At 68.8% G+C, this 56,498-nt stretch carries 56 protein-coding genes (2 of these 56 cut by a window edge); 43 read left to right on the top strand and 13 right to left on the bottom strand.

Annotated elements, in window-relative coordinates:
* The 3 genes in view from AC25Y0_RS11825 to AC25Y0_RS11835 are tightly spaced (at most 28 nt apart) and all read left to right on the top strand, a layout consistent with a single transcriptional unit that may run on beyond the window.
* Positions 1–510, top strand: partial view of a lysophospholipid acyltransferase family protein gene (locus AC25Y0_RS11825; RefSeq protein ID WP_488123368.1) — the 3' portion only. 294 nt of this gene lie to the left of the window's left edge; the window shows 510 of its 804 coding nt (coding positions 295–804); its start codon lies beyond the left edge, outside the window; the stop codon is at positions 508–510.
* A 28-nt stretch (positions 511–538) separates the two neighbouring features.
* Positions 539–1,636 carry an NAD(P)H-dependent glycerol-3-phosphate dehydrogenase gene (locus AC25Y0_RS11830; protein WP_488123367.1) on the top strand — a complete coding sequence of 366 codons (1,098 nt, stop codon included), beginning with the start codon at positions 539–541 and terminating at the stop codon, positions 1,634–1,636.
* Positions 1,536–2,624, top strand: coding sequence for a D-alanine--D-alanine ligase family protein (locus AC25Y0_RS11835; protein ID WP_488134708.1), 1,089 nt, complete (start codon positions 1,536–1,538; stop codon positions 2,622–2,624). Before AC25Y0_RS11830 ends, AC25Y0_RS11835 begins: the two co-directional genes overlap by 101 nt.
* On the opposite strand, the gene AC25Y0_RS11840 is transcribed toward AC25Y0_RS11835, so the two are convergent.
* On the bottom strand, positions 2,621–3,112 hold the full coding sequence (locus AC25Y0_RS11840) for a DUF3515 family protein (RefSeq protein WP_488134709.1): 492 nt from the start codon (positions 3,110–3,112) through the stop codon (positions 2,621–2,623). The two genes, AC25Y0_RS11835 and AC25Y0_RS11840, sit on opposite strands and share 4 nt — an antisense overlap.
* A 58-nt stretch (positions 3,113–3,170) precedes the next feature.
* Between AC25Y0_RS11840 and thiL the strand changes: the two genes are divergently transcribed.
* Positions 3,171–4,154, top strand: coding sequence for a thiamine-phosphate kinase (gene thiL, locus AC25Y0_RS11845; RefSeq protein WP_488123364.1), 984 nt, complete (start codon positions 3,171–3,173; stop codon positions 4,152–4,154).
* Here thiL and rsmD read toward each other — a convergent pair.
* Entirely contained in the window at positions 4,140–4,709 is a 570-nt protein-coding gene (rsmD, locus tag AC25Y0_RS11850) for a 16S rRNA (guanine(966)-N(2))-methyltransferase RsmD (RefSeq protein ID WP_488123363.1), read from the bottom strand. The two genes, thiL and rsmD, sit on opposite strands and share 15 nt — an antisense overlap.
* 49 nt (positions 4,710–4,758) lie before the next feature.
* On the opposite strand from rsmD, the gene AC25Y0_RS11855 reads away from it, so the two are divergent.
* The 6 genes from AC25Y0_RS11855 (at position 4,759) to mutM (ending at position 9,854) form a co-directional block, all read left to right on the top strand.
* Positions 4,759–6,921, top strand: a complete 2,163-nt coding sequence (locus AC25Y0_RS11855) for an ATP-dependent DNA helicase RecG (RefSeq protein ID WP_488123362.1) — start codon at positions 4,759–4,761, stop codon at positions 6,919–6,921.
* A 34-nt stretch (positions 6,922–6,955) separates the two neighbouring features.
* Positions 6,956–7,453 carry a pantetheine-phosphate adenylyltransferase gene (gene coaD / locus AC25Y0_RS11860; protein WP_488123361.1) on the top strand — a complete coding sequence of 166 codons (498 nt, stop codon included), beginning with the start codon at positions 6,956–6,958 and terminating at the stop codon, positions 7,451–7,453.
* A gap of 95 nt (positions 7,454–7,548) precedes the next feature.
* Positions 7,549–8,049, top strand: a complete 501-nt coding sequence (locus AC25Y0_RS11865) for a YceD family protein (RefSeq protein WP_488123439.1) — start codon at positions 7,549–7,551, stop codon at positions 8,047–8,049.
* A 2-nt stretch (positions 8,050–8,051) separates the two neighbouring features.
* A complete protein-coding gene (gene rpmF / locus AC25Y0_RS11870) occupies positions 8,052–8,261 on the top strand; it encodes a 50S ribosomal protein L32 (RefSeq protein ID WP_488123360.1) in 210 nt (69 codons plus the stop codon).
* A 14-nt stretch (positions 8,262–8,275) separates the two neighbouring features.
* Positions 8,276–8,968 carry a ribonuclease III gene (rnc, locus tag AC25Y0_RS11875; protein WP_488123359.1) on the top strand — a complete coding sequence of 231 codons (693 nt, stop codon included), beginning with the start codon at positions 8,276–8,278 and terminating at the stop codon, positions 8,966–8,968.
* The gene (gene mutM, locus AC25Y0_RS11880) at positions 8,961–9,854 is read left to right on the top strand and encodes a bifunctional DNA-formamidopyrimidine glycosylase/DNA-(apurinic or apyrimidinic site) lyase (RefSeq protein ID WP_488134710.1); all 894 of its coding nucleotides are present in this window, start codon (positions 8,961–8,963) and stop codon (positions 9,852–9,854) included. The genes rnc and mutM overlap by 8 nt, the downstream gene beginning before the upstream one ends.
* Before the next feature lie 13 nt (positions 9,855–9,867).
* Here the strand turns inward: mutM and AC25Y0_RS11885 are convergent, their stop codons facing one another.
* The 3 genes from AC25Y0_RS11885 to AC25Y0_RS11895 form a co-directional block, all read right to left on the bottom strand.
* A complete protein-coding gene (locus tag AC25Y0_RS11885) occupies positions 9,868–10,389 on the bottom strand; it encodes a GNAT family N-acetyltransferase (protein ID WP_488123357.1) in 522 nt (173 codons plus the stop codon).
* Between the two features lie 18 nt (positions 10,390–10,407).
* Positions 10,408–11,496, bottom strand: coding sequence for a GNAT family N-acetyltransferase (locus AC25Y0_RS11890; protein WP_488134711.1), 1,089 nt, complete (start codon positions 11,494–11,496; stop codon positions 10,408–10,410).
* Positions 11,497–11,569: 73 nt separating this feature from the next.
* A complete protein-coding gene (locus AC25Y0_RS11895) occupies positions 11,570–11,821 on the bottom strand; it encodes a hypothetical protein (protein WP_488123355.1) in 252 nt (83 codons plus the stop codon).
* Between the two features lie 437 nt (positions 11,822–12,258).
* Between AC25Y0_RS11895 and smc the strand changes: the two genes are divergently transcribed.
* From smc to ffh, 5 genes are all read left to right on the top strand, one after another.
* Positions 12,259–15,777: a chromosome segregation protein SMC gene (smc, locus tag AC25Y0_RS11900; protein WP_488134712.1), complete on the top strand. Its 3,519-nt coding sequence runs from the start codon at positions 12,259–12,261 to the stop codon at positions 15,775–15,777.
* Positions 15,778–15,801: 24 nt separating this feature from the next.
* The gene (gene ftsY, locus AC25Y0_RS11905; RefSeq protein ID WP_488123353.1) at positions 15,802–16,674 is read left to right on the top strand and encodes a signal recognition particle-docking protein FtsY; all 873 of its coding nucleotides are present in this window, start codon (positions 15,802–15,804) and stop codon (positions 16,672–16,674) included.
* 73 nt (positions 16,675–16,747) lie between these two features.
* Positions 16,748–17,248, top strand: a complete 501-nt coding sequence (locus AC25Y0_RS11910; protein ID WP_488123352.1) for a DUF2004 domain-containing protein — start codon at positions 16,748–16,750, stop codon at positions 17,246–17,248.
* A gap of 80 nt (positions 17,249–17,328) precedes the next feature.
* Positions 17,329–18,300 carry a TetR family transcriptional regulator gene (locus AC25Y0_RS11915; RefSeq protein ID WP_488134713.1) on the top strand — a complete coding sequence of 324 codons (972 nt, stop codon included), beginning with the start codon at positions 17,329–17,331 and terminating at the stop codon, positions 18,298–18,300.
* Positions 18,301–18,386: 86 nt separating this feature from the next.
* The gene (ffh, locus tag AC25Y0_RS11920) at positions 18,387–19,943 is read left to right on the top strand and encodes a signal recognition particle protein (protein WP_488123350.1); all 1,557 of its coding nucleotides are present in this window, start codon (positions 18,387–18,389) and stop codon (positions 19,941–19,943) included.
* A gap of 26 nt (positions 19,944–19,969) precedes the next feature.
* Here ffh and AC25Y0_RS11925 read toward each other — a convergent pair whose 3' ends face one another.
* Positions 19,970–21,127 carry a glutamate--cysteine ligase gene (locus AC25Y0_RS11925; RefSeq protein ID WP_488134714.1) on the bottom strand — a complete coding sequence of 386 codons (1,158 nt, stop codon included), beginning with the start codon at positions 21,125–21,127 and terminating at the stop codon, positions 19,970–19,972.
* Positions 21,128–21,317: 190 nt separating this feature from the next.
* Here AC25Y0_RS11925 and rpsP point away from each other — a divergent pair, with 190 nt between their 5' ends.
* The 5 genes from rpsP to AC25Y0_RS11950 all read left to right on the top strand — a co-directional run bounded on the left by rpsP (position 21,318) and on the right by AC25Y0_RS11950 (position 24,392).
* Positions 21,318–21,740 (top strand): 30S ribosomal protein S16, encoded by a 423-nt coding sequence (gene rpsP / locus AC25Y0_RS11930; protein ID WP_488123348.1) that lies wholly within the window; start codon positions 21,318–21,320, stop codon positions 21,738–21,740.
* 4 nt (positions 21,741–21,744) lie between these two features.
* On the top strand, positions 21,745–21,975 hold the full coding sequence (locus AC25Y0_RS11935) for an RNA-binding protein (RefSeq protein ID WP_376127620.1): 231 nt from the start codon (positions 21,745–21,747) through the stop codon (positions 21,973–21,975).
* Positions 21,975–22,622: a ribosome maturation factor RimM gene (gene rimM, locus AC25Y0_RS11940; RefSeq protein WP_488123347.1), complete on the top strand. Its 648-nt coding sequence runs from the start codon at positions 21,975–21,977 to the stop codon at positions 22,620–22,622. Before AC25Y0_RS11935 ends, rimM begins: the two co-directional genes overlap by 1 nt.
* 1 nt (position 22,623) lies before the next feature.
* Entirely contained in the window at positions 22,624–23,328 is a 705-nt protein-coding gene (trmD, locus tag AC25Y0_RS11945) for a tRNA (guanosine(37)-N1)-methyltransferase TrmD (RefSeq protein WP_488134715.1), read from the top strand.
* 395 nt (positions 23,329–23,723) lie between these two features.
* The gene (locus tag AC25Y0_RS11950; RefSeq protein ID WP_488123345.1) at positions 23,724–24,392 is read left to right on the top strand and encodes a hypothetical protein; all 669 of its coding nucleotides are present in this window, start codon (positions 23,724–23,726) and stop codon (positions 24,390–24,392) included.
* 49 nt (positions 24,393–24,441) lie between these two features.
* Here AC25Y0_RS11950 and map read toward each other — a convergent pair whose 3' ends face one another.
* Positions 24,442–25,224, bottom strand: a complete 783-nt coding sequence (gene map, locus AC25Y0_RS11955; RefSeq protein WP_488123344.1) for a type I methionyl aminopeptidase — start codon at positions 25,222–25,224, stop codon at positions 24,442–24,444.
* Between the two features lie 112 nt (positions 25,225–25,336).
* Here map and AC25Y0_RS11960 point away from each other — a divergent pair, with 112 nt between their 5' ends.
* From AC25Y0_RS11960 to AC25Y0_RS12000, 9 genes are all read left to right on the top strand, one after another.
* Positions 25,337–25,831, top strand: coding sequence for an MFS transporter permease (locus AC25Y0_RS11960; protein ID WP_488123343.1), 495 nt, complete (start codon positions 25,337–25,339; stop codon positions 25,829–25,831).
* A 177-nt stretch (positions 25,832–26,008) separates the two neighbouring features.
* A complete protein-coding gene (gene rplS, locus AC25Y0_RS11965; RefSeq protein WP_488123342.1) occupies positions 26,009–26,356 on the top strand; it encodes a 50S ribosomal protein L19 in 348 nt (115 codons plus the stop codon).
* Positions 26,357–26,520: 164 nt separating this feature from the next.
* Positions 26,521–27,288 (top strand): signal peptidase I, encoded by a 768-nt coding sequence (gene lepB / locus AC25Y0_RS11970; protein ID WP_488123341.1) that lies wholly within the window; start codon positions 26,521–26,523, stop codon positions 27,286–27,288.
* On the top strand, positions 27,285–27,944 hold the full coding sequence (gene rnhB, locus AC25Y0_RS11975) for a ribonuclease HII (RefSeq protein ID WP_488134716.1): 660 nt from the start codon (positions 27,285–27,287) through the stop codon (positions 27,942–27,944). The genes lepB and rnhB overlap by 4 nt, the downstream gene beginning before the upstream one ends.
* Before the next feature lie 48 nt (positions 27,945–27,992).
* Positions 27,993–28,316 (top strand): DUF2469 family protein, encoded by a 324-nt coding sequence (locus tag AC25Y0_RS11980; RefSeq protein ID WP_488123339.1) that lies wholly within the window; start codon positions 27,993–27,995, stop codon positions 28,314–28,316.
* Between the two features lie 96 nt (positions 28,317–28,412).
* Positions 28,413–28,781 carry a YraN family protein gene (locus AC25Y0_RS11985; RefSeq protein WP_488123338.1) on the top strand — a complete coding sequence of 123 codons (369 nt, stop codon included), beginning with the start codon at positions 28,413–28,415 and terminating at the stop codon, positions 28,779–28,781.
* A complete protein-coding gene (locus tag AC25Y0_RS11990; protein ID WP_488123337.1) occupies positions 28,778–30,304 on the top strand; it encodes a YifB family Mg chelatase-like AAA ATPase in 1,527 nt (508 codons plus the stop codon). The genes AC25Y0_RS11985 and AC25Y0_RS11990 overlap by 4 nt, the downstream gene beginning before the upstream one ends.
* Entirely contained in the window at positions 30,301–31,497 is a 1,197-nt protein-coding gene (gene dprA / locus AC25Y0_RS11995) for a DNA-processing protein DprA (RefSeq protein WP_488123336.1), read from the top strand. Before AC25Y0_RS11990 ends, dprA begins: the two co-directional genes overlap by 4 nt.
* An 82-nt stretch (positions 31,498–31,579) precedes the next feature.
* Positions 31,580–32,482 (top strand): tyrosine recombinase XerC, encoded by a 903-nt coding sequence (locus AC25Y0_RS12000; protein ID WP_488134717.1) that lies wholly within the window; start codon positions 31,580–31,582, stop codon positions 32,480–32,482.
* A 5-nt stretch (positions 32,483–32,487) separates the two neighbouring features.
* Here AC25Y0_RS12000 and AC25Y0_RS12005 read toward each other — a convergent pair whose 3' ends face one another.
* On the bottom strand, positions 32,488–33,012 hold the full coding sequence (locus tag AC25Y0_RS12005) for a murein hydrolase activator EnvC family protein (RefSeq protein ID WP_488123334.1): 525 nt from the start codon (positions 33,010–33,012) through the stop codon (positions 32,488–32,490).
* Between the two features lie 298 nt (positions 33,013–33,310).
* On the opposite strand from AC25Y0_RS12005, the gene rpsB reads away from it, so the two are divergent.
* The 9 genes from rpsB (at position 33,311) to AC25Y0_RS12050 (ending at position 40,059) form a co-directional block, all read left to right on the top strand.
* Positions 33,311–34,291: a 30S ribosomal protein S2 gene (gene rpsB, locus AC25Y0_RS12010; protein WP_488123333.1), complete on the top strand. Its 981-nt coding sequence runs from the start codon at positions 33,311–33,313 to the stop codon at positions 34,289–34,291.
* A 92-nt stretch (positions 34,292–34,383) separates the two neighbouring features.
* Positions 34,384–35,211, top strand: a complete 828-nt coding sequence (gene tsf, locus AC25Y0_RS12015) for a translation elongation factor Ts (protein WP_488123332.1) — start codon at positions 34,384–34,386, stop codon at positions 35,209–35,211.
* A 91-nt stretch (positions 35,212–35,302) separates the two neighbouring features.
* On the top strand, positions 35,303–36,022 hold the full coding sequence (gene pyrH, locus AC25Y0_RS12020; protein WP_488123331.1) for a UMP kinase: 720 nt from the start codon (positions 35,303–35,305) through the stop codon (positions 36,020–36,022).
* A 49-nt stretch (positions 36,023–36,071) separates the two neighbouring features.
* Entirely contained in the window at positions 36,072–36,626 is a 555-nt protein-coding gene (gene frr / locus AC25Y0_RS12025; protein WP_488123330.1) for a ribosome recycling factor, read from the top strand.
* 7 nt (positions 36,627–36,633) lie between these two features.
* The gene (locus tag AC25Y0_RS12030) at positions 36,634–37,683 is read left to right on the top strand and encodes a phosphatidate cytidylyltransferase (RefSeq protein WP_488123329.1); all 1,050 of its coding nucleotides are present in this window, start codon (positions 36,634–36,636) and stop codon (positions 37,681–37,683) included.
* Positions 37,683–38,246, top strand: coding sequence for a DivIVA domain-containing protein (locus tag AC25Y0_RS12035; protein WP_488134718.1), 564 nt, complete (start codon positions 37,683–37,685; stop codon positions 38,244–38,246). The genes AC25Y0_RS12030 and AC25Y0_RS12035 overlap by 1 nt, the downstream gene beginning before the upstream one ends.
* A 71-nt stretch (positions 38,247–38,317) precedes the next feature.
* Positions 38,318–39,031 carry an aggregation-promoting factor C-terminal-like domain-containing protein gene (locus tag AC25Y0_RS12040; protein ID WP_488123327.1) on the top strand — a complete coding sequence of 238 codons (714 nt, stop codon included), beginning with the start codon at positions 38,318–38,320 and terminating at the stop codon, positions 39,029–39,031.
* Positions 39,032–39,041: 10 nt separating this feature from the next.
* Positions 39,042–39,326, top strand: a complete 285-nt coding sequence (locus AC25Y0_RS12045; protein WP_488123326.1) for a hypothetical protein — start codon at positions 39,042–39,044, stop codon at positions 39,324–39,326.
* A 1-nt stretch (position 39,327) separates the two neighbouring features.
* Positions 39,328–40,059 carry an alpha/beta hydrolase gene (locus AC25Y0_RS12050; RefSeq protein WP_488134719.1) on the top strand — a complete coding sequence of 244 codons (732 nt, stop codon included), beginning with the start codon at positions 39,328–39,330 and terminating at the stop codon, positions 40,057–40,059.
* On the opposite strand, the gene AC25Y0_RS12055 is transcribed toward AC25Y0_RS12050, so the two are convergent.
* Complete coding sequence (locus AC25Y0_RS12055) at positions 40,056–41,123, bottom strand: AI-2E family transporter (RefSeq protein ID WP_488123324.1); 1,068 nt, start codon at positions 41,121–41,123, stop codon at positions 40,056–40,058. The genes AC25Y0_RS12050 and AC25Y0_RS12055 overlap by 4 nt on opposite strands.
* A 168-nt stretch (positions 41,124–41,291) precedes the next feature.
* Between AC25Y0_RS12055 and AC25Y0_RS12060 the strand changes: the two genes are divergently transcribed.
* Positions 41,292–43,109, top strand: coding sequence for a DUF8094 domain-containing protein (locus AC25Y0_RS12060; protein WP_488134720.1), 1,818 nt, complete (start codon positions 41,292–41,294; stop codon positions 43,107–43,109).
* Positions 43,106–44,071 carry a tetratricopeptide repeat protein gene (locus AC25Y0_RS12065; protein ID WP_488134721.1) on the top strand — a complete coding sequence of 322 codons (966 nt, stop codon included), beginning with the start codon at positions 43,106–43,108 and terminating at the stop codon, positions 44,069–44,071. Before AC25Y0_RS12060 ends, AC25Y0_RS12065 begins: the two co-directional genes overlap by 4 nt.
* Before the next feature lie 9 nt (positions 44,072–44,080).
* Here the strand turns inward: AC25Y0_RS12065 and glgB are convergent, their stop codons facing one another.
* From glgB to glgX, 3 genes are all read right to left on the bottom strand, one after another.
* Entirely contained in the window at positions 44,081–46,255 is a 2,175-nt protein-coding gene (gene glgB / locus AC25Y0_RS12070) for a 1,4-alpha-glucan branching protein GlgB (RefSeq protein ID WP_488134722.1), read from the bottom strand.
* Positions 46,252–48,339: a maltotransferase domain-containing protein gene (locus AC25Y0_RS12075; RefSeq protein WP_488123320.1), complete on the bottom strand. Its 2,088-nt coding sequence runs from the start codon at positions 48,337–48,339 to the stop codon at positions 46,252–46,254. Before AC25Y0_RS12075 ends, glgB begins: the two co-directional genes overlap by 4 nt.
* 61 nt (positions 48,340–48,400) lie before the next feature.
* Positions 48,401–50,488, bottom strand: a complete 2,088-nt coding sequence (gene glgX, locus AC25Y0_RS12080) for a glycogen debranching protein GlgX (protein WP_488123319.1) — start codon at positions 50,486–50,488, stop codon at positions 48,401–48,403.
* Between the two features lie 53 nt (positions 50,489–50,541).
* On the opposite strand from glgX, the gene AC25Y0_RS12085 reads away from it, so the two are divergent.
* Genes AC25Y0_RS12085 through ligA form a run of 3 tightly spaced genes read left to right on the top strand, consistent with a single transcriptional unit; the run spans position 50,542 to position 55,217 of the window.
* Positions 50,542–51,705 carry a cysteine desulfurase family protein gene (locus AC25Y0_RS12085; protein ID WP_488123318.1) on the top strand — a complete coding sequence of 388 codons (1,164 nt, stop codon included), beginning with the start codon at positions 50,542–50,544 and terminating at the stop codon, positions 51,703–51,705.
* 52 nt (positions 51,706–51,757) lie between these two features.
* Positions 51,758–52,855 (top strand): tRNA 2-thiouridine(34) synthase MnmA, encoded by a 1,098-nt coding sequence (mnmA, locus tag AC25Y0_RS12090; protein WP_488123317.1) that lies wholly within the window; start codon positions 51,758–51,760, stop codon positions 52,853–52,855.
* 31 nt (positions 52,856–52,886) lie between these two features.
* Positions 52,887–55,217: an NAD-dependent DNA ligase LigA gene (gene ligA / locus AC25Y0_RS12095; RefSeq protein ID WP_488123316.1), complete on the top strand. Its 2,331-nt coding sequence runs from the start codon at positions 52,887–52,889 to the stop codon at positions 55,215–55,217.
* A 24-nt stretch (positions 55,218–55,241) separates the two neighbouring features.
* On the opposite strand, the gene AC25Y0_RS12100 is transcribed toward ligA, so the two are convergent.
* Positions 55,242–56,498, bottom strand: partial view of a long-chain-fatty-acid--CoA ligase gene (locus AC25Y0_RS12100; RefSeq protein ID WP_488123315.1) — the 3' portion only. The gene runs 447 nt beyond the window's last position; 1,257 of the gene's 1,704 nt are visible here — the last part of the coding sequence; its start codon lies beyond the right edge, outside the window — the gene reads right to left on this strand; its stop codon occupies positions 55,242–55,244.

Here is a 56,498-nt window from a genome sequence, read left to right on the forward strand (position 1 = left end):
GTGCCCGTCCTCGGGGCGGCGTTGCGCGCCACAGGTATGATCCCGGTGGCCCGTCAGGCCTCCGCCGCGACGGCGCGCCAGACCCTCGCGGCATCCGAGCAGCTCGTCGAGCACGGTCGCGGTGTCGTCGTGTACCCCGAGGGCTCGCTCACCCGCGACCCCGACATGTGGCCCATGCGCGGCAAGACCGGCGCAGTGCGTCTCGCCCTCGAGGGCGGCATCCCGCTCATCCCCATGGCCCAGTGGGGCGTGCAGCAGATCATGCCGCGCTACGGCAAGCCGCGCTTGTGGCCGCTGCGCCGCCGCGTGCTGGTCTCGGTCGGCGACCCCATCGACCTGTCGGCGTTCGACGGCCGCGCGCACCAGCCCGCAGCGCTCGTCGAGGCCACGGACATCCTGATGGGCGAGATCGCCCGCCTACTGGCCGAGCTGCGCGATGAGCCCGCTCCCGCAGAGCGATGGAATCCGTCCGCTCACGGTCAGAGGGAGACGGGCCGCCTTGAGCCGTAGACAAGGTGCAGCACGACCCCGCGTCGCCGTGATCGGCGCCGGAAGCTGGGGCACGACCTTCGGAAAGATCCTCGCCGACGGCGGAGCGGACGTCACGATGTGGGCACGTCGCCCCGAACTGGCGCACGAGATCCAGGAGGGCAAGCGCAACAGCGAGTACCTCCCCGGCGTCAACCTGCCCCGGTCGATGTCGGCGACCCATCACCTCTCCGAAGCGCTCGACGGTGCCGAACAGGTCTACCTCTCGATCCCCAGCCAGGCGCTGCGGCAGAACCTCAAAGCCGTGCGACCGCTCGTCGCGCAGTCCGAGGCACCGATCGTCTCGCTCATGAAGGGCGTCGAACGACGCTCGGGCCTGCGCATGAGTCAGGTCATCGAGCAGGAGCTGCACATCGACGCGTACCGGATCGCGGTCGCGTCCGGCCCCAATCTCGCGCTCGAGATCGCGCGCGAGCAGCCGACGGCCGCGGTCATCTCGTCGACGAGCCAGGACACCGCCGAGGCCGTCGCCCGGTGCGCGCGCAACCCGTATTTCCGCACGTTCGTGAACACCGATGTGATCGGGACCGAGTTCGGAGGCGTGCTCAAGAACCTGATCGCCGTCGCGATCGGCATCGTCGACGGCGTCGGCTACGGCGAGAACACCAAGGCCGCCATCATCACGCGGGGACTCGTCGAGATGACCGACTTCGCCGTCGCCTTCGGCGCGCAGGCTGACACGCTGCAGGGACTCGCGGGCCTCGGAGACCTCATCGCGACATGCCAGTCACCGCTCAGCCGCAACAACACGGCGGGGCGACTGCTGGGGCAGGGCTACCGCTTCGACGACGTCGTCAAGCAGATGAACCAGACGGCCGAAGGGCTCGCATCGGTCGCGCCCATCCTGCAGCTGGCCCGTGAAGTGGGCGTTGAGATGCCCATCGTCGAGCAGGTCAAACGCGTGCTCGACGGCACCATGAACCCCCGCGACATCGCGCCGCACCTGACGACGGACGACGACACACCCCAAGGGGAGAGGACCAAGAATGGACAGGCCGGCGGTGGCGGTGCTCTTTGGCGGTCGCTCCAGCGAGCATTCGATCAGTTCCGCGACGGCGGGGGGCGTCCTACGCGCGATCGACCGTGAACGCTTCCGCGTCGTGCCGATCGGCATCACGCGTGACGGGGCGTTCGTGCTCGAAGACGACGACCCCGACAAGTTCGCCCTCGACGCCGAGCACCTTCCCGAGGTCGTCGACAACGGCACGCGCATCCTGTGGCCGGATTCGACACGGACGCGTGAACTGAAGGTCACCGACGCCTCGGGCACGAGGTCGCTCGGCGACATCGACGTCGTCTTCCCGATCCTGCACGGCCGGTTCGGCGAGGACGGCGCCATGCAGGGCATGCTCGAGATGCTCGGTCTGCCCTACGTGGGAGCCGGCGTCCTGATGTCAGCGATCGGCATGGACAAGCACGCCACGAAGTCCGCTCTCAAGGCGTCAGGCGTGCCGGTCGTGCCCTGGGTATCGGTGACCCGCGCCGACCTCGCCCGCGCGCGCGACCGGTGGGAACGCCGCATCCGTTCACTCGGCCTGCCCGTCTTCGTCAAGCCCGCGCGGGCCGGTTCGAGCGTGGGCGTGTCGAAGGTGTCCGATTGGGACGAGCTCGACGCTGCGCTCGAGGTCGCCTTCGCCGAGGATCGGACCGTGCTCGTCGAGCAGGCCGTGTCCGGTCGCGAGATCGAGTGCGGCGTGCTGCCGGGGCGCGACGGCGCCGAGCCACGCGTCAGCGTGCCCGGCGAGATCGTCATCACGGGTCGGGACTTCTACGACTTCGAAGCGAAGTACCTCGGTGCGGCGGGCGTGGAGCTCGTGTGCCCCGCTGTGATGAACCCGGGGGAGCAGGCCGAGATGCAGCGGATCGCCGCGCAGGCGTTCGAAGCCCTCGGCGGCGAAGGGCTTGCGCGCGTGGACTTCTTCTTCACCGGCACCGAGTTCTTCGTCAACGAGGTCAACACGATGCCCGGCTTCACGCCGATCTCGATGTTCCCGCGCTGCTGGATCGAATCCGGGATGACGTATCCCGAACTCATCGGCGAGCTCATCGACGCGGCGTTCGCACCGAGCGCCTAACCCTCGGCGCCCGGCAGGGCGTCACTCGTGTCGATGCACGCGCGTTCGGCCGGGATGGCCGCCGAGATGATGGGGCCGAGTCGATCCAGCACAGCGTTGGAGGACACGACCTCGTTGTCGATGAAGACCTCGACCGCGGGGGTGCGGCCGTAGGTCGTCACGAGATAGCTGGGGGCCCGTGATTCGTCGACGACCCAGTCGATGCCCCCGAGCGTGATGCAGCGGGCCTCTGTCGGACCGGGTGGGGTGACGCCGCAGGACAGGATCACCGACGTGTCGGCCGAGCCCCACGCGCCCGTCGCCTGCGCGTCGGTCCAGCGTCGCTGCTCACCGTCGATCGAGCCCGGCAGACGCACGGAGATCTCGGCGCAGAGCGGATCGTTCGCATCGGGCGCGGGCTGCAGGGCGACGGTCGTCGAGCACCCCGCTAGGACGGCGACGAGAGCTGTCGTGAGGAAGAGGGAGGAGAGGACGCGGGATGCACGCACCCCTTTAGGCTAACCGTCCCCGCGACGCGCCGGCGCCGGGCGACGCTAGCGTGGACGGGTGACCACTGCCGCGAACGACCCTCGTATCGGAGACCTCAGCGAGGGCGCCATCCTGCGCCGAATCCTGGATCGACTGAGCCCCTCTGAGGCGCTCGTCGGGCCCGGCGACGACGCCGCCGTGCTGGCGATGCCCGACGGGCGCGTCGTGGCGAGCGTGGACACCCTCGTGCACGGACCGGACTTCCGTCTCGCCTGGTCGAGCGCTTTCGACCTCGGGTGGAAATCTGCCGCGGTCAATCTGTCGGACATCGCGGCGATGGGGGCGCGGCCGACGGCGCTGCTGGTCGCTCTCGCGATGCCCGACGACACCCGCGCGTCCTTCGTCGACGGACTCGCCGAGGGGCTGCGGGCGGCCTGCGACGCGCTCGCGCCCGGGTGCGCCGTCGAAGGCGGTGACCTGACGGTGTCGGACACCCTGACGGTGGCCGTGACGGCCCTCGGATCGCTCGGCGGCCGCGCGCCCCTCCTGCGCTCGGGGGCGCGTGTCGGTGACACGGTCGCCGTCGCGGGCGAGCTCGGACTTGCTGGGCGGGGTCTGCATCTGCTGTTCTCGCGGTTCCGGGATGCCGCCGGTCAGCCGGTCCCCGTCGACCCGACGGTGCTGACGGCCGACGAAGCGCGCGATCTCGCCGCGCAGCTGCGTCCGTCGCCGCCTGTCGCCCTGGGCGCCGTGGCCGCCGAAGCCGGAGCGACGGCGCTGATGGACGTGTCGGACGGCCTCGTGCTCGATGCGACCCGCATGGCGGAGGCCTCGGGCGTCACGATCGACCTCGACGGCGCGCTCGATGAGGCAGAGCTGAGCGGCGGTGAAGACCATGCGCTCCTCGCCGCGTTCCCCGGCGACCTCGCGGTCCCCGAGGGGTTCCGGGCGATCGGTCGCGTCACCGCGGCAGGCGACTCGCCCGTGCTCGTGGGCGGGCGCCCGTATGCCGGCCGCGGAGGCTGGGACCCGTATCAGGACTGGGACTCACACGTCGGCTGATGTGCCGGACCACCACAGGGTCGTGTCGCCGTAGCGCTTGTCCCGGATCGCCTCCAGGCCGTTCGGGAGCTCCGGCGCGCCCGAGCGTGTCGCGCGTTCGACGATGACGGTCGCGCCCGGGGCGAGAAGGAGCACGAGAAGGTCGAGCACGACGGAGAGCTCATCGGCCGGAAGGTCGTACGGCGGATCGATGAAGACGAGGTCGAACGGCCCCCGCGCCGAGCGCAGGTAGCTGACCACGGCGGTGCGGTGCACGCGCACGGTGCCGTCCACACCGTCGACGGCGGCGACGCGGTCCGCGTTCTTCTGCACCACGGTCGCCGCGCGCGGGCTCTTCTCGACGAGGTCGACCGACCTCGCCCCCCGGCTGAGCGCTTCGAGGCCGAGAGCGCCCGACCCCGCATAGAGGTCGAGCACGCGTGCGCCCTCCACCTCGTCGGCTGACTCGAGGGCGCTGAAGAGGGATTCGCGCACACGATCGCTCGTCGGCCGTGTTCCGGCATCCGGCACGGTCAGAGCGAAGGAACCTGCACGGCCCGCGATGATCCTGGTCACAAGCAACAGCCTACGAGGCGACGTCCGAGCGCCTGCATAGACTCGATGCATGCCCGGCCTGACGCTCGAATCCCGTCTCGACGGCGTCGTGGGCGGCAAGACGGCGACGGCGCTCGCGAAGGCCTTCGACATGCGCACGGTGGGCGACCTGCTGTCGCACTACCCGCGCCGCTATGCGCGCCGCGGCGAACTCACACCGATCGACTCGCTGCCGCTGGGTGAACCCGTCACGATCGTCGCCGAGGTCGTGCGGGTCAACGAGCGACGCATGCAGAACCGCAAGGGCACGCTACTCGAAGTGGTGATCAGTGACGGTCAGGGGCAGCTGAGCCTGACGTTCTTCAATCAAGCCTGGCGCGCGAAAGACCTTCAGCCCGGCCGTCGCGGAATCTTCGCCGGCAAGGTGGGGGAGTACCGGCGTACGACGCAGCTGACGCACCCCGACTACGAGCTCTTCGACGACGAAGACGCGGCGCGCCAGAACGCGCAGGCCTACGCGACGATCCCGATCCCGATCTACCCCGCGACGAGCACGCTGGCCAGCTGGCAATTCACCAAGATCGTCGAACTCGTTCTCGACGGCCTCGGTGAAGTGCCGGATCCGCTGCCCGACGAACTGCGCATCCGCCACGGCCTCGTGACGGTGCGTGAGGCGATCGAATGGATCCACCGTCCGGCCGATGAAGTGCAGTACGCCGCCGCGCGCCAGACGCTGCGCATGCACGAGGCGTTCGTGCTGCAGGCTGCCCTGCTGCAGCAGCGCAACCTCGTGCGCGCTCTGTCGGCGACGCGGCGTGAGGGCGGTTCGCTGCTCGAGCGCTTCGACGCCGCGCTGCCGTTCGAGCGCACGCCCGACCAGATCACGGTCGGTGACCAGATCGAGCGTGACCTCGTCGGCGGCTGGCCCATGAACCGGCTCGTCCAGGGCGAAGTGGGATCGGGCAAGACGCTCGTCGCGCTGCGCGCGATGCTGCAGGTCGCCGAGAGCGGCGGGCAGTCTGCGCTCATCGCTCCGACCGAGGTGCTCGCGGGCCAGCATCTTCGCTCGATCGCCCGGATGCTCGGACCCGACCTCGCCCCGGAACTCATGCCGACCCTCCTCACGGGCCAGCTCACCGCTGCCGAGCGGCGCAAGGCGGCCCTGCGCACGGCATCGGGGCAAGCGAGGATCGTCGTGGGCACGCACGCGCTCTTGAGCGATTCGACGACGTTCGCCGACCTCGGGCTCGTCGTCGTCGACGAGCAGCACCGCTTCGGCGTCGAGCAGCGCGAGGCCCTGCGTGCGAAGGGCTCAGCGCCACACGCGCTCGTGCTGACGGCGACGCCCATCCCGCGCACGGTCGCGATGACGGTGTTCGGCGACCTCGACGTCTCGACGATCCGCACGATGCCCGCCGGTCGCGCGGGGATCGAGTCATTCGTCGCGCCGCTGGCCGAACGCCCCGCGTGGTTCGGTCGAGTGTGGGACCGCATCGCCGAAGAGGTCGCGCTCGGGCGCCAGGCGTTCGTCGTGTGCGCCGCGATCGACGCCGAGGCGCTCACGAAAGACGAGAAGACCGACCCCCTCGTCGAACCGCTCGACGCCGAGACTGCGCGGACGCGCTGGGGGGTGGTGCAGGTCCGCGACCTGTTGTCGCGGCATCCGTCCTTCGCCGGTATCCGGGTCGAGATCCTGCACGGCAAGATGCCGTCCGAGACGAAGGACGCCGTGATGCAGGCGTTCGCGCGCGGCGAGGTCGACGTGCTCGTGGCCACGACCGTCGTCGAGGTCGGTGTCGACGTGCCCAACGCTTCGACGATGGCGATCCTCGAGGCCGATCGGTTCGGTGTCTCTCAGCTGCACCAGTTGCGAGGGCGGGTCGGCCGAGGCGGGGTGCCGGGGCTCTGTCTGCTCGTGACCGAGGCGCCGGCGGGCAGCGCCGCTCGGCGTCGTGTCGAAGCCGTCGCGGCGACGCTCGACGGATTCGAGCTCGCCGAGGTCGACCTCGAACTCCGCGGTGAGGGCGACGTGCTCGGCGATGCGCAGTCCGGTGCGCGTTCCTCGCTGCGCCTTCTGCGGGTCGTGAAAGACGCGGATCTCATCGCAGAGGCTCGGATCGCCGCCGAACGCGTCTTGGCCGAAGACCCTGCCCTGGAGCGTCATCCTGGACTCGAAGCGGCCATCGAACGCCGCGTCGGGCACGAAGAGCGAGCGGCCCTGGCCCGCACGTGAGGCGGCCGGTCGCACCCGGCGATACGCTGGACGAGTGAATCCCAGGATCGCCGTCGTCCCCGGCTCGTTCGACCCCCCGACGCTCGGGCATCTCGATGTCATCCGGCGTGCGGCTTCTCTGTATGACCAGCTGCACGTGCTCGTCGTTCACAACCCCGACAAAGAGGCGATGCTGCCCATCGCGCAGCGACTGGCCCTGCTCGAGCAGTCGATCAGCGAAGCAGGGATCGCATCCGAGGTCGTCGTGGCGTCGTGGAGCATGGGTCTTCTCGTCGACTACGCCGTCGACGTCGACGCCGGCGTGCTCGTCAAGGGCATCCGCTCGCAGGTCGATGTCGCCTACGAGACGCCGATGGCGATCGTGAACCGCCACCTCGCGCATGTCGAGACGGTGTTCCTGCTGCCCGATCCGTCGCACGCGCTCGTCTCGAGCTCACTCGTGCGCCAGGTCGCTGCGCTGGGCGGCGATGTGTCGCCGTACGTCCCCGCTCCTGTGGCGCGGTTCCTCGACACGGGCGCGCGCGGCCTCTGAGGCGCGCAGCGCGGGTAGGATCGACGACCGTGAGTAGGTACAGACCCGGCGCTTTCGCCATCCCGGTACGAGACATCGTCCGCCGAGCCGGCGAGATGCGCGAGCACGTGCTCGACGTCACCGCTCCTGAGAAGTGGGGCGAGGGTCTCGTCGCCGTCGAGGCGGGCGAACCCATCACGATCGACGTCCGACTGGAATCGGTGCACGAAGGCATCCTGGTCTCGGCGACGATCGACACCGAGTACCGCGGCGTGTGCGGACGGTGCCTCACCGACATCGTCGCGCCTGTCGAAGTCGAGTTTCAGGATCTTTTCGCGTATCCTGGGGATGAAACATCTGACTTCGAGCTTCAAGACGACCACGTGGATCTTGAAACTCCGGTCAGGGATGCGATCGTCCTGTCGCTTCCGTTTCAGCCGGTGTGTCAGCCGGATTGCCCCGGCCTCGATCCGGCCACGGGTGAGCGGATGGCCCGAGACACCGACGAAGAGCAGCGCGAACCCCTCGATCCACGCTGGGCCGCGCTCCAGGACTTCACCACAGACCCCGACACCGACGCCCCGCGTGCGGGTGCCGAGAACACAGAAGAGAGCTAGTCATGGCAGGTAACCCCCCGAAGCGGAAGGTCTCCCGCTCCAACACTCGTTCGCGTCGCGCGCAGTGGAAGGCCGAGGTCCCCACGCTCGTCAAGACGATCGAGAACGGCAAGGTCGTCTACAGCCGGCCGCACCAGGCGAAGGTCGTCACCGACTCGCAGGGCACCGAGTTGTTCATGGAGTACAAGGGCCGCAAGGTCTCTGACGTCTGATCGCGGCTGACGCCGTGACGACTGTCACGTCGGGCTCTGCCCGTCTCACCGACAAGCTCGGGGTCGACATCGACCCCGAGCTTCTGTCGCTTGCCCTCACGCATCGCTCGTGGGCGTATGAGAACGGCCAGGGTCCGCACAACGAACGTCTCGAGTTCCTCGGGGACGCCGTGCTCGGCCAGGCCGTCACGGTTCGCCTGTACATGCGGCATCCCGATCTCGACGAGGGCGCGCTCGCCAAGCGTCGCGCTGCCGTTGTATCGACCATCGCCCTCGCCGAGGTCGCACGCACGATCGGCCTCGGCGACTATGTGAAGCTCGGTCGCGGCGAGATGCTGACGGGCGGGCGCGACAAGGACTCGATCCTCGCCGACACGACCGAGGCGATCATCGGCGCCGCCTATCTCTCGGCGGGTCCGGATGCGGCGACCGACCTCGTGCTGCGGCTCGTCGGCCCTCTGCTCGAAGACCCTGAGCGCTACGGCGCGGCGATGGACCCCAAGACGGCGCTGCAGGAACTCGCGGCACGTCTGGGCACCGCGGCGCCCACGTACGAGGTCACGTCGACGGGTCCCGACCACGACCGGCGCTTCACGGCCACCGTGAACGTCGCAGGAGTCACACACGACGGCGTGGGAACGAGTAAGAAGCACGCTGAGATGGCTGCCGCACTCACCGCGTGGCGCGAGCTCAGCGGCCGTGCCTGAGCTGCCCGAAGTCGAAGTGGTGCGTGCGGGCCTGGCGCCCGCGGTCTCGGGTTCCACCGTTGCCGCCGTGACGGTGCTCGACCAACGGGCGCTGACCCGGCACTCGGGCGACCGCGCGCACTTCGAGCAGGCCCTGACAGGGCGCAGGATCGGCACGGCGGCGCGCCGGGGCAAGTTCCTGTGGCTTCCGCTGGACGCGTCGTCCGAAGCGCTCGTGGGACACCTGGGCATGAGCGGCCAGCTGCTGCTGCGCGCCGCGGGTGCCCCGACGGAGCGACACGAACGCGTACGTCTCGACATCACGCACCCCGAGCACGGCGACCTCGCCGTCGTGTTCGCCGATCAGCGCACCTTCGGCTCGCTCGCCCTGGATGAGCTCGTCGCGACGGCGGACGGAGCGCCCGGCGGGTTCGGCACACCCGACGCCCTCGTGCCGACGCAGGTCGCGCACATCGCGCGCGATCCACTGGATCCCGCGTTCGACGACGTCGGGTTCCGGCGCAGCCTCGCACGCAAGAACTCGGCCATCAAGCGCGTTCTGCTGGACCAGACGGTGGTGAGCGGCATCGGCAATATCTACGCCGACGAAGCGCTCTGGGGCGCGCGCATCCACCCCGAGTCGCCGGCATCCGCTCTTTCGTCCCGCGCCGTCACCTCATTGCTGGCGCACGTGCGCGCGGTCCTCGACAAGGCCCTCGCCGAAGGCGGCACGAGCTTCGACGCCCAGTACGTCAACGTCAACGGCGAGGCGGGCTACTTCGCGCACTCTCTGCACGCTTACGGCCGCACGGGCCAGCCCTGCCATCGCTGCGGTGGACCGATCGTGCGCGTGTCGTTCATGAACCGCTCGTCGCATCTGTGTCCGCGCTGTCAGCGCCGACGATGACCGGCTCCCCGGCTCAGGCCGGGGAAGGGCGGTCGATCGCGAACGCGAGATGCGGCATGTCCACGCCGCGGTACTGTTTCACGAAGCGACCCCGAACCGTCATGCCCAGGCGGATCGCGACGTTCATGGACGCGATATTCGTGTCGCGCACCTGCGCGTAGAGACGTCCGACGCCGAGGGTGTCGAACGCATCATCGCGGCACGCGGAGGCTGCCTCGGTCGCGTAGCCGCGGTGCCAGTGCGACCGGTTGAACAGGTACCCGACTTCGACGACGTCCTGATCCAGGATGAGCTGACGCGTGAGCCCGCACTGGCCGATCATCTCGCCTGTTTCCCGCAGCTCCACCGCCCACAGCCCGAACCCGTCCACTCGGTAGCGCTCCAGTGTGCGATCGAGCCACCCCCGAACCTGATCGTTCGAGAACGGTCCCTCGTAGGCCGTCATCGTCTCGGCATCCTGAAGGATCGCACGCAGCGCCGGCAGATCGGCCGCCGACATCTCGCGCAGCGACAAGCGCGGTGTCTGGAGAACCATTCGGCCAGTGTGCCAGCATCACGACACGAGCACCTTCTTCCACGCACCGCCGTACGCGATGGGCACGAAACCGATCGTCTCGTTGATGTCGAGCATCGGCCGATTCTCTTCTGCGTTGTATGTGATGACGCGAGGAGACCGCGGTGCGAGCTCGTGCCAGCGCATGAGGCCCGCGCACTTGACGAGCATGCCCAGCCGATGGCCGCGGTGCTCCCGCAGGACGAGCGTGTCCTCCTGGTGCGAGGCCTCCGCGCGATCGACACCGACTTCGAGCTCGTTGAAGGCGCACAGCTCGCCCGTCGTGATGTGCTGCGCCGCGGTCACGAGCAGCAGGCGTCCGGTATCGGCGTACGTGCGGTCGTGACGACTCAGGCGAGCGGCATCCCACGTCTCTTCGTCGATCTCCATCCCCGCTGCCGGCGCGTCGGTCGACATGCGGGACTTCATCCACGCGTAGCCCCCGCGATACTCGTCGGGCGTGGGCGGGGACCACTGCACGACGCGGTAGTCCGTGGCCACCGCGGCCGCCTCGCGCCACAGCCTCTCGACGTCGTCGAACGGCCGCGTCAGGTCGAAGGCGCTGCTGCGCTCGACCTGCTCGAGCGTGTACCCGTGTCGCAGGTAGAAGCGCGCCGCGTGGTCACGGGGAATCGACCCGACCCCCGTCGGGGCATCGAGGTGCGGTGCATCGGCGGACGGGTGCGTCGCCCAGGACTGCAGCACGGTGCGCCCGTGCTCGCGGGCGACGCGTTCGACGAGGTCGTAGGCCGCCGAGCCGATGCCGCGGGCCCACACGTCGCGCAGCAGCTCGATGAGCCAGTACGCGGTGCGTGATCCCGATTCCTGCGGAATGTCTACGCCGACCCGGCCGACGAAGACGCCGTCGACGATGACGGCCCACAGCAGGCGGATCTCGTGGGGATCGGCCTGGTAGTGGGGGAGCAGCTCAGCGGCGGTCATGCTCTCGTCGCTGTGTCCCGAGATCTCTTCGTACACGCGGTTGCGGACACGGACGAGCTCGATGAAGTCGGCGGCGTCCGGGTCGCCGATGCGGTCGGGGCAGGTGATGGGGCGCAGCTCGAGGCCCGCGAGGGTTGTTCCGGTCATGGTGACTCCATGGTGAGCAGAGGGGTGGGTAAGGGGGCGGTGAGGTGGTGCGACGCCGTGGCGCCGCACCACCTCACGCACGCGGGGAAAGCAGTTGCTGTCGCAGGAAGGCGGATTCGCGTGCGGCGCGGCTGCGCTCGTTCGTCAGAGTGCGGGCGTGCAGGTCGCGGTCCTGCTGGCGCCCTGCATGGCGCGTGCTGTGCAGCAGCAGCCAGAGACCGATGCGCAACGCGAGCCGGTCGGCGAGGCGCACCGGCCGCGCAACCGGAGTGAGAGTGGGCACGAGGACGGGCGCGGTGCGCACATCGACGAGGTACTTGGACATGATCGACTTTCGAGTCGGAAGGATAGGAGATGGATCGGAACGATCCGGGATGCGCGGGTGACGCGCGGCGGCACAGAAAGCCGCGACGAGCCGAAGCCCGATGTGCGGGCGGGCGCCCGCCCGAAGGCAGAGCGATCCCCTGGGCGGTTCAGCCGAAGGTGGGGAAGGCGGCGCAGAAGGAGGCGGTCGCCGGTGCAGAGGCGACTGCTCCTGTGAGCACACGGGCAGCGGGAACCTTGCCGGCTGCGATCATGCGAATCATCATGGCGACCTCCTTTCGACTTCTCACGCGGTCGATCACGCTAGCGCAGGGATACAATGCACGCAAGCATTCTCGGCGTGTCGAGGCGAGATGTCTCTCGGATGCGGCTCGCCGCCCGCGGTATCCGGGGCCTTTCGACTACTTTTGACGCAATGTCCACCCCGGAGCCGCGCGCATGCACCTGAAGAGCGTCACGATCAAGGGCTTCAAGTCCTTCGCGCAGCCGACGACCTTCGCCTTCGAGCCGGGTGTCACGTGCATCGTCGGTCCGAACGGCAGTGGCAAATCCAACGTCGTCGACGCTCTCGCGTGGGTCATGGGCGAGCAGGGCGCCAAGACCCTGCGCGGCGGCAAGATGGAGGACGTCATCTTCGCCGGCACCGCGACTCGCGGACCCCTCGGTCGGGCCGAGGTGCAGCTGACGATCGACAACAGTGATGGTGCCCTGCCGATCGAGTACGCCGAAGTGAGCATCAGTCGCACGCTGTTCCGCAATGGGGCGAGTGAGTACGCCATCAACGGTGACGCGTGTCGGCTGCTCGACGTGCAGGAGTTGCTGAGCGACTCTGGTCTCGGCCGCGAGATGCACGTGATCGTCGGGCAGGGTCGGCTCGACAACGTGCTGCAGGCCACCCCCGAAGACCGCCGAGGCTTCATCGAAGAGGCCGCGGGGATCCTCAAGCATCGGCGTCGCAAAGAGAAGACGCTGCGAAAGCTTGCGGCCATGGAAGCCAATCTGACGCGCCTCAGCGACCTGGCGGGCGAACTGCGCCGGCAGCTGAAGCCGCTCGGGCGACAGGCCGAGATCGCCCGCGAAGCGGCCACGATCGCTGCTGTCGTGCGTGACGCGAAGGCGCGCCTCTTCGCCGACGACCTCGCGACACTGCGGACGCAGCTGGCCGACCATGCGCGCAACGAGCAGGAGCGTCACGCCGAGCGGCTCGTGCTTCAGGACCAGCTCGACAATGTGCGCGCCCGCATCCGCGAGCTCGAGTCCGATCAGCGCTCCGAGGCGGTCGACGTGGCTCGGCGGGTCGCGTTCGACCTCGAAAGAGTGCAGGAGCGTGTCCGAGGTCTGTACACGCTCGCGGGTCAGCGGCTTGCGCTGCTCGGCGACGCCGAGGATGAGCGCATCGAACTCACGACGGTCTCGCAAGAGATGATCGACGACGCTCGTGCCGAGATCGACGACATCGGCGCAGGCCTCGGACAGGCGCAGGATGCCGCGGCCGCCGCCTCGCGCGACGTGATCCGCGCACGGGCCGAGCTCGATGCCCTCGACGTCGACATCGCGGCGCAGAGCGCCCTCGTCTCCGAGCACGACATGCGCTTGACGGCACTGCGCGGCACAGCCGAGGCAGCGGCGTCCGCGCTGACCGCGGTCCGCGCGGCCGTCGAACGCCAGCAGAAGGCGCTCGATGCCGCCCTGATCCGCCGTGCCGAGGCAGAGCAGGAGCTCGCCGGTGTGCAGCCCGATCTGGCGCCCGAAGGCACCGCCGTCGAGCACGCCGCTGCATACGAGCGGGCCCAGCGCGATGCGACGGACGCCGAGGCAGAAGTCGCGGGACTGCGCGATCGCCTGCACGCCACCGAGCGCGAAGTCGAAGCCCTCACGGCGCAGACGACGGCGCTCGGGCGGGCGCTCGAGATCAAGAGTGCGTCGGCGACCGTGCTCGCCGATGCACGCGCCGGGCTGCGCGGGCTCGTCGGCGACGCGATCCAGGTGCAGTCCGGCTTCGAGGCGGCCATCGCCGCAGTGCTCGGGCCGGTCGCCGAGGGAGTCCTGGTCGACGACGCAGACACCGCGTTCCAGCTCGCCGACGAGCTGCGCGGCGCCGATCTGGGCGTCGTCGACATCGTCATCGCCGACGCCTCCGCGCCGGTCGCCGACGTGCCCCGCGCACCCGGGCTCACCCCGGCACGCGATGTCGTGAGCGGGCCCGAGGGACTGCTCGGCATCCTGTCGTTCGTGATGATCGCCGATGACCTCGCTGCCGCCCGCGATGCCGCGATCGACCCGGCCGTGCCGGTGACGATCGTGACCCGTTCGGGGGAGCTCTGCACGCCGCACTCGCTGCGCGCCGGGGCCGGTGCTTCGCGGTCGCGCATCGAGCTCGGAGCCGAGCGGGACGCTGCGGCCGAGCGCCGCGACGAATTGACGGTCGTGGCCCATTCGCTGCGCGAAGCGCTCGGCGACGCGACACACCGCCTCGACGTCGCGCGACAGCATACGCGGACAGCACTCACGACGCTGCGCGAGCACGACGCGGCATTGGCTGCTCACGCCGAACAGGTCAACCGTGCGACCGTGCGGTACGAGTCCGCCGTCGCGGAGTGCGAACGGCTCGCGGCGGGACTCGCCCAGGCGCAGGCGGCTGTCGCCGAGGCCGAGGATTCCGCCCGGATCACCGATGACCGGCTGACGGCGGCGCTCCAGGCCCCCCGGCCGATCCTCGACGCCTCCGCGCGCGACGGCATGCTCGCCGCGCTCGAAGCGGCGCGCGACGGCGAGATGCGCGCACGACTCGACGTCGAAACGCTGCGCGAGCGCATCCGCGCGAGCGAAGCCCGCGTCGCCCAGCTCGTGCGTCAGCGCGAGCGCGAACGCGCGGCCGCCGCCGAGGCAGCGAGGCGGGCGGTCATCCGCCGCGCGCAGCGCGATGTCGCCGAGAGCGTCGTCGCGCAGCTGCCTGCCGTCCTCGATTCGGTCGATCGCTCGATGGCGCAGGCGCGTGTCGAGCTCGCCGCCGCGGAGTCTGCCCGGACCGCCCTCACGGCTGAGCTCGTGCAGCTGCGCGAGCGCGAGTCAGGCTTGCGCGAACGCCTCGCGGGCCTCACCGAGAGTGTGCACAGCCTGGAGCTCCAGATCCACGAGAAGCGCCTGCACGTGACGGGCGTGGTCGAGCGCGTTGCCTCTGAACTTGGCCTGGACGAAGATATTCTTCTTTCCGAATATGGTCCTGATCAGCCCGTGCCGGTCGACGGTGGGGCAGAGGTCCCGGCCGGGGAGGACGCCCAGACGGTTCCGTACGATCGGGCGCAGCAGCGCAAGCGCCTGCAGGACGCCGAGCGGAAGCTCGGACAACTCGGGCGGGTGAATCCGCTCGCCCTCGAGGAGTTCGCGGCCCTCGAACAGCGACACCTGTTCCTCACCGAACAGCTCGCCGATCTCTCGCAGACCCGCAAAGACCTGCTGACGATCATCGACGAGCTGGACGAACGGATGCAGACGATCTTCCTCGCGGCCTTCGAAGACACCCGCGTCGCATTCGGCGAAGTGTTCCCGATCCTCTTCCCCGGCGGCACGGGCAGCATCTCGCTGACCAACCCGGACGACCCGCTGACTACGGGCATCGAGGTGTCGGTGCGACCTGTCGGAAAGAAGATCGAGAGGCTGTCGCTGCTCTCGGGCGGGGAACGCTCGCTCGCGGCGGTCGCGTTGCTGACGGCGATCTTCAAGGCGCGCCCGAGCCCGTTCTACATCCTCGACGAGGTCGAAGCCGCCCTCGATGACGCCAACCTCGGGCGTCTGCTCGGCGTCTTCGAGCAGCTGCGGGAATCGAGTCAGCTCATCGTCATCACCCACCAGAAGCGCACGATGGAGATCGCCGACGCTCTTTACGGGGTCTCCATGCGGCAGGACGGCGTCTCGGCGGTCGTCGGGCAACGGATCCAGGAGCGCGCGGCGTCGTAGGGCTGGGCCTCGTAGAGTTGAGGCATGGCACAGAGCTCCTGGTCGCTCGGTCGAGCGCTGCGCGGCATGTTCGTCAAGCCCACGATCGACGAGAACACGTGGGAAGACCTCGAAACAGCGTTGCTGACGGCTGACTTCGGCCCCGACATCACTGAGACGATCGTCGACGAACTGCGCGAGAAGGTCGAACGTTTCCGCACGACGGATCCCGCCGACCTGCAGCGCATGCTGCGCGAGACGTTGGAAGAGCACTTCTCCAAGTTCGACACGACGCTGCGGCTCACCGAGCGCCCCGCGGTCGTGCTCGTCGTCGGCGTCAACGGTGTGGGAAAGACCACGACGATCGGCAAGTTCGCGAAGTTCCTGCAGCGGTACGGACGCTCCGTCGTCGTCGGCGCGGCGGACACGTTCCGCGCGGCGGCCGTCGACCAGCTCGCCACCTGGGCTGAGCGGGGCGGCGCCGCGATCGTTCGACCCGAGCAGGAGGGGCAGGACCCGGCATCCGTCGCCTTTCAGACGATCGAGTACGCCAAGCGCACCGGCACCGAGATCGTGCTGGTCGACACGGCCGGCCGCCTGCACACCAAGGGCGGGCTCATGGACGAGCTCTCGAAGATCCGACGGGTCATCGAGAAGCAGGCGCCGATCAGCGAAGTGCTTCTCGTGCTGGATGCCACCACGGGCCAGAACGGCGTCATGCAGGCGCAGGCGTTCCTCGAGCACGCCGGGGTCACGGGCCTCGTGCTGACAAAGCTCGACGGGTCGGCCAAGGGCGGATTCGTGCTGGCCGTCCAAGAGAAGACGGGGATCCCCGTCAAGTTGCTCGGTCAGGGCGAGAACATCGGCGACCTCACGGGCTTCACCCCGCACGTCTTCGCCGCGTCGCTCGTGGAGTGACCTGCGGCATCCGACATGCTCGACTCGCCGTGCAGGACTATCGCGTCGCGCATCGTGCTGGTTTCATGGAGAGATGGCGATCGAACACGACTATTTCGGGCTTCTCGAATCAGGGCCTGACGGTTCGATCTTCTGGTCGGAGACCGTCGAACTCGGCGATCAGGCCGTGACGATCGATCTCACCGCCCCCGACCAGGCCGACGTCTCACCGGCGGCGCTCGATGTGGCTGCAGGGCTCATCTCGGGGCTGGAGACGATCGACCTCAGCGCTCGCAACGCGATGGTGGCAGAGCTCGACGACCGCACGAGCGAAGTGATCGAGTACATCCTGCAGCAGCAGCAGGAGCTCGGCGACGATCTCGAAGACATGCTCGTCGACATTTCCGGCGACGTGCAGATCGATGTGATCCGTTCGCTGCAGTTCATGAGCATGACGATCCTCGCCGACGAGCACGGGGGAGCGGACCCGTTCGCGGTGCTCGAGTACGCGCTGGACCCGGACGCGACCGACGACGTGCTCCTGGTCAACCTCGGAACCGACGGCGATGTGCTCTCGGTCACCAGCGCTGACTGACGTCTCCCACCACGGCCGCTCCAGCGGTCTTGATGTGCGGAGATACGACACCACCCCTTCGCGGGCCGTAGCCTGAACGCATGGCAGCGGGTTCTGGCAGACCGAAGGCTTCGTCGCGAGACACTCTCGCCGAGGCGGCGTGCGAGCTCTTCCTCGAGCAGGGGTTCGAGGCGACGTCGATCGTCGAGATCGCGACGCGCGCCGGTGTCAGCCGGTCGAGCTTCTTCAACTACTTCTCCTCGAAGTCCGACGTCCTGTGGGCGGGGCTCGACGAATGGATCGGCGAGCTCGAGAGGACGCTCGAGACGTGCTCGCGCGATGAGCTCGCGGCTGCCGTGCTTTCGCTCGCCGACGGATTCACGCCCGACGCGTTCGCGCTGGCGGTCACGAACGCGTCGGCGATGGGGCTCGACGACGAGCTCCCGCGCGAAGCCGCGCTGCGCAGCGCGCGGATCGCGCGAGCCGTCGCGACGCACCTGCACTCTCACGGCGCCGACAGGGTGACCGCCGAGGTCGCCGGTGCCGCGTGGGGAGGGGCCGTGCTCGCGGCCCTCGAGACCTGGGCGCTCGATGGCGCGGGACGCACGTCGCTCGCACGATTCCTCGCGCTCGCGAGCGAAGTCGCGGCGCGCACGATGCCGCCGGCTCCGGGGGGTTCCGTGCAGCAGCTTCGGCTCGTCGTGCACGCGACCGACTTCGACGAGGCGCTGGCGTTCTACCGCGACGTCGCGGGGATGCCGCAGCTCGAGGCCTATGAGGCCGACGGCGGCGCACGGGTCGCGATCCTCGGGGCCGGGCGCGCCACGCTCGAACTCGCGAACTCGGCGCAGGTCGCCTTCATCGACCGCGTCGAAGCCGACGACGGCACGAGCGATCGTCTGCGCGTCGCCCTCGAAGTCGAGGACGCCGCCGCGATGACCGACCGGCTGGCCGCAGCGGGCGCGGCGGTGGAGGCCCCCGCCCGCGACACGCCGTGGCGTTCCCGAAACGCACGCGTCCGTGGCCCGGCCGATCTGCAGCTCACGCTCTTCCAAGAGCTCGGGCCGGCCTGAGGGCGCAAATCACGGCACGCCGAAGACGCGCGCGCTGAGATCGCCTGGCACTCGCTCGGGCGCTGAACCCGTAGAATCGGGGCATCATGGCGACTTTCGGCACACTCTCCGACCGGCTGACCGAGACCTTCCGGAATCTCCGGAAGAAGGGACAGCTCACACCGGCTGACGTCGACGGCACCGTCCGCGAGATCCGGCGCGCGCTCCTCGACGCCGACGTGGCACTCGTCGTCGTCAAGGAGTTCACGGGCAAGGTGCGCGAGCGCGCCCTCGGCGACGAAGTCAATCGGGCGCTCAACCCCGCACAGCAGGTCGTGCAGATCGTCAACGAAGAGCTCGTGGCGATCCTCGGCGGTGAGCAGCGTCGACTGCAGTTCGCCAAGAACCCGCCGACGGTCATCATGCTCGCCGGTCTGCAGGGCTCGGGTAAGACGACGTTCGCGGGCAAGCTCGCGCACCGTCTCGAGAAGGACGGCCACACCCCGCTTCTCGTCGCCGCCGACCTGCAGCGCCCCAACGCCGTCAACCAGCTTCAGGTCGTCGCTGAGCGCGCAGGCGCCGCGATCTACGCGCCCGAGCCGGGCAACGGCGTCGGCGACCCCGTGAAGGTCGCCAAGGACGGTGTCGAGGTCGCACGTCGCCAGCAGCACGACGTCGTCATCATCGACACGGCCGGTCGCCTCGGTGTGGACGCCGAGCTCATGAAGCAGGCCGCCAACATCCGCAAGGCGACCGACCCCGACGAAGTCCTGTTCGTCATCGACGCCATGATCGGCCAGGACGCCGTCAACACCGCCAAGGCCTTCCAGGACGGCGTCGATTTCACCGGTGTCGTGCTGTCCAAGCTCGACGGCGACGCACGCGGTGGTGCCGCGCTGTCGGTCGCATCGGTCACCGGCCGCCCCATCATCTACGCCTCGACGGGCGAAGGACTCGACGACCTCGAAGCCTTCCACCCTGATCGCATGGCGAGCCGCATCCTCGACCTCGGCGACATCCTTACCCTCATCGAGCAGGCCCAGCATGCCTTCGATGAGGAGGAGGCCATGAAGGTGGCCGAGAAGCTCGCGACAGAGAGCTTCACGCTCGAGGACTTCCTCGAGCAGATGCAGCAGATCAAGAAGATGGGCTCGATGAAGAAGATGCTCGGGATGCTCCCGGGTATGGGCCAGATGAAGCAGCAGATCGAGGACTTCGACGAGCGGGAGATCGACCGCACCGAGGCCATCATCCGCTCCATGACGCCCGGTGAGCGTCGCAACCCGAAGGTGCTCAACGGATCACGTCGTCTGCGTATCGCTCGGGGTTCCGGTGTCACGGTGACCGAGGTCAACCAGCTCGTTCAGCGGTTCGACCAGGCCGCCAAGATGATGAAGACCGTCGCGCGCGGCGGCGTGCCGAACATCCCCGGAATGGGCCCCGTTCCCGGTGGTGCCCGCCCGGGCGCCTCGGCGAAGCGCGGCAAGAAGCAGAAGTCGAAGGGCTCGCGTTCGGGCAACCCGGCCAAGCGCGCTGCCGAGAACGCCGGCATCCAGGCGGAGACGTCTGCGCCGACCGGCTCGGGTTTCGGCCTGGGCGGCGCCAAGGGCGCTCCGAGTGTCGAGGATCTGGCCGAGCTGCAGAAGATGCTCGGACGCGGCTGACGACCAGCATTCTGGCGCTGGCCACCTCAGCGTCGCGACAGGTGCTCCCGCAGTGTGGGGCCGGTCCGGAACTCGCGGATGAGGTGCTGTACGACGGCGCGCAGGTCGCCGTCTGAGGCGTCGGCGACGAGTCTTTGACGTGTCGCGCTGCATCCTTCGGTGAGGATCGACTCGATGCCGGCGAATTCGCGCGCGCACTTCAGCTCGACCGCGACGTCGTCGAGGCGTTCGAGCGTCTCGCGGATGTGGTCCGTGACAGGGCGCTGCGTGCCCTCGCGATCGATGATCACCTCGGCGTCCAGGCCGTAGCGCGCGGCGCGCCACTTGTTCTCGCGCGTGAACCACGGCGGCAGCGTCGTGAGCTCACGGCCCTCGTCGAGCTCGCGCGAGAAATGCTCGACGAGCGTCTGCACGAGTGCTGCGAGGGCGGCCAGCTCGGGCAGGGTCGACATCCCGTCGCACGCGCGCACCTCGATGGTTCCCCACCGCGGTGCCGGGCGGATGTCCCAGCGCACTTCGGTCGGGTCAGCGATGACGTCGGTGGCGATCATGCCGCGCAGATACTCCTCGAACTCGGCCCAATCCTGGAGCGGCCACGGCAGTCCGGCGGTCGGCAGCTGCTGGAAGACGAGGCTGCGGTTGGAGGCGTATCCCGTGCGTTCGCCCGCCCAGTACGGACTCGACGCGGACAGTGCCTGGAGGTGCGGCAGATAGGCCGACAGGGCATTGATGATGGGGAACACCTTGGTGACGTCTTCGACTCCCACGTGGATGTGGATGCCCCAGATCATCATGTTGCGTCCCCACCACTGCGTGCGCTCGATGAGCGACTGGTACCGGGTCTTCGCGGTCACCTCCTGGTCGTACCACTGCGCGAACGGGTGGCTCCCCGCGCACAGCAGCTCGATGTCCAGCGGATCGGTGACCGCGCGGATCGCGGCGATCGCATCGGCGATGTCGTCGACGGCGGCGGCGACGGTGTTGCCGATGCCGCTCGTGACCTCGACGGTGTTCGTCAGCAGCTCGCCCGTCACGGTGTGACGCTCGTGCTCCGTCGAGTCGCCGAGAGCTTCGAGAACGGCGGGGGCGCGCGGCACGAGATCGCCCGTCTCCCGGTCGGCGAGCATGATTTCCCATTCGAGCCCGACCGAAGAGCGGGCGGATGTCGCGAAAGCCACCGTCATCCGCTCAGTTTCGCACGCGCCGACACGCGACTCCGAGGTTTCGCGGCATCCCGTATCATCTGGCAGAATAGAGGGCTGGACGCCCCACTCGACCCTCTATCCGGTGTGGCGATCCCCTTCCGAGCTCCCGCCGGGTGTGCACCCCACGCTCCAGGCGACGTTCATCCGCTTCCACACATTCAGGAGAATCGTGGCTGTCAAGATCCGTCTCAAGCGTTTCGGCAAGATTCGTGCCCCGTACTACCGCATCGTCGTCGCAGACTCGCGCACCAAGCGCGATGGCCGCGTCATCGAAGAAATCGGCAAGTACCACCCGACCGAGGAGCCCTCGGTCATCGAGGTCGACTCGGAGCGCGCCCAGCACTGGCTGAGTGTCGGCGCCCAGCCGACCGAGCAGGTGCGTGCCCTCCTCAAGCTCACGGGCGACTGGGGCAAGTTCAAGGGTGACCCCAACGCCGTCTCGACCGTGCGCGTGGCCCCCGAGAAGGTGCCGTTCGAGGTCGACGCATCCAAGAAGTCCGTCGTCAAGCCCAAGGCTGAGAAGAAGGCCGACGAGCCCGCCGCTGAGGCTGAGGCTGCCGCGCCCGCCGCCGACGCGACCGACGCAGAGTAAGACATTGCTCGCCGCCGCGCTCGAACACGTTGTCAAGGGCATCGTCGATCATCCCGACGATGTCCGCATCCAGTCGTCCACGTCGCCCCGTGGTGACGTCCTCGAGGTGCGCGTGCACCCGGACGACCGGGGCCGCGTGATCGGGCGCGGCGGCCGCACAGCCAAGGCGCTGCGCACGCTCATCTCCTCGCTCGCGGACGGACGCCGCGTGCGAGTCGACGTCGCGGACGATTGATGACTGACGAACCCACGCCGAATCCGGCGCACGACACACCCTCGCCCAGTCCCGCTTCACCCCTCGGACGCACGCAGCTCCGGGTCGGACGCCTCGTGAAGGCTCACGGGCTGAAGGGCGCGCTCAAGGTCGAGCTCTACACCGACGACCCCGACGGCCGGTTCTCACCGGGGTCGACCTTCACTCTGCAGGTGCCGGATTCGTCCCCCTGGCACGGCAAGCAGCTCACGGTGCGCGAGTTCCGGTGGATGAACTCCCACGCCGTCGCGTTCTTCGAGGGCGTCGAGGACCGTTCGGGAGCCGAAGAGCTCATCCGCGCGATCCTCTGGGTGGATCAGGACGCCGACGCGGTCTCGGCCGAAGACGACGCCTGGTACCACCATCAGCTCATCGGTCTCGACGTCGTGCGTGACGGCGCCGTCGTCGGCCGCGTCGTGCGCGTGGACCACATGCCCGCGCAGGATCTTCTCGTGATCAACCTCCGGGATGGTCACGAAGTGCTCGTGCCGTTCGTCTCGGCGATCGTGCCCGACGTGGACATCGAGGCCGGCCGCATCACGGTCACCCCGCCCGCGGGACTCTTCGAAGAGCTCACGACGGAGGAGCCCGCGACCCCCGCCGCCGAGGACGAGTCCGCGGAGGACTGACGTGCGCATCGACGTCGTCTCGATCTTCCCGTCGTTCTTCGACGTGCTGGAGGTCTCGCTTCTCGGCCGAGCCCGTGGCAACGGACTGCTCGACATCCGCGTGCACGATCTGCGCGATCACACGCACGATCGTCATCGCACGGTCGATGACACGCCATACGGCGGCGGTGCCGGCATGGTCATGAAGCCCGAGCCGTGGGGCGAAGCGCTCGATTCGATCGTCTCGGATGCCGCATCCCCACCCGTGTTCGTCTTCCCCTCGCCCGCGGGGGAGCGATTCACCCAGGCCACCGCCCGCGAGCTGTCCACCGCGCCGCACCTCGTGTTCGGCTGCGGACGCTACGAGGGCATCGACGAGCGTGTGTTCTCGTACGCCGCGACGCTCGGCGACGTGCGGCTCGTGAGCCTCGGGGACTATGTCCTCAACGGGGGAGAGGTCGCCGCGATGGCGATGATCGAGGCGATCGGCCGGCTCATCCCCGGCGTCGTCGGAAACCCCGAGAGTCTCGTCGAGGAATCCCATGAGGACGGCCTGCTCGAGTACCCGTCGTACACGAAGCCCGCGTCCTGGCGCGGGTACGACGTGCCCGAGGTGCTTCTGAGCGGTCACCACGGCAAAGTCGCCGCGTGGCGCCGGGAGCAGCAGATCGAGCGCACGCGTGAACGCCGGCCCGACCTTCTGCCGGACGAGTCGCTCTCCCCGTGAGAACGGTCTGGCCGACAGTGACGGTGACAGTCCGTGTCCTAGGACTCAACCCATCGGGGAGCTGCCGTCAGGTCATATACCTAGCCGAGCCGTAGGTTCGAGACTCCTCGCAGAGGTCGTCGATCCTCCTCCTCCTCTTCCTCCTGATTCTGGTCCGTGTCGTGGTCGGGATTGTTGGGCCTGGCACGCATCGTTGCCTCCTTGTAGAACGCCGTGGATCTCAGCGCGGATCTCCTGAATCGATGGCGATAGGCCCACGAGCCAACGCGCCATCGCCGCCCGTTCGAATGCCCGTGCCCGTCTCTTTTCCCTGGTCATCCGAGGATACGCTCGGGACGATTCGCACACTAGCGGTGTCGTAGACAGCTCAGGCTGTGGCGGGCTAGCTTTCTCACATGCAGCAGTGGGTGCTGGCGCAGGAGACACCCCTCGGCGAGCGGTTGCTCGTGGCGGCTATCGGCCCGCTCATCACAGTTCTCATCGGCGGCCTCCTCGTCTGGGCGATCACGTCGATGGTCACGCGTCGCCGCGAAGCCGCGGACAAGGCACAGCAACACGCCCGAGAGGATGCGCTGCGCCGCCACGAAGAGCTCCGTGCCGATATGGTCCGGGACCAGGAAAGAGCGCGCGCGGACGACGAGTTGCGGCAGGAGCTGATCTCTGCGATGACCGACGCCGCGGGCACGTTGTACCTCAGTGCGCAGAATTACTGGCGCGCCAAGAGGTATGACCACGACACAGCGGCTGCTCGATCAGCACTGGACGCGCAGTACCTCAAGAGTCGGGCGACGGGGGAGATACTGGAGAATCGCCTCGAAGGCTACTTCGCCGACGATCAGCCGCGGCAATTATGGCACCGAGTCATGGACTTGCTCACCGTCAGGTTCTTCCAGCTGCATGACCGGGACACCGAAGCGCTCTACAGGGCTAATCAAGGTGACGCGCATTCCGGGCTCAGCGCGGAGGATCTCCGACACACCAAGCTGCTCCTCACCAGCTACCACCGAGCGCTCAAGGACTCGGTTCGCGCCGTGCTTGAGACCCCTCTCCGGGACCGCTCGTAAGCAGGCGACGGTTGAGACGCCCTCGACGCAGCACCTCCGGGAAGAACGACTAGTCGACGCCGAGGAACGAGCGGTCGGTCAGGATGACGGGACCGTCCTCGGTGATGGCGATCGTGTGCTCAGAGTGGGCGCCGCGCGAGCCGTCGGCGGACCGCAGCGTCCAGCCATCCGGGTCGGTGACGAGCTCATCGGTCGTCTGCAGGAACCACGGTTCGAGAGCCAGCACCAGGCCCGCGCGCAGCGGATAGCCCCGCGAGGGCTTGCCGTCGTTCGGCACGTGCGGATCGCCGTGCATCTCGCGGCCGACGCCGTGGCCGCCGAAATCGGTGTTGATCGAGTAGCCGTCGGCGTGCGCGATCTCGGCGATCGCGTGCGAGATATCGCCCACCCGGTGTCCTACGGTGGCGGTGGCGATGGCCGCGCTCAAGGCTCGTTCGGTCGTGTCGATGAGGGCGAGGTCTTCGTCGCGGGGTGTGCCCACGACGAACGACACGGCGCTGTCTGCCACCCAGCCGTCGATCGACACGGCGAAGTCCAGGGACACGAGGTCGCCGTCGCGCAGCGCATAGTCGTGGGGGAGTCCGTGCAGCACAGCGTCGTTGACCGATGTGCAGATCACCTTGCCGAACGGGCTGGCCCCGAAGGAGGGGTGATAGTCGATGTAGCACGAGGTGGCACCGGCTCGGCGGATGAGCTCGTGGGCGCGACGATCGATCGCGAGGAGGTTCGTGCCCACCTTGGTCTCGTCGCGCAGCGTTGCGAGGGTCTCGGCGACAAATCGTCCTGCCGGGCGCATCGCTTCGATCTCGGCGGGGGTGCGCAGTTCGATCATGGGAGTCCTCTCATCGACTTCGTCCATTCTGGCGGACCCGACGCGGGGAATCTGCTGTGTCCTTCTCTGCGCGCCCTGCTGCCCTCCGCCGGGGCGGCGTAGCATCAGAGCCATGTGGTTGCGACGTGCATTCTTCGGCTGGCTCATCCCGGCCGCATTCGTGCTGCCGTTGTGGCTGCTCATCGGCTGGAGCGTCTTCAACGCGGGCGCCTGGGGGTTCCTCTGGGTGCTCTTCCTCGCGATCCCGGGCGTGTTCATCTGGCAGCTCGTGCTCACCCTGCTCATTCGCGCGCGTGGCACTGTCCGTGCGCATCGCGCCGTGTCCTGGGCCGACGTCGCCGGCCTGACGGTATGGCACCTGCTCGTCATCGCGCTCGGCTTCTTCGACCCCACCTGGTGGGCCCCGACGGTCGTCACCGCCATCATCGCGGGCCTTGCACTCTTCTGGCTCGAACTGGCTCAGCTGTGGAATCAGGCAAAGCCCTCGACCTTCCTGCTGCGCACGAGCAGCGGGGTCGGTTACATCGCGCCGGCGGCGCCCCGTTCCGAGCCCGTGGCAGAGGACGTCATCGTCATCACCGAGAAGCCCGGGTCACCTCTGGGCTGATCCGCGGCCCCATTTTGGTGGCATCCGTCATCCGTGGCAGAATGGCTGTTTGTGTCCTGACCCGACTCTGCCTCAGGGGAGTCTGCCCTTCGGATCCATGCCGATGGCTTCGGACACACGACATCCTTTCCATTCCTTCCCGCGATCGACCTGTGGCGGTCGCAGAGAGAAACGATCATGCAGATCCTCGATTCGGTCGACGCAGCATCGCTGCGTTCCGACATTCCCGCTTTCGGCCCCGGTGACACCGTCAAGGTGCACGTCAACATCACGGAGGGCACCCGCTCGCGTATCCAGGTCTTCCAGGGGGTCGTCATCGGCCGCCAGGGTGACGGCGTCCGCGAGACCTTCACGGTCCGCAAGATCAGCTTCCAGGTCGGCGTGGAGCGCACCTTCCCGGTGCACAGCCCCGTGATCGACCACATTGAGATCGTGAGCCGCGGCGACGTGCGTCGCGCGAAGCTCTACTACCTGCGCAACCTCCGTGGCAAGAAGGCCAAGATCAAGGAGAAGCGCGAGAACTGACCTCGTGTTGCGATGCCCCGGACCACGTGTCCGGGGCATCGTCGTATCATGCCCGGGACAGCTCGGCAGAATCGGCTGTGCCCGGGCGTCCTGTCGCCTCCGAATGTGCGAACCTTGGAGGACGGTTCCGCCGCCGCCCGGCGTTCTCCCCGCGAAGGATCTCCATGACCACCGAGCAGACGGCGTCGGCTGAACCAGCTCGGTCTTCGGACACCTCTGATGACAGCAGCGGTCGTCGCAGCTGGCTCATCTTCCTGCGCGACGTCATCGTGATCGTGCTGGTCGCGGTGCTCGTGTCCTTCCTCGTCAAGACCTTCGTCGTGCGGTCCTTCTACATCCCGTCCGGCTCGATGGAGGACACCCTCGTCGTCAACGACCGGATCTTCGTCGACGAGCTCACACCGCGGTTCACGGGCTACGAGCGGGGCGACATCGTCGTGTTCCGCGATCCCGGAGGCTGGCTGCCACCCAGCACGCGACCCGAGCGCGCGCCGTTCATCGAGGCGATCGACGGGGTCCTCGGCTTCGTGGGACTCACCGCGCCCGACAGCGACGACCATCTCGTGAAGCGCATCATCGGACTGCCGGGCGATCACGTCGTCTGCTGCAATGCGCTCGGCCAGCTCACCGTCAATGGGGTGCCGATCGACGAGACGCCGTACACGAAGCTGCCCGGAGGCAGCCCTGCGTCGGCCGACACGTTCGATGTCGTCGTGCCCGAAGGCAGCCTGTGGGTCTTGGGCGACAACCGCAACCGGTCGAAGGACTCGCGCTACAACACGAACCAGCCGGGGAAGGGATTCGTCCCCGTCGACAACGTCGTGGGCCGCGCATTCGTCATCACGTGGCCGTTCGACCGCTTCTCACTTCTCGACTTCCACCATGAGGTGTTCTCGGGCGTACCCGACCCGGAGGGGGCCGACGCGCCATGACGGTGACGGCGCCGCGTCTCACGCTCGAGCGACGGCTGCTCAAGGAGCACGCAATCGTCATCGCGTGCGACGAGGTGGGCCGCGGCGCGCTGGCGGGTCCTGTCGCGGTCGGCGCGGCGGTCATCGACGCGCGGCGCTCGCGCCAAAGGGTGCCTGAGGGTCTGCGCGACTCCAAGCTCGTACCCGAGCTGCGCCGCCCTGCGGTGGCAGCTCGCGCGGCGCAGTGGGTGTCCGCCAGCGCGGTCGGGTGGGCCAGTTCCGCCGAGATCGACGAGGTCGGCATCATGCGGGCGTTGGGTCTCGCGACGATCCGCGCCCTCGCTGACCTGCGCGCCCACGGGATCGTGCCCGAAGATGCGATCGTCCTGCTGGACGGCAACCACGACTACATCACGCCGGCGGGGGCTGTGGGCCTGCAGGTGCGACCTGTCGTCAAGGCGGACCGCGACTGCGCCAGCGCGGCGGCGGCATCCGTCATCGCGAAGGTCGCTCGTGACACCCTGATGACCCGACTGCACGACGATCTGCCGCAGTATGACTGGGGGCGTAACAAGGGTTACGCGAGCCCGACGCATCGCGAAGCCATCCGCGCGCATGGCATCAGCGCGCATCACCGCGCCTCGTGGGCGATCACCGACGCGCCGACGCTGTTCTGACGGACGGATGCCGTCCCCTCAGCGCGGCCCGTCTAAGCTGGAGGCACCATGGATGACGACGTTTTCGAGGACTACGATCGCGAGCTCGAGCTCGCGCTCTACAAGGAGTATCGCGACGTCGTATCGCAGTTCCAGTATGTGATCGAAACCGAGCGCCGGTTCTATCTGGCCAACGACGTCAATGTCGTGCGCCGCGACACCGAGCACGACTTCTATTTCGAGATCTCGATGAGCGATGTGTGGGTGTGGGATATCTACCGAGCCGATCGGTTCGTGAAGAGCGTGCGGGTGCTGACGTTCAAAGACGTCAACATCGAAGAGCTCACACGGCGGGACTTCCAGCTTCCCGACGAGCTGTCCCTCGACAGCTGACCGAAAAGGCTCCTCCCGAAGAGGGATTCCCGGTCGTCGATCCACGGATGCCGCCCGCGTGATCCGCGGTGATGTCGCAGCGCCGATGCTGGGGCGATGGCAGCCAAAGACGAATTCGGACGCGCGGGCGAGACGCGCGCGGCAGAGCACCTCGAGAAGCTCGGGTACGCGATCGTCGATCGCAACTGGCGGTGTCGCGCAGGAGAACTCGATCTCGTCGCCGTGACTTCTCGCGACCTCCTGATCGTCGAGGTCAAGACGCGGCGCAGCGAGGAGTTCGGGCATCCCTTCGAGGCGATCGACGCCCGAAAGCGTTCCCGCCTGTGGCGACTCGCGATGGCGTGGATCGCCGAGCATCGCGAGGCGGTTCAGGGCCGGCGGCTGCGCTTCGCCGCCGTCGGGATCGTGGGAGACGACCCCGCGTGCGGCCGGATCGAGCTCATCGACGATCTCGAGGTGACGTGAGCGTCGCACGCACGTGGTCGGTCGCGTTGACAGGCCTCGATGGCCATCTCATCGAGGTCGAGGCCGACCTCACGAACCAGACCCCTGACTTCCGGATCATCGGGCTCGGCGACAAGGCGCTGGGAGAAGCCGTGCTGCGTGTGCGCAATGCGACCGCCAACAGCGGCCTTGAGCTGCCTCGCCGCCGACTCACCGTGAACCTCTCACCCGCAGCGCTGCCCAAACAGGGTTCGGGCTTCGACGTGGCGATCGCCGTCGCCGCGCTCGCGACAGAGGGCGGGCTTGATCCGGCCTCGGTGGCCTCCACGGTGCACGTCGGCGAGCTCGGCCTCGACGGGCGTCTGCGTCCCGTGCCCGGAGTCCTTCCGGCGGTGGTCGCGGCAGCCCGCGCGGGCATGCGTCGCGTCGTCGTGCCGCACGCGAATCTCTCCGAGGCACGGCTCGTCGACGACATCGACGTACACGGTGCTGTGAACCTCGCGTCCGTCGCCGCGCGCCACGGAGCCGACATCGAGGTGCACGACGAGAGTCCCGTCGCGCTGGGGGTATCGCCGGCACCCGCGTCGCAGCCGCTCGATCTCGCCGACGTCGTCGGCCAGGCAGATGCGGTCGAGGCGATCGTCGTCGCGGCAGCCGGCGGGCACCACATGCTCATGTCCGGACCGCCTGGCGCGGGAAAGACGATGCTGGCGCGACGGCTGGCGGGCATCCTTCCCGACCTCGGCGATCGCGACGCGCTCGCGTGTGCGTCGATCCTCTCGCTCTCGGGCCGACCCATCGCCAAGCTCTCCCGCACGCCCCCGTTCGAAGCGCCGCACCACAGCGCCAGCATCGCCGCGCTCGTCGGCGGCGGGTCGCGGGTCGTGCGCCCGGGAGCGATCGCCCGCGCGAGCGGCGGCATTCTCTTTCTCGACGAGGCGGGCGAGTTCCCGGCCTCGGCGCTCGACGCGCTGCGCCAGCCTCTGGAGCAAGGCGCGATCGAGATCCACCGCGCGGGGGTGACGGCCGCATTTCCGGCCCGCTTCCAGTTGATCCTCGCCACGAACCCGTGCCCGTGCGGTCAATACGGCGTGCGGGGTGGGGCGTGCATCTGCACGCCGATGGCGATCAGGCGCTACCTCGGGCGTCTGTCGGGTCCGTTGCTGGACCGCATCGACATCGAGCTGCACCTCGAGCGCGTCGCGGTCGCGACCCGCGAGACACGCAGTCCCCGGCTGACCACAGCTCGGGCGCGCGAGCGTGTCGCAGAGGCGCGGGAGCGGGCGGCTCATCGTCTGCGGGACACGCCCTGGCGCGTCAATGTCGATGTGGCGGGCACGTGGCTGCGTGACGGTCCGCACGCGCCCGCCTCGACGGTGCGTCGACCGCTCGATGCGGCGCTGCACCGCGGGGCGATCACACTGCGCGGCTACGACCGGGTGCTGCGCGTCGCGTGGAGCCTCGCCGACCTTGCCGGACGCTCGCAGCCCGGACTCGACGACGTCGGCAGGGCGCTCTACCTCAAGAAGGGACTCACGCTGTGACGTGGATCGATCTCACACCCGATAACGCCCGCGCGGCCCTCGGCTCGCTCGCGCGGCCCCACGACGACGACGCATCGCTGGTCGAGCGGTACGCGCGCGCCATCTGGTCATGCCTCGTCGAGCCGGGTGATGGTGCGGCCGGACGCCTCGTCGGGGCCGAGGGGGCCTCGGGCGCGCTGTCGCACGCGATAGGACGCGCTGACGCCGGACTCAACGGCGCCGATCTCGCACGGTGGACGCCGCGGCTCGTGCCCGCGACGATCGCGGCGGCGTTGCGCAACGCGACGGCTGCCGACATCGCCCTGGTGATGCCGTCCGACCCGGATTGGCCGACCGCTCTCGCTGACCTCGGCGAGCACGCTCCGCTCGCGCTCTGGGCGCGCGGCGATCCGCGTCTGCTCTCGCTCGGGGCGCCCGTCGTCGCGATCGTCGGCGCGCGCGCCGCGAGCGCGTACGGCGACCACGTCGCGACCGAGCTCGCGGCAGACCTGGCGAGCCATGGCGTGACGATCGTGTCCGGCGCGGCGTATGGCATCGACGGCAGCGCGCACCGGGCGGCCCTCCGCGTCGGGGGCACGACGATCGCATCGCTCGCGGGAGGAGTCGACCAGGCCTACCCGCGCGGTCACAGCGTGCTCATCGACGAGATCGCCCGATCCGGGGTGCTGGTGAGTGAAGTGCCGTGCGGAGCAGCCCCGACCAAGTGGCGCTTTCTGCAGCGGAACAGGGTCATCTCTGCGCTGGCCGACGCGACGGTGGTCGTCGAGGCCGGTGCTCGCAGCGGTTCGCTCAACACGGCGGGACACGCCGCTGCGCTGGGACGGCCGCTCGGTGCCGTTCCCGGAGCGATCACGAGCGCGTCGTCGGTGGGCTGCCACCGTCTGCTGCGCGAGTTCGGCGCGGAGTGCATCACAAGCAGCGCCGACGTGCTCGACATGCTCGGCTACCGCTCGATGCTGCCCGACCCGCCGCCCGATGACCGACGGACACCCGACGACCGTCCACCGACCGACGACATGAGCCGCGTCCGCGATGCGCTCAGCACGCGCTCCTGGCGCGACGTGCCCGACATCGCCCGGCGCAGCGGAATGAGCGGTGGCGACGTCGAGTCCCTCCTCGGCCTCCTGAGGCTGACCGGCGAAGCAGAACGCGACACACGCGGCTGGCGCATGGTGCCCGGCTCCCGGCGGTGAGGCGGTGAGGCGGTGCGGCCGTGAGCCGCGGAGACGGCGAGCCGCCACGACCGCATCGCCGCGGCCACGCATGCTGGGGGGCATGCACGTGCGTGACGCGATCGAGGAGTGGGTGCGGCATCTCGCCGATGTTCGCCGCCTCTCGCCTGCAACCGTGCGGGGGTACCGCTCCGACCTCACCGATCTCGCCCGCGTCGTCGGTGACGTCGAAGTCGACAGCATCGATCTCGAGAAGCTTCGCGAGTGGCTCTGGCAGGCGACCAAACGCGGCGACGCGCGCTCGACGATCGCTCGGCGCACGGCATCCGCCCGCGGGTTCTTCGCGTGGGCGGTCGAGAACGGGGTCCGTGCTGCCGATCCGACCCTGCGGCTGGTCGCCCCCAAACGCGGGCGCACATTGCCTCGCGTCGCCACCGCCGATGCGCTCGCCACGATACTGGATGCCGCCCGCGCGTCCGCCGCCGACGGTGACCCCCTCGCGCTCCGCGACCACGCCATGCTCGAACTGCTCTACGGCGCGGGGGTGCGCGTCGCCGAACTGTGCGGGCTCGACCTCGATGATGTCGACCGTGAGACCCGAACGGCGCGCGTCGTCGGAAAGGGCGACCGAGAACGCGTCGTGCCGTACGGTGTCCCCGCCGCGGCTGCGCTCGACGCCTACCTGGTCCGCGCCCGCCCTGTGCTGGCCGCACGCACCGAGGCCGGTCTGGGGCGCGCTGTCTTTCTCGGGGCCCGTGGCAGCAGGGTCGGGCCCCGCGCCGTCTACGACGTCGTCACACGCGCAGTGTCGCCCGTTGCCGGAGGAACGGTCGGACCTCATGCGCTGCGGCACTCGGCCGCGACCCACCTGCTCGACGGCGGCGCCGATCTGCGTGCTGTGCAGGAGATGCTCGGTCACGCAAGCCTCGGTACGACGCAGATATACACGCACGTGTCGAGCGAACGGCTGACGGCCAGCTACCGTCAGGCGCACCCGCGCGCCTGAACCGGTCAGCAGCAGGGGAGCAGCACGGCGCGGCGGATGCCGCCGAGGAACAACAGGGGATTGACGTACTCGCCGTGCAGCCGCACCCCGAGATGCAGCGTGCCGGAAACCGCGTGCCCGCCCGTCGACACCGTGCCGATCGCCGCGCCCCGCTCGACGACGGCACCGACCTCTACCGTGGGGTCGACCGGTTCGAGGGTCGACACGATCCCCTCGCCGTGATCGATGGTCACCAAGCGGCGATCGACGACCGAGCCCGCGAAGGCGACGATCCCCGCCGCGGGAGTGACGACGGTCGCATCGCCGACCGGCGCGAGATCGATACCGCGATGGCCCGCGGCGTATCGGTGGGGAGGCGCCTCGTAGGGCGCCACGATCCGCGACGCGGCCAACGGCCAGACCCACGCGGGCTGCGCAGGCGACGCAGCGAGAGAGCCTGCGGCCGGCGCCGGGCCCCCGAGACAGCACGCCAGGGCGAGCACGAACACGAGGCTGCGCCTAGCCGGTGAGACATTCGTCTGCGCGTTCACCACCCGATTCTCACCGCGTCACGGCGAGGTGGTGCGGGCCTGCGAAAACCCGTGTGACATCGCCGCCCGGAGCCCGCTGGGGAGGAGCCCCGCCTGTTACACTGGAGGCGCATCTCGTCTGTCGAGATGACTACGCGTGCCCAGAGCGCCGAGGATTCCCCGGAATCGTACGGCGTGGCATCCACTCCCACCGGTCTCTTCGAACAAGAGCGGGCGTGCGCCGGGCACCAGGCTCGCCGACATCGTCGGCGGAAAACAACCGCAAGAGGCGCGCATGCGCCAGAACAGGAGAACGGCCATGGCCGTCGTCACCATTCGCCAGCTGCTCGACAGTGGCGTCCACTTCGGACACCAGACCCGCCGGTGGAACCCGAAGGTCAAGCGCTTCATCCTGACCGAGCGCTCGGGCATCCACATCATCGACCTGCAGCAGTCGCTCGGCTACATCGACAAGGCATACGAGTTCGTCAAGGAGACGGTCGCCCGCGGCGGCACGGTCCTCTTCGTCGGCACGAAGAAGCAGGCGCAGGAGATCATCGCAGAGCAGGCGACGCGTGTCGGCCAGCCCTACGTCAACCAGCGCTGGCTCGGTGGCCTCCTCACCAACTTCCAGACGGTGTCCAAGCGCCTCGCCCGTATGAAGGAGCTCGAAGAGCTCGACTACGACGACCCCGCCTCGAGCCCCTTCACCAAGAAGGAGCTGCTGCTCAAGAAGCGCGAGCTCGACAAGCTGCACAAGTCGCTCGGCGGTATCCGCAACCTGCAGAAGACCCCGTCGGCCATCTGGGTCATCGACGCCAAGCGCGAGCACCTCGCGGTCAACGAAGCCACGAAGCTCGGCATCCCGGTCATCGGCATCCTCGACACGAACGCCGACCCCGACGAGTTCCAGTACCCGATCCCCGGCAACGACGACGCGATCCGCTCGGTGAGCCTGCTCACGCGGGTCATCGCGGATGCCGCCGCTGAGGGCCTCATCCAGCGTCACCAGCCGCAGGGTGAGACCGAGCAGGCCGCAGAGCCCCTGGCCGAGTGGGAGCGCGAGCTGCTCGAGCAGGGTGCGCCCGTTGTGACCGATGTCGCTGAGGTCGAGATCGCCGCGACCGAGTCGGCTGCCGACGTCGCAGGTGCTGCAGCGCACGACGCCGTCGCCGGCGACGTGGCCGCCGCCGAAGCCGCGGACGACGCGAGCCAGGACGCTGAGGCACCTGTCAAGGACGAGGCCGCCGCCAAGGTCGCCGCCGATGAGGCAGAGGCCGCCAAGGAAGCAGCGGAGTAAGACTCCTCACACGACGAGGTCCCGGTCGGGTGCGGCGCACGCCCACCCGACCGGGACATCCACGAGAACTCACACAACCAAGGAGCCGCTACATGGCAAACTTCACGATCGCCGACATCAAGACTCTGCGTGAGCAGCTCGGCACGGGCATGGTCGATACCAAGAAGGCGCTCGAGGAGGCCGACGGCGACCTCGAGAAGGCCGTCGAGATCCTGCGGCTCAAGGGCGCGAAGGGCAACGCGAAGCGTGCCGACCGCTCCACGAGCGAGGGCCTCGTCGCCGCGAAGCAGTCCGGCGACACCGTCACGATCATCGAGCTGAACACCGAGACCGACTTCGTCGCGAAGAACGAGCGTTTCATCGCTCTCGCCGACAAGGTCCTCGACGCGGCGATCGCCGCCGGTGCCGACTCCGCCGAGGCCGCTCTCGCCGCACCCGCCGGCGACAAGACCATCGCGGAGCTCATCTCGGACGAGGCCGCCATCATCGGCGAGAAGGTCGAACTGCGTCGCGTGCGCACCCTGACGGGCGACGCCTTCGAGATCTACCTTCACAAGACCAGCAAGGACCTGCCCCCGCAGGTCGGCGTCGTGCTCGCATACACGGGATCGGACACCGAGACGGCTCGCAGCATCGCGCAGCACATCTCGTTCGCCAACCCGTCGTACCTGTCGCGTGACGAGGTCCCCGCCGCAGACATCGAGCGTGAGCGTGAGATCGTCACCGAGATCTCGCGCAACGAGGGCAAGCCCGAGGCTGCGCTCCCGAAGATCGTCGAAGGCCGTGTCAACGCCTTCGTCAAGCAGGTCTCGCTGCTCGACCAGGACTACGCGAAGGACAACAAGGTCTCCGTCGCGAAGGTTGCGGAAGACGCCGGTCTCACCCTGACCGGCTTCGCCCGCTTCAAGGTCGGCGCGTAAGACGACCGAAGGGCCCGCATCGACTGCGATGCGGGCCCTTCGCATGCCCCCGACCGGGGGAGGTAGTTTGTACAACGGCGAGAGGAACAGAGTGATCGATGAAGCCACGGGGCGCCGGCGCGTCCTTCTGAAGCTGTCGGGAGAAGCATTCGGAGCGGGGCAGCTGGGGGTCAACCCGGACGTCGTGAGCCAGATCGCGCGCGAGATCGCCGCGGCGGTGGATCGGGTCGAGATCGCGATCGTGGTCGGCGGAGGCAACTTCTTCCGCGGTGCCGAACTGAGCCAGCGCGGCATGGACCGCGGCCGGGCCGACTACATGGGCATGCTCGGCACCGTCATGAATGCGCTTGCGCTGCAGGACTTCCTCGAGCAGGCCGGCGCCGCGACGCGCGTGCAGTCGGCGATCTCGATGACGCAGGTCGCGGAGTCCTACATCCCGCTGCGCGCCGAGCGTCACATGGAGAAGGGCCGCGTCGTGATCTTCGGCGCGGGCGCGGGTCTTCCGTACTTCTCCACGGACACCGTCGCAGCCCAGCGCGCGCTCGAGATCGGCGCGCAAGAGGTCCTCGTGGCCAAGAACGGCGTCGACGGCGTTTACACGGCCGATCCGAAGAAGGACGCCTCGGCGACGAAGCTCGACCGGATCACCTACCTCGACGCGCTTCAGCGCGGACTCAAGGTCGTGGACTCCACGGCGTTCAGCCTGTGCATGGACAACAAGATGGACATGCGCGTCTTCGGCATGGAGCCGGCCGGAAACGTCACGCGAGCCCTGATCGGAGAATCGATCGGCACGCTCGTCACGGCATGACCGGGTCTCGCCGATAGACTTGCCTCGCCCCCAACGCGAAGGAGACACTGTGATCGCGGACGTCTTGGCCGAAGCCGGAACGCGCATGGACCGCGCCGTCGAGGCCGCGAAGGAGGACTTCGCAACGGTGCGCACCGGTCGTGCGAACCCTCAGCTCTTCCAGAAGATCCTCGTGGACTACTACGGAACGCCGACGCCGCTTGCGCAGCTCGCTTCGATCAACAACATCGAGGCGCGCACGATCGTCGTCACGCCGTACGACAAGTCGGCGCTGAAGGCCATCGAGCAGGCCATCCGCGACCAGCCGAACCTCGGGGCGAACCCCACCAACGACGGCAATCTCGTGCGTGTCACGATGCCCGAGCTCACCGAGGAGCGTCGCAAGGAGTACGTCAAGCTCGTGCGCAGCAAGGGAGAAGACGCCAAGGTCCACGTGCGCGGGCTGCGGCGCAAGACGAAGGACGAGCTCGACGCGCTCAAGAGCGACATCGGCGAAGACGAGCTCGCTCGGGCAGAGAAAGACCTCGATGCGCTCACGCGTACCCACGTCGACGCGATCGACGAGGCGCTCAAGCGCAAAGAGACAGAGCTGCTCGAGGTCTGAGGAACCCATGACCGAGGCATCCGGATCAGAACCGGGAGGCTCCTCAGCTCCGGTGCCGCCGCAGACGCGGAAAGATGCCGCGCAGTCGCGCCGGCAGCTCGGCGACGAGCCAGACCCCACGGCGGTCTTCCAATCGCACGTGCGGGCTGCGCGCAGCGAGTTCGAGAACCAGATCGCGCACGCGCGCACCGAGTTCGAAGAGGTGAACGAGCGCATCAAGCAGCGTACGGGGCGTGATCTGCTCGTCGCGATCGTCATCGCCGTGGCGATCGGCGGGGTACTCCTGGCGTCGCTGCTGCTGTTCACGTGGGGCTTCGCCGTCTTCGCCCTCGCGGCCGTCCTCCTTGCCGTTTTCGAGTTCTCGCGCGCCCTCATCTCTGCCGGTCGACGCATCGACGTCGCACCACAGCTCATCGCGGCCACCGCGATCATCGCGGCCGGTTACTTCCTCGAGTCGTGGCTGCTGTGGGTCGTCATCTTCGTCGCCGTCGCGGTGGTCGTCATCTGGCGGCTCGTCGCGCAGATGACGGCGAACGATGGGCGCACGTACGGCGACGTTCTCACCGACGTCCTCGTCGGCGCCTTCGTGCAGTTCTACGTGCCGATCCTCGCGAGCCTCGCGCTCGTCCTGCTGCGGCAGGACGGCGGCGAATGGTGGGTCCTCGGGTTCATCATCGTCGCTGTTGCCTCGGACACCGGCGCCTACGTTGCCGGCATCAGCTTCGGCCGTCACCCCATGGCGCCTCGTATCAGCCCCAAGAAGACGTGGGAGGGCTTCGCCGGCGCCGTCGTCGCTTCCGTGGTCGCGGGCGTGCTGCTCGCACTGTTCATGATCAACATCGACTGGTGGATGGGCGTCATCTTCGGTCTCGTCATCCTCGCGACCGCGACGATCGGCGATCTCGGTGAATCCATGATCAAGCGCGACCTCGGCATCAAGGACATGAGCTCGTGGCTTCCCGGACACGGGGGAGTGCTCGATCGGCTCGACTCGATCCTGCCGTCCGCCACGGCGGCGCTTGCGCTCTACTACCTCTTCACACCGCTGGTGGCCTGATGACGACGACCGACAAGACGCAGGCCGCTTTCCCGCAGAGCCGCGGCCGCTCGAAGGGCTACGAGAAGCGTGCCGTCGATGCGTTCCTCGCGCGCGCCCGCCGGGCATTCGAAGACGACGACCCGGGCCGGATCACGGCGGCCGAGGTGCGCCAGGTCGCGTTCCCCCTCGTGCGCAAGGGCTACGCCATCGCGGCCGTCGACGCGGCGCTCAGCCGGATCGAAGACGCCTTCGCTGTGCGCGAGCGAGAAGCGGCGCTCGCACGCTTGGGTCCCGAAGCGTGGGTCGAACAGGCGCGCGAGACGGCGCAGGTCGTGCTGGACAGGCTGTCTCGTCCGCGGGGCCAGCGCTTCGCGACGGTGGGGTTTCTGCGGTACGGCTATCGGGTCGACGAGGTGGATCTCGTGGCGGACAAGCTGGCACGCTACCTCGAGCGGGGAGATCCGCTGACGGTCGAGCAGGTGCGCTCGGTCGCGTTCCGCATGCAGCGCGGAGGATACCGCGAAGTGCAGGTCGACGCCGCCCTCGACGCCGTCGTCGAAGTGATGCTCGCTGTTGCGTGAGAGCACCCTCATGAGCGGCATCCGCGGGCGAATGGCATGCCGCAGAACCGGCCGGTAGACTCGGCGGCACTGTGACTGACGGCCATGAGATGATCCGCGCGCGGCGATCCGCCCGCCGGGACGTCGCGACCGTTGCCGACGTGTCGCCGCCGGCACGCACATCTTCCTCCACGACGCCGCGCTGGTCACGGCGACGGGGCGTTCTCGGGGTCTTCGCGGCCTTCGCCGCGGTCGGCTTCGTCGCCGCCTACGCGGGCACGGCCGGTATGGCCATCTCACAAGCGAACGCCGAGGAGCCGCCGTCATCGCTGTACGCCGCCTCGCTCGAGCACGTGCAGACGTATGAAGGTGTCATGACGGCCAGCGCCGCCGAGGCCGAGGGGCTCATCGATCTGGGCCGCGACGGCTATTCGGTCTATGTCACCCCCAAGCCGACCCCGACCCCGACGACGTCGGCAGGCGAGGGCAGCGCTCCTGCCGCGCCCGCGGCGCCGCCTGTCTACACCGGTGGGGGGTCGCCCGCCGAGTGGATGGCGGCGGCGGGCATCGCCGAGGCCGACTGGGGATACGTCAACTTCATCGTCGGGCGTGAGAGCGGCTGGAACCCCAGCGCGACGAACCGCTCCTCCGGCGCGTGCGGGCTCGTGCAGGTATACCCCTGCAGCAAGCTCGCGAACGCCTACGACCCGGTCGTGAACCTGACGTGGGCCAACGGCTACGCGACGGGGCGTTACGGCAGCTGGGCGGGAGCGCACGACTTCTGGCTCCGCAATCATTGGTGGTAGGTCGCCGACGATGCCCCGATCCAATCGTCGTCGACGCGAACAAGGCGGCGACGAGTCGTTCGAGCGACTCCTGGCCGGGTGGAAGCGCACCGAAACCCGCCGTGGCGCCGAGTGGACCGTCCAGCCCGTCGCGGCAGCGAAGTCGCTGAAGGCGTATACGTGCCCCGGATGCGGCCGCACGATCGACGCCGGCACGGGCCACGTCGTCGCGTGGCGCACGGGCGGAGTCATGGGCGATGCGGCCGATCTGGCCGCACGCCGACATTGGCACGAACACTGCTGGAGGATCAGCTGACATGGAGATCCGCGGACCGATCATGCTCCCCGCACGGCGCGAGGACATCGAACTGCAGACGATCGATGGGCTGACGCTCGTCGGCGAGCTCGCGCTGCCGCCCGAGCACGACCCCGTCGCAACGCTCGTGACGCTTCACCCCTTGCCGACAGCGGGCGGTTTCATGGATTCGCACATCCTGCGCAAGGCCGCCGGGCGTCTTCCGGCCCTCGCCGACCTCGCCGTGCTGCGCTTCAACACGCGCGGCACGACGTCTGCGCGCGGCACGAGCGAAGGATCGTTCGACGGCGGGGCGGCCGAAGCGTTCGATGTGGCAGCCGCCATGGCGTTCGTCGCCGAACGCGGGCTTCCCCGGCCGTGGTTCGTCGGCTGGTCCTTCGGCACGGAGCTCGCCCTGAAGTACGGGCGCGATCATGACATCGAGGGTGCTGTGCTGCTGTCGCCTCCGCTGCATCGCGCGACGCCGGACGAGGTCGCGGCGTGGCACGGGGACCTGCGCAAGCTCGTCATCCTCGTGCCGGAGCTCGACGACTATCTGCGACCCGCAGCCGCCGCCGAGAGGTTCGCGAGCGTCCCGGAGGCCGAGCTCATCGCTGTCGAGGGCGGCAAGCACCTCTGGGTCGGCGAAAACCAGACCCGTCGCGTCCTCACCGAGATCGTGGCAGCCGTCAACCCCGACGCGCTGCCGCTTCTGACGACGTGGGACGCCGCCGACGGCGCGCAGAGCAGCTAGCGCTCGTTCATCCGGGGTATGACCACCTGCCGGTAGATGATGAGCAGACTCGCGGCGACGGGGATCGCGATGAGCGCCCCGAGCAGGCCCAGCAGCGAGCCGCCCGCGAGGGCGGCGATGACGACGACGGCGCCAGGCACCGAGACGGCGCGGTTCATGATGCGCGGTGAGAGGATGTACGCCTCCACCTGCATGTAGATGAGGTACCAGATGGCCGCCGTGATGGCGGTGGCGGGGGAGCCGAGTCCCGGGATGAGGCACGTCAGCACGATGATGGTCGAACCCGTCAGGGTGCCCACCAGCGGGATGAGCGAGAAGAAGAACGCGACGACCGCGAGCACGGCCGGGAACGGCGCCTGGATGATCGTCAGGAAGATCGCGCTCAGGATGCCGTTGATGACGCCGAGGCTCAGCTGACCGATGACGTAGAAGCCCACCGAATCGGTGATCTGCTCGCTGAGGTCGATGAATCGCTCACGCTTGGAGGCCGGCACCAGCTGGTACACGGAGCGCTTCAGGCTCGGCGTGGACGCGGTCAGGTAGATCGTGAGGATCAGGACGATGAACGCGCCCATGAGGCCGGCGACGATCGTCATGCCCGCGCCGATGACGCCACCCGTGATCGATCCCCAGTTGTCCATGAGCCAGGATTCGACGTTGTCGAACACGTCCATGATGAACGCGGGGTCCAGCCCAGGGAAGATCGACTGCAGCCAGGCGGTGGTCTCTTGGAGGAATTGGGGGAAGTCGCGGCTGAAGAGGTAGTCCGAAACGACCTCGATGAGCTGCGCGATCTGCCCCAGGATGATCGGGAGCACAAGAAGCACGATGCCGGCGAACAGTGCGAGCACGAGGACGATGGTGATCAGGACGGCCGCCCACCGCGGCATCTTGCGCCGCTCGAACCAGCCCACGACGGGGTCAAGGCCCAGCGACAGGAACAGTGCCGTTCCGACCAAGAGCAGGATCGTCGAGAGGTTCTCGATGCTCCCGATGAGCAGGAGACCGAGGCCGACCCCCAGTGTGGCGACGAACGCCGTGCGGAATGGGTTGTGCACTTTCATCGTCGGCGTCCCACCTTTCGTGCGGTTGCTTTCGTAAGGATACGCAGTGCAGACCCTCAGCCACAGGATTGCTCCCTCTCGGTCGATGTCCAGCCGTGTTTCGCTAGTCTGGGATGTCGGTTCGTGGGTTCGCCAGGCCAGGTGTGGATCCGGAGGAGGGTGTTTTTCGTGCGTTTCGTTTGGGCTGTGGCGGCATTCGTCCTTGCCGCCGTGCTGATCGGTGCGGGCATTGCTCAGCGCACGGTTTTCCAGGGACCGAAGACGGTCACCACGGCCATCTCGGCCAGCGAAGAGGCCCCGTATCTGCTCGTGGACGGCGAAGTGCTCGGCTCTATGCCGGGGACCCAGACGCTGCGTACACAGGCTCCCGGTGAGATCTTCGCGGCGTACGGACGGACCGCCGACATGGTCGCGTGGCTCGCTGACACGCCGTACAACAGCGTCTCGCTCGACAGCGACGGCACACCGGTCGTCGAGCTTGTCGAGCCCGAAGCGCCCGCGGTCGGCGAGGCCGACGAGGCCGCCACGACCGACGAAGCCGAGAGCGCACCCGCGCGGTCTCCGATCGGTTCTGACCTGTGGCTCGACGAGTTCCTCGAGAGTGACGTGCTCATCGCCCCGCTGCAGCTTCCTGCCGAGATGAGCGTCCTGGTCGCGACTGACGGCACCCAGCCGGCGCCGTCGAGCATCTCGATCTCCTGGCCCATCGACAACAGCACGCCGTGGGCAGGACCCCTCATGACTGTGGGTGGCATCTTCATGGCGGCGGGCATCGTCTTCTACATCCTCGGGATCCTGCACGCGCGACGCGCCCGCGGACCGCGGCGCAAGGGCCTGCCCATGCCTGTGACCGAACCGATCGACCTCACCCTCGACGATCCCGACAAGGGCGTCATCTCCGCGGGAGAGCCCAAGCCCAAGCCTGTGGCGCGCGGGCGACGCGCTTTCGTGGCCATCCCCGCCGTGGCGATCTCGGCGCTGCTGTTCTCGGGATGCAGCGCGGACGCGTGGCCGCAGCTGAGTGATTCCCCGACCCCGACCCCGACGCCGACGGTCATCGTTCCTGAGGGCCAGCAGGCCCCTGCGGTCACGAAGGCGCAAGCAGAGCGGATCCTCTCCCGCATCGGCGAGACGGTTGCCGAAGCCGACGCCGCGATGGACCCCGCCCTCGCCGCGACACGACTGGACGGCGCGGTGCTTGCGACCCGCACCACCAACTACAAGCTCCGCGGTGCGATCCCCGACTACGCCGCTCCGCAGCCCATCATCACCAAGCCGGTCGAGATCCTGCTGCCGCAGGCATACGACGGCTGGCCGCGGTCGGCGATGGCCGTCGTCGATGATGAGGAATCGAAGACCTCGAGCATCATGATCATGACGCAGGCCGATCCTTGGGCGCCGTACAAGATCACGTATCAGGCGAACCTCGAAGCGGCGACGCTCATGCCCGACCTGGCCGCCTCGTACGTCGGTGCTTCGCAGATCCCGCCGGACTCGTCCTTCCTGATCCTGCCCCCCGACAAGCTGGCCGCCGCGTACGCCGACATCGTCGACAACGGCGACGAGAGCGAGTTCGCCGGGCTGTTCGATTCAGAGGGCGACCAGTTCCGCACGAGCATCGCGGCCGACCGGCAGGCACGCATCGACGCCTTCAACGAGACGGCGACGAACACGGGAAGCCTCGCGTTCGACGCCGTCCCCGGCACCGAGGAGCCGTTCGCCATCGCCACTCTCGAAAGCGGCGCCATCGTCGCGGTGAACATCCACGAAGTCGACACGGTCAAGCCGACCAACACCGACGCCGTCATCAAGCTCGACACGAACCCGACCGTGCAGACCCTCGCGGGGGCTGAGCAGTCTTCGACGGGCTTCAGCACGACGTACAGCGACCAGCTGTTCTTCTACGTCCCCGGCCAGGGCTCGTCCGAGAAGATCCGTCTTCTGGGCTACGGCTCGGCAATCCTCGATGCGAAGGTGATCAGTTGAGCAACCCCACACCGCCCGCGGCCATGCGCGGCGCCGTCGATCTGTCCGCCCTGCGCAACCGCCCGGCGGCGGCGCCGCCCGCCGGTGCCGGCGCCGGCACCGCCACCGGCGCGGGGGCCGCGCCCTCGACCCCGTCGCTCGTCTTCGATGTGACGGATGCCACGTTCCCGCAGGTGCTCGAGCTGTCGCGCACCGTCCCGGTCGTCATCGACCTGTGGGCCGAGTGGTGCGGGCCGTGCAAGCAGCTCAGCCCGATCCTTGAACGCGTCGTCGCCGAACTCGCCGGCAAGCTGGTGCTCGGCAAGGTCGACGTCGACGCAAACCCGCAGCTGGCACAGGCCTTCCGCGCGCAGTCCATCCCGATGGTGCTCGCTCTCGTCGGCGGTCAGCCGGTTCCCCTGTTCACGGGCGCCGTTCCCGAGCAGCAGGTGCGCGACGTCTTCGCCCAGCTGCTGCAGGTGGCGGCGCAGAACGGCGTGACGGGCACGGTCCCGGTGGGCGATTCCGCCGACGGCGCCGACACACCCGCCGAAGCGGTCGAGCCGCCCTTGCCGCCGCTGCACGCCGAGGCCTTCGCGGCGATCGAAGAGGGCGACTACCCCCGCGCGATCGCCGCCTACGAGCAGGCGCTCAGCGAGAACCCCCGCGACGCCGAGGCGCGTGCCGGGCTCGGTCAGGTGCGGCTGCTCGATCGGGTCAAGGATCTCGATCTGCAGGAGGCACGCGCTGCTGCCGCGGCGGCTCCGAGGGACATCGCGGCGCAGTTCGCCGTCGCCGATCTCGATATGACGGGTGGGCACGTCGACGATGCGTTCGAGCGGCTGCTCGAGCTCTTCGCGACGTTGCCGTCCGACGAGCGCAGCCCTGTGCGCGAGCGGCTGCTCGAGCTCTTCGGGCTCGTCGGCGATGCCGACGCGCGCGTGCTGCGCGCTCGGGGCCGACTGGCCAACTTGATGTTCTGACGCCCGGCTTCAGCCGCGCGCGGCCGTGGGAAGGTGCTTCTCCGGCTCGTGACGCAGCCACAGCACCCCCAGGGGCGGCAGAGTGAGCGACGCGTGACCGTCGGCATCGGCGTGCACGATCCCGCCGTTACCGGCCCCGGACCCGCCGAATTCGAGCGCGTCGGTGTTGAGGATCTCGTGCCAGACGCCGTGCCCGGGCAGATCCAGTCGGTACCCGACGAGAGGGGTGCCCGAGAAGTTGCACACGACCGCGACCGTCGTCCCGTGACCGTCTCGGCGGGTGAATGCGATGACGTCGGGGTTCCAGCTCGGGCCCCCGATGCGCGCGAACGCGGCGCTGTCGCTGTCGCGTGACCACAGCGCGGGCTCGGCCCGATACGTGCGATTGAGCGAGCCGACGAACGTCAGCAACTGCGCGTGCGAGGGCTGCTCGAGGATCCACCAGTCCAGTCCGCGGCTTTCGGACCACTCAGAGAGCTGACCGAACTCCTGTCCCATGAACAGCAGCTGCTTGCCGGGATGCCCCCACATGTAGGCCAGGTACGCCCGCATGTTGGCGAGTTTCTGCCAGTGGTCGCCTGGCATCCGTCCGAACAGACTGCCCTTGCCGTGCACGACCTCGTCGTGGCTGATCGGAAGCATGTAGTGCTCGCTGAAGGCGTAGACGAACGAGAACGTCAGTTCCCCCTCGTGATGCGATCGGTGGAGCGGATCACGGGAGATGTACTGGAGTGAGTCGTTCATCCAGCCCATGTTCCACTTGAACCCGAACCCGAGCCCTGCTTGGTGAGTGGGGGTCGTGACCCCGGGAAAGCTCGTCGACTCCTCGGCGATCATCGCGATTCCGGGGTAGCGCCGGTAGGCCGTCGCGTTGACCTCCTGCAGGAAGGCGATGGCCTCGAGGTTCTCGCGCCCGCCGTGCACGTTGGGTTCCCAATCGCCCGGCTCGCGCGAATAGTCGAGATAGATCATCGAGGCGACCGCGTCGACGCGCAGCCCGTCGACGTGGAACTCCTCGAACCAGTACAGCGCGTTGGCGACGAGGAAGTTGCGCACTTCGCGACGGCCGTAGTCGAAGATGTACGTGCCCCAGTCACGGTGCTCCCCACGCCGGGGATCGGCGTGCTCGTAGAGCGGCTCGCCGTCGAACCGGGCGAGAGCGAAGGCATCCTTCGGGAAGTGCCCGGGCACCCAGTCCATGATGACGCCGATGCCCGCCTGATGCAGCCGGTCGATCAGGTAGCGCAGGTCATCGGGCTCGCCGAACCGGCTCGTGGGCGCGTAGTACCCCGTCACCTGATATCCCCATGACCCGCCGAAGGGATGCTCGGCGAGCGGCATGAACTCCACGTGCGTGAAGCCGTGCTCCGTGACGTAGTCGACCAGCGGATCCGCCGCGGCACGGTAGGAAAGCCCAGGGCGCCACGATCCGAGGTGCAGTTCGTACACCGACATCGGCTCGGTCAGCGGAGTCGCCCGCGCGCGCCGTACCATCCACTCGCGGTCGCGCCAGCGGTACGACGACTGCGTCACGATCGATGCGGTCGCGGGCGGCACCTCGGCGTACCGCGCCATCGGGTCGGCCTTCATGATCCAGTCGCCGCGTCGCGGGAGCAGTTCGTACTTGTAGGTCGTCCCGGGGCCGATGCCCGGAACGAACAGCTCCCACACACCCGACGCGCCCAGCGAACGCATCGCGTGGCTTTGGCCGTCCCACGCGTTGAGGTCGCCGACGACGCGAACGGCGCGAGCGTCCGGCGCCCACACGGCGAACGCGACACCCGTCACGCCATCGAGGTTGCGCACGTGCGAGCCGAGCACGCGCCACAGCTCCTCGTGGCGTCCTTCGCCGATCAGGTGCAGATCCAGTTCGCCCAGGGTCGGACGGTGCCGGTACGGGTCATCGGCGACGTGGTCGGGACCGGAGTCGTAACGCGCGACGAGCTCGTACGCTCCCGCCGTGCCGCCGCGCGTGCCTTCCCAGATGCCGCTGCGCACATGCTCGAGCGGTACGCGGGTGCCATCATCGAAGACCGCCGTGACGCTGCGCGCCAGCGGACGCCGAGCGCGGACGACCCAGCCTGAGGAGCCCTCGTCGTCGACCGCGGGGTGCAGCCCCAGCACGCTGTGCGGGTCGTGGTGCGATCCGGTTGCGATGTCGTCGAAAACCTGGTCGTCGATCATGACGTGCGCTCCTTGACGTGGAGGATGTGCACGGGTTCGGTGAAGGCATCCAGTCGCACGTAGTTGTGATCCGTCCAGGTCCACGTCGCGCCCGTCACGAGGTCCTCGACGTCGTAGGGCGCCCCCGGCTCGACACCCCATACGGTCGTGTCCAGATGCACCGTGGTCTGTCGTGCGGAGTGCGGATCAACGTTGACGACGACGATGATGGTGTCGCTGCGGCCCGTCGGCGACAGCGCGGCATCCAGGTGCTTCGCGTACACGAGGATCGCGTCATCGTCGCTCCAGTGCACCGTGAGATTGCGCAGCTGACGCAGCGCCGGGTGGTCACGCCGGATCTCGTTGAGACGTGTCAGGAAGGGAGCAAGCGAATCGCCCCGCGTCTGCGCCCCGACCCAGTCGCGCACCTTCACCTCGTACTTCTCGTTGTCGACGTTCTCTTCCGAACCCGGCCGGGCGACGTTCTCGTAGAGCTCGTAACCGGCATACACGCCGTAGGACGGGGCGGCCGTCGCGGCGATCGCCGCGCGGATGCGATAGGCGGCGCGCCCGCCGAACTGCAGGTACTCGGTCAGGATGTCGGGCGTATTGACGAAGAGGTTCGGACGCAGGAAGTCGGCGGTCTCGTCGGCGAGCGACGCGAGGAACTCCTCGAGCTCCGGCTTGGTGTTGCGCCACGTGAAGTAGGTGTAGCTCTGCTGGAATCCGACCGCTGCGAGTGCCTGCAGGGGAGCGGGACGAGTGAAGGCCTCGGCGAGGAAGACGACCCCGGGATGCCGCCCGTTCACGGTGCGGATGAGCCACTCCCAGAACTGCAGTGGCTTGGTGTGCGGATTGTCGACCCGGAAGATCTCGACGCCCTGCGCGATCCAGTGCTCGACGATGCGAAGCACCTCGGCACGGATGCCGTCGGGGTCGTTGTCGAAGTTGACCGGGTAGATGTCCTGGTACTTCTTCGGCGGGTTCTCGGCGTACGCAATCGTGCCGTCGGGAAGCGTCGTGAACCACTCGGGGTGCTCCGTGACCCAGGGATGGTCGGGCGCAGCCTGCAGCGCGAGGTCGAGCGCGACCTCGATGCCCTCGTCGCGGGCGGCGCGCACGAACGCGCGGAAGTCCTCGAGCGTTCCGAGTTCGGGATGCACGGCGTCGTGCCCGCCTTCTGCGGCCCCGATGGCCCACGGCGAGCCTGGGTCGGTCGGTTTCGCGTCCAGCGTGTTGTTCGGGCCCTTCCGGTTGCGTCTGCCGATCGGGTGGATCGGCGGCAGGTACAGCACGTCGAAGCCCATCGCGGCGACAGCCGGAAGACGCTCAGCCGCCGTGCGGAACGTGCCGCTGCGCACGGATCCGTCGGCGAGCCGTACGGCGCCTTCTGACCGCGGGAAGAACTCGTACCAGGCACCCACGCCGGCGCGCTCGCGCTCGACCACGAGCGCGTGCTCTTCGCCGACGGTCCGCAGCGACATGAGCGGTCGCGCCTCGAAATACGCCGCGATGGCGGGATCGCGGACGATCTCCAGCGCGGCGGCATCCGTCGTCTTCGGATCGCGCAGCGACGCAGCGGCCGTACGGAGCGCCGTGCGCTCGGCGGAGGGTCGGCTCTTCTCTGCGGCGGCGCGGTCGAACAGAAGCGCGCCGCTCTCGCGCATGAGGGGCGCATCGACATCGGCGGCGATCTTCAGATCGGCGGAGTGGCGCCACGTGGCGACGTCGTCGCCGAACGCTTCGTACCGGAACGTCCAGATGCCCTCTTCGAGCGGCGCGATGAGCGCCTCCCAGCGGTCGAACCCGTCATCGAGAGCACGCAGGCGGTGCAGCGACGCCGCCCCGGACGGCGCGACCAGCCGCACGTGAACGCCGATGCGGTCGTGCCCTTCGCGGAACGCCGTGACCTGGAACGGCACGACCTCGCCGTGATAGGCCTTCGGGCGGAACCGGCCACCGGGGACGGCGGGCCGAGCCAGCGAGAGCGGGATGCGGGGCGTGACGGTGTCGCGCTCCGCCCCGTCGTCCGGCCAGTCCCGCAGTGGAATCTCGGCGGCACTTCGCCAGGGGCGGGAGGGTTCGGTTCGCGACGGCTTCACCACGGTTCGAACCTATCGAACGGAACCGCCCTCGCGCGCGACGGGGTGCTGCGGCGATCGCGTCTCACTCTGCACGGAAGAGCTGCATGGAGGTGCCGCCGATCTGGAGGATCTCGCCGGGTGAGTGTTCGAGATGCTCGTCGGCGGGCCGATCATCGACGCTCGACCACAGCGACACGAACCGCGTCACACCGTCGACATGCGGCAGCGCGACCTCGATCGGGCGTTCGGAGCCGTGGACGATGAGCAGGATGCGATTGGGCTCCTCGGTCTCCGGCGTCGACGTCGCGACGTACTGCAGCGTGCGGTGCGAGGGATCCGTCCAGCGCTCTCCCGACATCGTCTCGCCGTGCTCGTCGTACCACTCCATGACCGACGCCGACGGCGTGTGCTCGCCGAGCCGGGCGAACCGGCTCGGGCGCAGCGCCGGATTCTCACGGCGCAGCTGGGTGAGTCGCTGCACGTGCGCGTGCAGGTCCTGCTGCCACGGGGCGTACTCCCACGTCAGCCAGGTCAGACGCGAGTCGTGGCAGTAGGCGTTGTTGTTGCCGCGCTGCGTGCGACCGAACTCGTCGCCGGCGGTGAGCATCGGGACGCCCGAGGACAGCAGCAGTGTGCCCAGCAGGTTGCGCATGGCCTTGCGGCGCGTCGCGCGGATGCCCTCGTCGTCCGTCGGGCCCTCTGCGCCGTGGTTGAAGGAGCGGTTCGTGTCCGCGCCGTCGCGATTCTGCTCGCCGTTGCCCAGGTTGTGCTTGACGTCGTACGACACGAGGTCGCGCAGCGTGAAGCCGTCGTGAGCTGTGACGAAGTTGACGCTTGCGAGCGGGCCCCGCTCAGCGCTGAACGTGTTCGACGAGCCTGCGAGGCGCGTCGCGAAGCCGCCGATGCCGACGGGTGACGTCGAAGCGCGGCGCGCGTAGTCGACGTCGCTGAGCCAGAAGTTGCGCACGCGGTCGCGATACCGGTCATTCCACTCGTGCCAGCCCTCGCCGAAATTGCCCGTCTGCCATCCGCCCATGCCGACATCCCACGGTTCGGCGATCTTCTTGACGCCGGCTAGTCCGGGGTCGTGCACGATGGCCTGCAGGAGCGGATGATCGGGGGTGAAGACGTGGGATGCGTCGCGGCCGAGGGTCGTCGCCAGATCGAAGCGAAACCCGTCGATCTGCACGTCGTTCGCCCAGTAGCGCAGCGAATCCAGCACGAGTCGCGCAGCAGCATCCGTCGCGGTGTTCACCGAGTTGCCGCATCCGGTCACGTCGATGTAGGCGCCGTCGTCGGTCTGCCGGTAGTACGCGCGATTGTCGATGCCCCGCAGGCTCGTGCGCGGGCCGCCGAGACCCTCTTCGGAGGTGTGATTGAACACGACGTCGAGAATCACCTCGAGCCCTGCCTCGTGCAGCAGGCGCACCATGCCCTTGAATTCGCGCAGAACCCCTTCGGGGCCGTCGCGACGGGCGTCTTCGCTCGCGTAGGCGGCGTGGGGCGTGAAGAAGTTGACGGTGTTGTAGCCCCAATAGTTGGTGAGGCCGTGCTGGAGCAGTCGGGGCTCGGTCGCGAACGCGTGCACGGGCAGGAGCTGCACGCTCGTCACCCCCAGATCCAGGAGGTGCTCGATCATGGCCGGGTGGCCCAGCCCCGCATACGTGCCGTGCAGGGCCGTGGGCACCTGTGGGTGGCGCTTCGTGAGGCCCTTGAGATGGGCTTCGTAGATGACGGTGCGATCCAGCGGCACGGCGGGCTTGCCGACGCCGCCCCAATCGAAGGCCCCGTCGATGACGACCGAGCGCCAGTCCTCGAAGCCCGCACTGTCCAGTCCCCGCGAATAGGGCTCTACCAGGAGCGTCCCCCGGTTGAAGGTGTTACCCGGCGCGTGCGGTCCGTCGACACGGATCGCGTAACGCGCCCCGGGCCGCATCAGCGGTGTCGTCACGCTCCACACGCCGCCGCCGACGGGCGAAAGGGGCAACTCGTCGGTGATCCAGTCCAGATCGTCGCTGTCGAACAGCACGAGATCGACGGAGTCGGCAGCCCCCGACCACACGCGCAGGGTGCCGCCGTCGGGTCCCTGCGTGACACCGAGCCCGTCGAGTTCAGTGCTCAGCAGGCCCCGCGGGGGCACAGCGGAGTCGGGCGCGTCCGGGTCATGCATGCGTTCTAGAGTAGTAAGGCTCGGACGGTGCCCAGCGCGCGAAGGGAGGGGCCATGACGGTCTACCTGGATCACGCGGCGACGACGCCCCTGCGCCCCGAAGCGCGCGACGCATGGCTGCGAGCTGCCGAGCTCGTCGGCAACGCGTCATCGATCCACGGCGGGGGTCAGGCCGCGCGGCGCCTTCTCGAGGAGTCGCGCGAGCGGCTCGCCGTCGTGCTGGACTGCGACCCCATCGAGGTCGTGTTCACCTCGGGCGGCACCGAATCGGTCAACCTCGCCCTCAAGGGTCTGTGGTGGGCGCGCGTCCCCGATGACGACGCGCTCGTTCTGCCCGACGGCGAGCACCACGCGACGATCGACGTCGTCGACTGGCTCGTCGCCTCGCAGGGCGCCACCGTGCGCGCCGTGCCCCTCGACCCGCACGGGCACATTCCGCTCAGCGCATGGCAGGCGGCGCTCCCCGGCGCCGCGCTGGCCACCGCGCTCGTGGCGGCGAACGAGACGGGCACCCTCAACGATGCGGCGGCGCTCTCGGCGACGGCGGCCGCGGCGGCGGTGCCGCTGCACCTCGACGCGATCGCCGCGCTGGGGCATGTTCCTGTCACGTTCTCGGCGTGGCGGGGGGATGCTGCGGCAGCGACGGGCCTCGTCGCCCTCAGCGTGTCGGGGCACAAGATCGGCGCTCCCGTCGGCACGGGCGCACTCGTCGTCGAGCGCACCGCCCGCATCGCCGCGCTCGTGCACGGCGGCGGGCAGCAGCGCCGGCTGCGCGCCGGAACGCAGGACGTCGCGGGCGCCGCGGCGTTCGCCGTCGCTGCCGAGCTGGTGACCGCCGAACTCACGCGAGAGGCCGATCGCCTCGCCCCGCTGCGCGATGATCTCGTGCGCGGCATCCGCGCGGCTGTTCCGGATGCCGAGCTGCTCGGCGATCCAGAGGCTCGTCTTCCCGGCAATGCGCACGTGCTCTTCCCCGGGGCCGCGGGGGAGACCCTGCTGTTCCTGCTCGACCAGCGCGGCATCGCGGTGTCGACAGGCTCGGCGTGCCAGGCGGGCGTGCCCGAGCCCTCGCACGTCGTGCGCGCGCTCGGTCGCAGCGACGTCGAAGCACGCGAGGTCCTGCGTTTCACACTCGGCCGCACGACGACCGCCGCTGACATCGCCGCCGTCCTCGCGGTGCTTCCCGAGGTCGTCGAGCGAGCGCGCGCCGCCCGCTGACGGATCTGGTGGTCTCAGCGAACGCCGATCCGCGAGCTCGTAGACTGGAAAGATGCGCATTCTGGCAGCGATGAGCGGGGGAGTCGACTCCGCCGTGGCGACCGCGCGCGCCGTCGAGGCGGGGCACGAGGTCGTCGGCGTGCACCTCGCCCTCTCACGGGCCGGCGGCACGCTGCGCACCGGCAGTCGCGGCTGCTGCACCATCGAAGACGCCATGGATGCGCGACGCGCGGCCGACCTGCTCGGCATCCCGTTCTACGTGTGGGACTTCTCGGAACGCTTCCGCGACGACGTCATCGAGGACTTCGTCTCCGAGTACCGTGCGGGTCGCACCCCCAACCCGTGCATGCGCTGCAACGAGAAGATCAAGTTCGCAGCCCTGCTCGAACGCGCCATCGAGCTGGGATTCGACGCCGTCTGCACAGGGCATTACGCGACGCTCATCGACGGGCCCGACGGGCTCGAGCTGCACCGGGCTTCGGATGCCGCGAAGGACCAGTCCTACGTACTCGGCGTGCTCACGGCGCAGCAGCTCGCGCACACGTACTTCCCGCTGGGCGACACGCCGTCCAAGGCGCTCGTCCGGGCCGAGGCCGAGCGCCGCGGTCTGACGGTCGCGCAGAAACCGGACAGCCACGACATCTGCTTCATCCCCGACGGCGACACGCGGGGTTGGCTCGCCGAGCGCGTCGGCGCCGAGCGCGGCGACATCGTCGACCGCGCGGGCGACGTCGTCGGCTCACACGAAGGCGCGCACGCGTTCACGATCGGCCAGCGCCGCGGACTGCAGCTCGGGGTCCCGGCATCCGACGGCAAGCCTCGTTTCGTGCTCGAGGTGCGTCCCGTCTCGAACACCGTGGTCGTCGGCCCGAAAGAAGCGCTCGCCACCGCCCGCATCGGCGGGGACCGGTACACGTGGGCGGGGCGCCCTCAGCCTGCGGGCGAGTTCGCCTGCCACGTGCAGATCCGCGCGCACGCCGACCCCGTTCCGGCCGTCGCCGTGCTCGATGACGACGGCCTCACGGTCACCCCCGAGACGCCGTTCGACGGTGTGGCGACGGGGCAGACCGCCGTACTCTACGACGGCACGCGTGTCATCGGCCAGTTCACGATCGACCGCACAGAGTCGGCTGTTCCCGTCGCATCCTGACGACGTCGGAGGCCGCTCGTAGACTGTGCAGGTGGCTGATGGCGTACCTTCTGACCTTCCCGATCTGACACTCGAGCAGGCGCACGACGAGGCGGCCGACCTCACCGAGCGGATCATGGGCGCGCGCGAGGCGTACTACGGCGCCGACGCCGAGCTGGTCGATGATGCGACGTACGACGGGTGGATGCGGCGGCTCGAAGCGCTCGAGCGACGGTACCCCGAGTTGCAGGGCCAGGACTCGCCGACCCAGACCGTGGGCGCCGCCCAGTCATCGATGTTCGCGCCGGTGACGCACGCCGAGCGCATGCTGAGCCTCGACAACGTCTTCAGCGACGACGAACTCCGCGAATGGTGCGTCAAGACGCAGGCGGCCGCGGGGCGGGCCGTGCACTGGCTCACCGAGCTCAAGATCGATGGACTCGCGGTCAACCTGCGCTACGAACACGGGGTGCTGACGACAGCCGCGACGCGAGGCGACGGCCGGATCGGCGAAGACGTCACGGCGAACGCGCTCCGCGTCACCGGCATCCCGCAGCGGCTGTCGGGAACAGGTCACCCCGCGCTCGTCGAAGTGCGCGGTGAAGTGTTCATCCCCGTGGCGGCGTTCCGCGACCTCAATGCGCTGCAGGCACGCCTGCGCGAGCGGGTCATCGCCGACGCCCTCGCGCGGGGGATCGACGAGGATCGCGCCGCGCGCAGTGCAGCGCGCCGCTTCGCCGCGTTCGCCAATCCTCGCAACGCCGCCAGCGGCGGCCTGCGTCAGCAGCTCGAGAAGAAGTCCGGACTCGAACTCGAAGCCGGACTCGCGCGCCTGGACTCGCTGCGCCTCTTCGTGCACGGAATCGGCGCGTGGGAGGCGCCACCGGTCGGCGCGCAGAGCGAGGTCTACCGGCTCCTCGCCGAGTGGGGCCTGCCCACGAGCCCGTATGCGCGCACGTTCGACGACATCGACGGCGTGCTGGGCTTCGTCGAGTACTACGGCCAGCACCGGCACGACGTGGAGCATGAGCTCGATGGCATCGTCGTCAAGGTCGACGAGCTCGCCCTTCACGATGAGCTCGGCGCGACCAGTCGTGCGCCGCGATGGGCGATCGCCTACAAATACCCCCCTGAGCAGGTCAACACGAAGCTACTCGACATCGTCGTGTCGGTCGGCCGCACGGGGCGCGCGACGCCGTTCGCCGTCATGGCGCCCGCGCTCGTCGCAGGCTCGGTCGTGCGTCAGGCCACGCTGCACAATCAAGACGTCGTGCGGGCGAAGGGCGTGCTCATCGGCGACACCGTCGTGCTGCGCAAAGCCGGCGACGTGATCCCCGAGGTTCTGGGCCCTGTCGTCGAGCTTCGAGACGGCACCGAGCGTGAGTTCGTCATGCCGACCGACTGCCCCGAATGCGGCTCGCGGCTCGCACCCGCGAAAGAAGGCGACATCGATCTGCGATGCCCGAACACGCGGTCCTGCCCCGCCCAGGTGCGCGGCCGTGTCGAGCACATCGGGTCCCGCGGCGCTCTCGACATCGAGGCGCTCGGTGAAGTGACGGCCGCCGCGCTCACGCAGCCCTCGGTTCCTGAGCAACCGCCGCTCGACACCGAAGCAGGACTGTTCGATCTGACGCTTGACGAACTCGTGCCCATCGAGGTTCTCGTCCGCGACCCCGAGACAGGGCTGCCCCGGCAGGACGACGACGGCACGCCCAAGGTGCGCGCGCCGTTCCGGCGCAACCCCACCGCCGCCGAGCGCAAAGCGGGTCTGGAGGGCCCGCATCCGTCGGCGCAGGCGATCACGCTGCTCGACGAACTCGAGAAGGCGAAGACGAAAGAGCTCTGGCGCTTCCTCGTCGCGCTCAACATCCGCCACGTCGGACCGGTCGCGGCCCGCGCCCTGGCGCAGTGGTTCGGATCCGTCGAGGCGATCCGCACCGCCACGAGAGAGGAACTCGCATCGGTCGAGGGCGTCGGAGGCATCATCGCCGACTCACTGCGCGACTGGTTCGGCGTGGAGTGGCACCGCGAGATCATCGATCGCTGGCAGCGCGCGGGTGCGCAGCTGGCCACGCCCGGTCATCCGGGTCCGGGTGCAGCCGCCGCCGCGGGCGGCGTGCTCGATGGTGTGACGATCGTGGCGACCGGTTCGCTCGAAGGCTATACGCGTGAAGGCGCGCAAGAAGCCATCATCGCCGCGGGCGGCAAGGCGGCGTCGAGCGTGTCGAAGAAGACCGACTTCGTCGCGGCGGGGCCAGGAGCCGGGTCGAAGCTCGCGAAGGCCGAAGACCTCGGCCTTCGGATCATCGACGCGGCGCAGTTCCGCATCCTCGTGGAGCAGGGGCCGGCGGCGCTCGACGCGCTCGCCCCCGACGCCGGCTGATGACGGCTCGCTCGCGACGAGGCGTCAGCTGCCGGTCGTGAGGTTCAGGAGAGAATCCCGCACACGGCGACGCAGCACCTTTCCGATGAGCGACTTCGGCAGCTCGTCGACGACGAAGAGCCGGCGAGGCACCTTGTAGGGCGTCAGGATGCCGCGGGCGAACTCTCGGATCGCCTCGACATCGGGATGCTCGACGTCCGGTGAGACGACGATCGCGGCGACGACTTCTTCACCGGAGTGCTCGCTCGGCAATCCGACCACGGCTGCATCCTCGACGTCGGGGTGTTGCCGCAGTGCGATCTCGACCTCGGTGGGAGCGACGTTGAAGCCGCCGGTGATGATGAGCTCCTTGATCCGGTCCACGATGCGCACGAACCCGGCGTCGTCGATCGTGACGATGTCGCCCGTGCGGAACCAGCCGTCGACGAACACGGCTTCGGTCTCCTCTGGCTTTCCGTAATACCCGTGGAAGACCTGGGGCCCGCGCACGATGAGTTCGCCGCGTTCGCCCTGCGGCACGTCGACGGTCGGCTCGTCGGGGTCGACGACGCGACATTCGGTACCCGGCAGCGGGAGCCCGACGGTTCCGGGCACACGGTTCTCGGCGACGGGATTCGCCATCAGCACGGGGGAGCACTCCGACAGGCCATAGCCTTCGACCAGGTACCCGCCCGAGGCCTTCTCGAACGGAACCACGAGCTCATGCGGCAGCGCCATGGCACCGGAGATCGCCACCTCGGTGCCGCGCAGCGAGACGCCCTGCTCGATCGCCGCGGCAAGCAGCCGGTCGGCGATCGGAGGAACGAGCGGCAGCAGCGTCGGCGGGTGCTTCTTCATCACCTCGAGCACCATGTCCGGGTCGAAGCGCGGGAACAGCACGAGCCGAGCTCCCATCGACATGGCGAAGGTGAGGCAGAGCGTGAGCCCGTAGGCGTGGAACATCGGCAGCACCGCGTAGACGACGCACCCGTTGCCGCGCACGATCGACGGCACCCACAGCTGCGCCTGCTTCGCGTTGGCGAGCAGGTTGCCGTGGGTCAGCACGGCGCCCTTCGGGGTGCCGGTCGTGCCGCTCGTGTACTGGATGATCGCGATGTCGTCGATTGCGGGGTGCGGATGCGCCGCGGGCAGCGCCTCGTGGTGCAGCACGCTCTCCCACGGTGTGGCGCCGCTCACGTGCTCGGTGAGAGCGGCACGTGCATCCCGTGCTTTCGAGATCGGCAGACGCAGCATCGCGCGCATGCGCATCGGCATCGCCTTCGTGATGTCCACGCTCACGAG

Source organism: Microbacterium sp. Y547 (assembly GCF_057669785.1).

Coding starts and splice junctions, on each gene's coding strand:
- glgX (WP_488123319.1), bottom strand. CDS start 50,488: ATGCATGACCCGGACGCGCCCGACTCCGCTGTGCCCCCGCGGGGCCTG.
- AC25Y0_RS12055 (WP_488123324.1), bottom strand. CDS start 41,123: ATGAAAGTGCACAACCCATTCCGCACGGCGTTCGTCGCCACACTGGGG.
- rnhB (WP_488134716.1), top strand. CDS start 27,285: ATGACGGTGACGGCGCCGCGTCTCACGCTCGAGCGACGGCTGCTCAAG.
- AC25Y0_RS12085 (WP_488123318.1), top strand. CDS start 50,542: ATGACGGTCTACCTGGATCACGCGGCGACGACGCCCCTGCGCCCCGAA.
- AC25Y0_RS12030 (WP_488123329.1), top strand. CDS start 36,634: ATGACCGAGGCATCCGGATCAGAACCGGGAGGCTCCTCAGCTCCGGTG.
- map (WP_488123344.1), bottom strand. CDS start 25,224: ATGATCGAACTGCGCACCCCCGCCGAGATCGAAGCGATGCGCCCGGCA.
- mnmA (WP_488123317.1), top strand. CDS start 51,758: ATGCGCATTCTGGCAGCGATGAGCGGGGGAGTCGACTCCGCCGTGGCG.
- AC25Y0_RS11835 (WP_488134708.1), top strand. CDS start 1,536: ATGGACAGGCCGGCGGTGGCGGTGCTCTTTGGCGGTCGCTCCAGCGAG.
- smc (WP_488134712.1), top strand. CDS start 12,259: ATGCACCTGAAGAGCGTCACGATCAAGGGCTTCAAGTCCTTCGCGCAG.
- AC25Y0_RS11855 (WP_488123362.1), top strand. CDS start 4,759: ATGCCCGGCCTGACGCTCGAATCCCGTCTCGACGGCGTCGTGGGCGGC.
- tsf (WP_488123332.1), top strand. CDS start 34,384: ATGGCAAACTTCACGATCGCCGACATCAAGACTCTGCGTGAGCAGCTC.
- AC25Y0_RS11915 (WP_488134713.1), top strand. CDS start 17,329: ATGGCAGCGGGTTCTGGCAGACCGAAGGCTTCGTCGCGAGACACTCTC.
- rimM (WP_488123347.1), top strand. CDS start 21,975: ATGACTGACGAACCCACGCCGAATCCGGCGCACGACACACCCTCGCCC.
- AC25Y0_RS11885 (WP_488123357.1), bottom strand. CDS start 10,389: ATGGTTCTCCAGACACCGCGCTTGTCGCTGCGCGAGATGTCGGCGGCC.
- ftsY (WP_488123353.1), top strand. CDS start 15,802: ATGGCACAGAGCTCCTGGTCGCTCGGTCGAGCGCTGCGCGGCATGTTC.
- AC25Y0_RS11925 (WP_488134714.1), bottom strand. CDS start 21,127: ATGACGGTGGCTTTCGCGACATCCGCCCGCTCTTCGGTCGGGCTCGAA.
- AC25Y0_RS11950 (WP_488123345.1), top strand. CDS start 23,724: ATGCAGCAGTGGGTGCTGGCGCAGGAGACACCCCTCGGCGAGCGGTTG.
- AC25Y0_RS11910 (WP_488123352.1), top strand. CDS start 16,748: ATGGCGATCGAACACGACTATTTCGGGCTTCTCGAATCAGGGCCTGAC.
- ffh (WP_488123350.1), top strand. CDS start 18,387: ATGGCGACTTTCGGCACACTCTCCGACCGGCTGACCGAGACCTTCCGG.
- AC25Y0_RS12035 (WP_488134718.1), top strand. CDS start 37,683: ATGACGACGACCGACAAGACGCAGGCCGCTTTCCCGCAGAGCCGCGGC.
- AC25Y0_RS12050 (WP_488134719.1), top strand. CDS start 39,328: ATGGAGATCCGCGGACCGATCATGCTCCCCGCACGGCGCGAGGACATC.
- AC25Y0_RS11985 (WP_488123338.1), top strand. CDS start 28,413: ATGGCAGCCAAAGACGAATTCGGACGCGCGGGCGAGACGCGCGCGGCA.
- AC25Y0_RS12000 (WP_488134717.1), top strand. CDS start 31,580: ATGCACGTGCGTGACGCGATCGAGGAGTGGGTGCGGCATCTCGCCGAT.
- AC25Y0_RS11895 (WP_488123355.1), bottom strand. CDS start 11,821: ATGTCCAAGTACCTCGTCGATGTGCGCACCGCGCCCGTCCTCGTGCCC.
- rpmF (WP_488123360.1), top strand. CDS start 8,052: ATGGCAGGTAACCCCCCGAAGCGGAAGGTCTCCCGCTCCAACACTCGT.
- AC25Y0_RS12045 (WP_488123326.1), top strand. CDS start 39,042: ATGCCCCGATCCAATCGTCGTCGACGCGAACAAGGCGGCGACGAGTCG.
- AC25Y0_RS11890 (WP_488134711.1), bottom strand. CDS start 11,496: ATGACCGGAACAACCCTCGCGGGCCTCGAGCTGCGCCCCATCACCTGC.
- lepB (WP_488123341.1), top strand. CDS start 26,521: ATGACCACCGAGCAGACGGCGTCGGCTGAACCAGCTCGGTCTTCGGAC.
- rplS (WP_488123342.1), top strand. CDS start 26,009: ATGCAGATCCTCGATTCGGTCGACGCAGCATCGCTGCGTTCCGACATT.
- glgB (WP_488134722.1), bottom strand. CDS start 46,255: ATGATCGACGACCAGGTTTTCGACGACATCGCAACCGGATCGCACCAC.
- rpsB (WP_488123333.1), top strand. CDS start 33,311: ATGGCCGTCGTCACCATTCGCCAGCTGCTCGACAGTGGCGTCCACTTC.
- AC25Y0_RS11960 (WP_488123343.1), top strand. CDS start 25,337: ATGTGGTTGCGACGTGCATTCTTCGGCTGGCTCATCCCGGCCGCATTC.
- AC25Y0_RS11865 (WP_488123439.1), top strand. CDS start 7,549: ATGCGCGAGCACGTGCTCGACGTCACCGCTCCTGAGAAGTGGGGCGAG.
- AC25Y0_RS11980 (WP_488123339.1), top strand. CDS start 27,993: ATGGATGACGACGTTTTCGAGGACTACGATCGCGAGCTCGAGCTCGCG.